Annotated in this window: 49 protein-coding genes and 2 tRNA genes (2 of these 51 running past the window's edge); 15 read left to right on the top strand and 36 right to left on the bottom strand. The window is 41.3% G+C overall.

Annotation, left to right across the window (positions count from 1 at the left end; all coding sequences use genetic code 11):
• On the top strand, positions 1 to 1,150 hold the 3' portion of the coding sequence (locus tag HXT45_RS00750) for a ParB/RepB/Spo0J family partition protein (RefSeq protein ID WP_116689881.1). 215 nt of this gene lie to the left of the window's left edge; the window shows 1,150 of its 1,365 coding nt (coding positions 216–1,365); its start codon lies off the left edge, out of view; it ends in the stop codon at positions 1,148 to 1,150.
• Between the two features lie 65 nt (positions 1,151 to 1,215).
• On the opposite strand, the gene trxB is transcribed toward HXT45_RS00750, so the two are convergent.
• The 5 genes from trxB to HXT45_RS00725 form a co-directional block, all read right to left on the bottom strand.
• A complete protein-coding gene (gene trxB, locus HXT45_RS00745) occupies positions 1,216 to 2,178 on the bottom strand; it encodes a thioredoxin-disulfide reductase (RefSeq protein ID WP_421781867.1) in 963 nt (320 codons plus the stop codon).
• 37 nt (positions 2,179 to 2,215) lie between these two features.
• Positions 2,216 to 4,816, bottom strand: coding sequence for a kinase (locus HXT45_RS00740; RefSeq protein ID WP_421781865.1), 2,601 nt, complete (start codon positions 4,814 to 4,816; stop codon positions 2,216 to 2,218).
• 129 nt (positions 4,817 to 4,945) lie between these two features.
• Complete coding sequence (gene murJ / locus HXT45_RS00735; protein WP_128813853.1) at positions 4,946 to 6,733, bottom strand: murein biosynthesis integral membrane protein MurJ; 1,788 nt, start codon at positions 6,731 to 6,733, stop codon at positions 4,946 to 4,948.
• Positions 6,730 to 9,075, bottom strand: a complete 2,346-nt coding sequence (locus tag HXT45_RS00730; protein ID WP_115761437.1) for a DUF6049 family protein — start codon at positions 9,073 to 9,075, stop codon at positions 6,730 to 6,732. Before HXT45_RS00730 ends, murJ begins: the two co-directional genes overlap by 4 nt.
• The gene (locus HXT45_RS00725) at positions 9,038 to 9,802 is read right to left on the bottom strand and encodes an NUDIX hydrolase (RefSeq protein ID WP_032815375.1); all 765 of its coding nucleotides are present in this window, start codon (positions 9,800 to 9,802) and stop codon (positions 9,038 to 9,040) included. The genes HXT45_RS00730 and HXT45_RS00725 overlap by 38 nt, the downstream gene beginning before the upstream one ends.
• Positions 9,803 to 9,844: 42 nt before the next feature.
• Here HXT45_RS00725 and HXT45_RS00720 point away from each other — a divergent pair, with 42 nt between their 5' ends.
• Positions 9,845 to 11,314 (top strand): CCA tRNA nucleotidyltransferase, encoded by a 1,470-nt coding sequence (locus HXT45_RS00720; protein WP_421781862.1) that lies wholly within the window; start codon positions 9,845 to 9,847, stop codon positions 11,312 to 11,314.
• Between the two features lie 36 nt (positions 11,315 to 11,350).
• On the opposite strand, the gene HXT45_RS00715 is transcribed toward HXT45_RS00720, so the two are convergent.
• The 6 genes from HXT45_RS00715 to HXT45_RS00690 all read right to left on the bottom strand — a co-directional run bounded on the left by HXT45_RS00715 (position 11,351) and on the right by HXT45_RS00690 (position 17,862).
• Complete coding sequence (locus HXT45_RS00715; protein ID WP_060785781.1) at positions 11,351 to 11,974, bottom strand: LytR C-terminal domain-containing protein; 624 nt, start codon at positions 11,972 to 11,974, stop codon at positions 11,351 to 11,353.
• Positions 11,975 to 12,088: 114 nt separating this feature from the next.
• The gene (gene rsmA / locus HXT45_RS00710) at positions 12,089 to 12,979 is read right to left on the bottom strand and encodes a 16S rRNA (adenine(1518)-N(6)/adenine(1519)-N(6))-dimethyltransferase RsmA (protein WP_421781859.1); all 891 of its coding nucleotides are present in this window, start codon (positions 12,977 to 12,979) and stop codon (positions 12,089 to 12,091) included.
• Positions 12,980 to 12,982: 3 nt separating this feature from the next.
• Positions 12,983 to 14,437 carry a G5 domain-containing protein gene (locus HXT45_RS00705; RefSeq protein WP_421781857.1) on the bottom strand — a complete coding sequence of 485 codons (1,455 nt, stop codon included), beginning with the start codon at positions 14,435 to 14,437 and terminating at the stop codon, positions 12,983 to 12,985.
• Between the two features lie 463 nt (positions 14,438 to 14,900).
• A tRNA-Thr gene (locus HXT45_RS00700) sits at positions 14,901 to 14,977 on the bottom strand.
• A gap of 107 nt (positions 14,978 to 15,084) precedes the next feature.
• On the bottom strand, positions 15,085 to 16,023 hold the full coding sequence (locus HXT45_RS00695; RefSeq protein WP_421781855.1) for a DsbA family protein: 939 nt from the start codon (positions 16,021 to 16,023) through the stop codon (positions 15,085 to 15,087).
• 84 nt (positions 16,024 to 16,107) lie between these two features.
• On the bottom strand, positions 16,108 to 17,862 hold the full coding sequence (locus HXT45_RS00690; RefSeq protein WP_421781853.1) for a serine/threonine-protein kinase: 1,755 nt from the start codon (positions 17,860 to 17,862) through the stop codon (positions 16,108 to 16,110).
• Positions 17,863 to 18,210: 348 nt separating this feature from the next.
• On the opposite strand from HXT45_RS00690, the gene HXT45_RS00685 reads away from it, so the two are divergent.
• The 3 genes from HXT45_RS00685 to HXT45_RS00675 all read left to right on the top strand — a co-directional run bounded on the left by HXT45_RS00685 (position 18,211) and on the right by HXT45_RS00675 (position 21,687).
• Positions 18,211 to 19,338 (top strand): ABC transporter ATP-binding protein, encoded by a 1,128-nt coding sequence (locus HXT45_RS00685; RefSeq protein WP_116438099.1) that lies wholly within the window; start codon positions 18,211 to 18,213, stop codon positions 19,336 to 19,338.
• 178 nt (positions 19,339 to 19,516) lie between these two features.
• Complete coding sequence (locus HXT45_RS00680) at positions 19,517 to 20,950, top strand: DUF4032 domain-containing protein (protein ID WP_421781850.1); 1,434 nt, start codon at positions 19,517 to 19,519, stop codon at positions 20,948 to 20,950.
• 290 nt (positions 20,951 to 21,240) lie between these two features.
• Positions 21,241 to 21,687 carry an RbsD/FucU family protein gene (locus tag HXT45_RS00675; protein WP_004131125.1) on the top strand — a complete coding sequence of 149 codons (447 nt, stop codon included), beginning with the start codon at positions 21,241 to 21,243 and terminating at the stop codon, positions 21,685 to 21,687.
• Positions 21,688 to 21,851: 164 nt separating this feature from the next.
• On the opposite strand, the gene HXT45_RS00670 is transcribed toward HXT45_RS00675, so the two are convergent.
• Positions 21,852 to 21,924 (bottom strand) — tRNA-Lys (locus HXT45_RS00670).
• A 59-nt stretch (positions 21,925 to 21,983) separates the two neighbouring features.
• On the bottom strand, positions 21,984 to 22,247 hold the full coding sequence (locus HXT45_RS00665) for a mycoredoxin (RefSeq protein ID WP_016635485.1): 264 nt from the start codon (positions 22,245 to 22,247) through the stop codon (positions 21,984 to 21,986).
• Positions 22,248 to 22,464: 217 nt separating this feature from the next.
• On the opposite strand from HXT45_RS00665, the gene ftsY reads away from it, so the two are divergent.
• The 10 genes from ftsY (at position 22,465) to HXT45_RS00615 (ending at position 32,969) form a co-directional block, all read left to right on the top strand.
• On the top strand, positions 22,465 to 23,586 hold the full coding sequence (gene ftsY / locus HXT45_RS00660; protein ID WP_060785787.1) for a signal recognition particle-docking protein FtsY: 1,122 nt from the start codon (positions 22,465 to 22,467) through the stop codon (positions 23,584 to 23,586).
• A 121-nt stretch (positions 23,587 to 23,707) separates the two neighbouring features.
• Entirely contained in the window at positions 23,708 to 25,225 is a 1,518-nt protein-coding gene (locus HXT45_RS00655) for an ammonium transporter (RefSeq protein WP_421781848.1), read from the top strand.
• 241 nt (positions 25,226 to 25,466) lie between these two features.
• Positions 25,467 to 26,822: an MATE family efflux transporter gene (locus HXT45_RS00650; RefSeq protein ID WP_102704839.1), complete on the top strand. Its 1,356-nt coding sequence runs from the start codon at positions 25,467 to 25,469 to the stop codon at positions 26,820 to 26,822.
• Positions 26,823 to 26,967: 145 nt separating this feature from the next.
• On the top strand, positions 26,968 to 28,431 hold the full coding sequence (gene dnaB / locus HXT45_RS00645; RefSeq protein ID WP_421781846.1) for a replicative DNA helicase: 1,464 nt from the start codon (positions 26,968 to 26,970) through the stop codon (positions 28,429 to 28,431).
• Positions 28,415 to 29,797: a Mur ligase family protein gene (locus HXT45_RS00640; RefSeq protein ID WP_180963203.1), complete on the top strand. Its 1,383-nt coding sequence runs from the start codon at positions 28,415 to 28,417 to the stop codon at positions 29,795 to 29,797. Before dnaB ends, HXT45_RS00640 begins: the two co-directional genes overlap by 17 nt.
• A 14-nt stretch (positions 29,798 to 29,811) precedes the next feature.
• Positions 29,812 to 30,615, top strand: a complete 804-nt coding sequence (locus HXT45_RS00635) for a type 1 glutamine amidotransferase (RefSeq protein WP_102704837.1) — start codon at positions 29,812 to 29,814, stop codon at positions 30,613 to 30,615.
• 80 nt (positions 30,616 to 30,695) lie between these two features.
• The gene (locus HXT45_RS00630) at positions 30,696 to 30,893 is read left to right on the top strand and encodes a type II toxin-antitoxin system HicA family toxin (RefSeq protein WP_018634701.1); all 198 of its coding nucleotides are present in this window, start codon (positions 30,696 to 30,698) and stop codon (positions 30,891 to 30,893) included.
• Positions 30,893 to 31,312, top strand: coding sequence for a type II toxin-antitoxin system HicB family antitoxin (locus HXT45_RS00625; RefSeq protein WP_004116411.1), 420 nt, complete (start codon positions 30,893 to 30,895; stop codon positions 31,310 to 31,312). Before HXT45_RS00630 ends, HXT45_RS00625 begins: the two co-directional genes overlap by 1 nt.
• Positions 31,313 to 31,528: 216 nt before the next feature.
• Positions 31,529 to 32,551: an amidase domain-containing protein gene (locus HXT45_RS00620; RefSeq protein WP_004131108.1), complete on the top strand. Its 1,023-nt coding sequence runs from the start codon at positions 31,529 to 31,531 to the stop codon at positions 32,549 to 32,551.
• Complete coding sequence (locus HXT45_RS00615; protein WP_004116406.1) at positions 32,538 to 32,969, top strand: hypothetical protein; 432 nt, start codon at positions 32,538 to 32,540, stop codon at positions 32,967 to 32,969. Before HXT45_RS00620 ends, HXT45_RS00615 begins: the two co-directional genes overlap by 14 nt.
• 132 nt (positions 32,970 to 33,101) lie before the next feature.
• Here the strand turns inward: HXT45_RS00615 and upp are convergent, their stop codons facing one another.
• From upp to HXT45_RS00500, 23 genes are all read right to left on the bottom strand, one after another.
• Positions 33,102 to 33,740 carry a uracil phosphoribosyltransferase gene (gene upp / locus HXT45_RS00610; protein ID WP_004120306.1) on the bottom strand — a complete coding sequence of 213 codons (639 nt, stop codon included), beginning with the start codon at positions 33,738 to 33,740 and terminating at the stop codon, positions 33,102 to 33,104.
• 263 nt (positions 33,741 to 34,003) lie between these two features.
• On the bottom strand, positions 34,004 to 34,663 hold the full coding sequence (locus HXT45_RS00605; RefSeq protein ID WP_421782345.1) for a thymidine phosphorylase: 660 nt from the start codon (positions 34,661 to 34,663) through the stop codon (positions 34,004 to 34,006).
• 46 nt (positions 34,664 to 34,709) lie between these two features.
• Positions 34,710 to 35,909 (bottom strand): NUDIX hydrolase, encoded by a 1,200-nt coding sequence (locus tag HXT45_RS00600; RefSeq protein ID WP_421781843.1) that lies wholly within the window; start codon positions 35,907 to 35,909, stop codon positions 34,710 to 34,712.
• Between the two features lie 206 nt (positions 35,910 to 36,115).
• Positions 36,116 to 36,838, bottom strand: a complete 723-nt coding sequence (locus HXT45_RS00595; protein WP_004131094.1) for an RloB family protein — start codon at positions 36,836 to 36,838, stop codon at positions 36,116 to 36,118.
• A 55-nt stretch (positions 36,839 to 36,893) separates the two neighbouring features.
• A complete protein-coding gene (locus HXT45_RS00590) occupies positions 36,894 to 38,219 on the bottom strand; it encodes an AAA family ATPase (RefSeq protein WP_004132331.1) in 1,326 nt (441 codons plus the stop codon).
• A 642-nt stretch (positions 38,220 to 38,861) separates the two neighbouring features.
• Entirely contained in the window at positions 38,862 to 40,496 is a 1,635-nt protein-coding gene (locus HXT45_RS00585; RefSeq protein ID WP_115761450.1) for an ATP-binding protein, read from the bottom strand.
• 309 nt (positions 40,497 to 40,805) lie between these two features.
• Entirely contained in the window at positions 40,806 to 41,606 is an 801-nt protein-coding gene (nucS, locus tag HXT45_RS00580) for an endonuclease NucS (RefSeq protein WP_128813844.1), read from the bottom strand.
• A 42-nt stretch (positions 41,607 to 41,648) separates the two neighbouring features.
• Positions 41,649 to 43,121, bottom strand: coding sequence for an amino acid permease (locus tag HXT45_RS00575; protein WP_020759345.1), 1,473 nt, complete (start codon positions 43,119 to 43,121; stop codon positions 41,649 to 41,651).
• Positions 43,122 to 43,232: 111 nt separating this feature from the next.
• Positions 43,233 to 46,046, bottom strand: coding sequence for an FtsX-like permease family protein (locus tag HXT45_RS00570; RefSeq protein WP_421781839.1), 2,814 nt, complete (start codon positions 46,044 to 46,046; stop codon positions 43,233 to 43,235).
• A 32-nt stretch (positions 46,047 to 46,078) separates the two neighbouring features.
• Entirely contained in the window at positions 46,079 to 46,780 is a 702-nt protein-coding gene (locus HXT45_RS00565) for an ABC transporter ATP-binding protein (protein WP_020757715.1), read from the bottom strand.
• A 102-nt stretch (positions 46,781 to 46,882) separates the two neighbouring features.
• On the bottom strand, positions 46,883 to 47,503 hold the full coding sequence (locus HXT45_RS00560; RefSeq protein WP_004131086.1) for a DUF5701 family protein: 621 nt from the start codon (positions 47,501 to 47,503) through the stop codon (positions 46,883 to 46,885).
• Positions 47,504 to 47,554: 51 nt separating this feature from the next.
• Positions 47,555 to 48,622 (bottom strand): aspartate-semialdehyde dehydrogenase, encoded by a 1,068-nt coding sequence (locus tag HXT45_RS00555; RefSeq protein ID WP_421781837.1) that lies wholly within the window; start codon positions 48,620 to 48,622, stop codon positions 47,555 to 47,557.
• A gap of 76 nt (positions 48,623 to 48,698) precedes the next feature.
• On the bottom strand, positions 48,699 to 49,292 hold the full coding sequence (locus HXT45_RS00550) for an ACT domain-containing protein (RefSeq protein ID WP_248901447.1): 594 nt from the start codon (positions 49,290 to 49,292) through the stop codon (positions 48,699 to 48,701).
• A 130-nt stretch (positions 49,293 to 49,422) separates the two neighbouring features.
• Entirely contained in the window at positions 49,423 to 50,187 is a 765-nt protein-coding gene (locus HXT45_RS00545) for an aspartate kinase (RefSeq protein ID WP_060785796.1), read from the bottom strand.
• 202 nt (positions 50,188 to 50,389) lie between these two features.
• Complete coding sequence (gene recR, locus HXT45_RS00540; RefSeq protein ID WP_018632978.1) at positions 50,390 to 50,998, bottom strand: recombination mediator RecR; 609 nt, start codon at positions 50,996 to 50,998, stop codon at positions 50,390 to 50,392.
• Positions 50,999 to 53,365, bottom strand: a complete 2,367-nt coding sequence (dnaX, locus tag HXT45_RS00535; RefSeq protein WP_421781834.1) for a DNA polymerase III subunit gamma/tau — start codon at positions 53,363 to 53,365, stop codon at positions 50,999 to 51,001.
• A 131-nt stretch (positions 53,366 to 53,496) separates the two neighbouring features.
• On the bottom strand, positions 53,497 to 53,901 hold the full coding sequence (locus HXT45_RS00530) for an Rv3654c family TadE-like protein (protein ID WP_421781832.1): 405 nt from the start codon (positions 53,899 to 53,901) through the stop codon (positions 53,497 to 53,499).
• Positions 53,898 to 54,350, bottom strand: coding sequence for a TadE/TadG family type IV pilus assembly protein (locus tag HXT45_RS00525; protein ID WP_060785885.1), 453 nt, complete (start codon positions 54,348 to 54,350; stop codon positions 53,898 to 53,900). Before HXT45_RS00525 ends, HXT45_RS00530 begins: the two co-directional genes overlap by 4 nt.
• Before the next feature lie 205 nt (positions 54,351 to 54,555).
• Positions 54,556 to 54,831, bottom strand: a complete 276-nt coding sequence (locus HXT45_RS00520) for a DUF4244 domain-containing protein (protein ID WP_060785799.1) — start codon at positions 54,829 to 54,831, stop codon at positions 54,556 to 54,558.
• A 117-nt stretch (positions 54,832 to 54,948) separates the two neighbouring features.
• The gene (locus HXT45_RS00515; protein WP_016636076.1) at positions 54,949 to 55,566 is read right to left on the bottom strand and encodes a type II secretion system F family protein; all 618 of its coding nucleotides are present in this window, start codon (positions 55,564 to 55,566) and stop codon (positions 54,949 to 54,951) included.
• An 88-nt stretch (positions 55,567 to 55,654) separates the two neighbouring features.
• Entirely contained in the window at positions 55,655 to 56,293 is a 639-nt protein-coding gene (locus tag HXT45_RS00510) for a type II secretion system F family protein (RefSeq protein ID WP_128813840.1), read from the bottom strand.
• 72 nt (positions 56,294 to 56,365) lie between these two features.
• Positions 56,366 to 57,400, bottom strand: coding sequence for a CpaF family protein (locus HXT45_RS00505; RefSeq protein ID WP_128813839.1), 1,035 nt, complete (start codon positions 57,398 to 57,400; stop codon positions 56,366 to 56,368).
• Positions 57,381 to 57,671 carry the 3' end of a hypothetical protein gene (locus tag HXT45_RS00500; protein WP_421781828.1) on the bottom strand. It continues 834 nt past the right edge of the window, so only the last 291 of its 1,125 coding nucleotides appear in the window; its start codon lies off the right edge, out of view; the stop codon is at positions 57,381 to 57,383. The genes HXT45_RS00505 and HXT45_RS00500 overlap by 20 nt, the downstream gene beginning before the upstream one ends.

The raw sequence follows: 57,671 nt of genomic DNA, 5'->3' as shown, positions 1-57,671 counted from the left end.
AGTGTTTGTCAAAAAGACCGCCAAAGTTCCTAGCGTTGATGACTCAATTTCCCCGCATTTAAGCCAAAAATTTGGGGAAAATACTTCTGTTTCACGTGAAACAGTGCCGTCAATCGCTAGCAAAAACAAGCATTCGGCAAAGCGAACTTCTATGCCGTCAATTGATGACGTTACAAGGCCAATTGACTTTTTCTTTGGTGATTCTGCTTCTAAGTCATTTGTTTCTTCAAAGCAAAAGAACGAAGATAATGATAAAAATAAAGTTGCAGAAAAAATATCGCAAGATAAGCAAACAAGTCAAACGCAAGAGCTAAAGCCTATTGAAGGTGGGTATTTAGAGTATTTAGAGCCGAGAGATATTGTTCCAAATGCTCATCAGCCGCGTACAATTTTTGACGAAGAAGAACTTCAAGAATTATCTGCTTCAATCAAAGAGGTTGGAGTTTTGCAGCCGATTGTTGTGCGAAAAATCAAGGATGTAAGTAAAGATGATTTACACAATGCTCATTATGAGTTAATAATGGGCGAGCGAAGGTGGAGAGCAACACAGTTAGCAGGTCTTAAAAAGATTCCAGCGATCGTTAGAACCACTTCGGATGAAAACATGCTTAGGGATGCGCTTTTGGAGAATTTGCACAGAGTTGCATTAAATCCGCTAGAAGAAGCTGCAGCTTATGCTCAAATGATTGATGATTTTGGACTTACGCAAATTCAGCTTTCTAAGTCCGTTTCTAAGTCTCGTCCGCAAATCGCAAACACCTTGCGACTTTTGAATTTGCCAGCCAGCGTGCAAAAGCATATTGCGTCGGGAGTGCTTTCTGCAGGTCACGCTCGTGCTCTTCTTGCATTAGCTTCTACAGAAGAAATGGAAGCTCTTGCAAAGCGCATTATTGCAGAAGGTTTATCGGTTCGCAGTACGGAAGAAATTGTTTCGATTAAAGTAGACAATGGAGACGATTCTTCTAGAAGAACTAGAGTTAAAAGAAACAACAAGTGGGCATCTTCGCCAATTAGAAAGCAGATTGAAGATAGATTCTCCACAAAAGTTGCCATTAAGGGAAGCGAAAATCACGGAAGAATCGAAATCGTATTTTCTTCTCCAGAAGAACTGCATCGAATAGTCAATATTTTAGTAGATAAAAAAGACTAATAATAAACCCCCAATAAGCTGTTAATACAACTATTGGGGGTTATTGTTTCACGTGGAACAAAAAATTATTGTTCGTTCAAATCAGTCAAATCAGTCAAATCAGTCAAATAGGCTTGTGCATCAAGGGCTGCGCGGCAGCCCATACCAGCAGCAGATATTGCTTGCCTATACACGCTATCTACAACATCGCCAGCAGCAAAAACGCCAGGAACTGAAGTTCTAGTAGATGCTCCTTGCACAGCAATAGTGCCATCTTCGTTAAGCTCTAAAGCACCATCTAAGAAACTTGTAGATGGGGAGTGGCCGATTGCAACAAAGATTCCGCTTGCCTCAATATTTTGAGTCTCGCCAGTTTTAACATTCTTAACAGTTACAGATTGTGCATCTCCATCCACGCCGTTTACAGAGCAAACAACAGAATCTAAAACAAAATTGATTTTGCTGTTTTTGCGCGCGCGGTCAACCATAATCTTAGACGCGCGGAATGAATCACGCCTATGAATAAGCGTTACGCAAGAGCCAAAACGAGTCAAGAAAAGTGCTTCTTCGAAAGCAGAATCACCGCCGCCTACAACAACAATAGGCTTTTCCCTAAAGAAGAATCCGTCACAAGTTGCACAATAAGAAACACCGCGGCCCGAGTATTCTTGCTCTCCAGGAACGCCTAATTTGCGTACTTGTGAGCCTGTAGAGACGATTACAGCCTTAGATGTGTAAGTTACACCATCATTGGTTGTAACCGCTTTTGAATCGCCATTAAAATCTACAGAAACAACATCGTTAAGCAAGATTTGCGCGCCGAATTTTTCTGCCTGTTTTTGCATTGCTTCCATTAAGTCTGGGCCTAAAATGCCGTCTGCAAAACCTGGATAATTTTCCACTTCGGTAGTGTTCATAAGCTGGCCGCCAGGCGTTAGCGCTCCAGCAATAACTAGAGGGCTGTAACCTGCGCGCGCTAAGTACAAAGCCGAAGTGTACCCAGCAGGGCCTGAGCCAATAATAATTACGTTTTTTTGCACAGTTTTCATAAAATATTCCTAATAGTCCTAATAATTTTAATAATTTTTAGTAAATTCTAACGTAGTTTATGTATAGCCCATTCATTGGTATAGACCCTTGTGGAACCCACAAGATAAAGTCTTGCGCTGTTATAGGCTTTTTGAACTTCACATCTGTTACTCCGCTAGCGTCAAAGGTAAAGTCTGCAACTTTTTCTCCAGCGCTAGGATCGTTCTTGGAATTTGCAATCAAATACCCATGCCCGCCCGAAGAACGAATCGAAACAACAAATCTGTATGCTTCTTGAGGCTGAGTTAAGTGCATGTAGTAGCCGTAGCCGCGCTGATTGCCCGTATCTTCCAAGAATTGCTGAATATCTATAGGATAAGGCGTGTTGTTAGTAGGCATTTTAGGCGCTGGTACTTGCTTTACTTTCTTGCGCTTATTTTGCTTTTTATGCTTGTTTTTAAGGCTCTTGTTGCTCTTATTATCCTTATTCTTTTCTCCAGCCTTATTTGCATCAGATTCACTAGTACCAGCCTTATTTGGTTGCTTTTCTTTAGACGAATCGCTTTTATCTTCCGAAAGAACACCTTGGCTTCCAAAAGGCACATTTTCAACACTTTGCGAATCCCAAGAATTAGATTTTGCAAAGTTTGATGGCGCTTCATGAGAGTTAAAAAGACTATGCAAAGATATTGCAAAAACAACAACTACCAGCAATGCAACAACGCCAATAGCTAAGACTTTTGTTGAAAGTCCTCCAAAAATCTTAGCATCCGCAATATCTACATTGTTTTGATTTGAAGATTTCTTTGCTTTTAAGTCGTCTTGATGCTCGTGAGGCTGGAAGCTAGGAGGCATGGATGAGTGAGACAATAATCCAGCATTTTGGCTGCTGTAATCGCCATATTCCTCGTTTTCCAGCTCCTCTTCTCGCAATGCTCTAGCGGATTCTTCGCCAGGAGCAACAAAACGCCCATTGCTGTCTACAACGGGCACTCTTCCTGTTGATTCGGCTTCTAATGGCAAGATTTGCGGCTTAGAAAGCAACTCCGTGTGCCTTGTGTTACTGCTTAGAAGGTCTTCAAAGTCGAATCTTCTAGGCATTAGTGGCGAAGATAAGTCATCTTTTTGTGAATAATCGTTTCTAGAAGTTAGCGAGTCTAAAGCGTTTAACGCGCTTTTATTGCCATTTTCTTTTGCGTACGAGTCGTCTGTAGAATCATTGCCAATGTTTGTATTCTTGCTATTCTCGTTATTTTTATTATTTTTATTTTCGCCAGCATTATTTTCTTCGCTTGCTTGCGATTTATCGGTTGAATAGCTAGGGAAACTTGTGTATGTTGAAGACAAATTGTGGAAAATTGAATCATCAGCATCTAACTCAGTTGGCGCTAAAATATTCGCCATTTCTGCTGCAGCAATATCGTGGAAGTCGTAGTCTGTTCCAGTTGAATCGGATTCTGGTAAAGAATCAAGTTTTTTATCAGAATTATCACCATTTCTTTTTAGCAAAGCACTTAAAGCGCCAATGGTTTTGCTTGCATTTTTAAGACCAGTATTTTTAGCATTTTTGCCAAACTTGTTAGGCTTTTCGTTTTCGTTTTTTATTGATAAATCACTTGAATCCAAAATGCCAATAGATTCTTGACTTGATAATTGGTTTTCAAGCAAATCTTCGTTCTTAGATAATCCTTCTGGAAAATCAATAAGATCCTTGTCTTTGCAAGGTAAAAGTAGTGCTTTTTGAATAGAAGATTCGCTTGCATTATTGTTAAGAATAATATCTTTTTCGCTAAGTTTTTTAACAGGAGTATATGTGCCTAAGAGTGCTAGAAGTTCCCCAATAGATGCCATTGGAATAATGCTTGAATCCTTAGCAGAAGAAAGGCCTCTTTTGCAAATCATAACAAATTCGCCAGGAACACCGTCTGCAAGTCTAGAAACGTTAAAAACTGTGTTATTTTGCGTGTATCCAGTGCGCGTAAGAAGAGCATATAAAAGCGCAGAAAGCTGATGTGTTGCAATGTTTTCTACACTTTGTGGCAAGTTTTTAGACTGTTCTTCGCTTTTGTCTTGATTGTCGCTTTTGTCTTGCGAATCCTGCGAATCCCGCGCGTCTTGACTATTTTTCTTATTCTGTTTATCTTTTTTGTCTTGCGAATCCTGCTTTGTGTATTCAACAGTAACGTCTTTTAGTAGAGGGCTTATTGGCGCGCAAGCTAGCTCTACTCCATTATTTGTGATTCTTACCGTGTTTGTTGAAATAGCATAATGAGTTATTCCAGATGCAAGAAGTTTGCTAAGCGCGTTTGCTGCTTCGGCAACAATAGAGCGTATAGCTTCGTAGCTAAGTGTAGAGCTATGTGATTTTATGTAGTCGTCTACAGTTATTCCAGAATCCAACTCAGTTATAATAATTGCAACATCGTCTATGTTATGAATTTTTAGAACAGGCGTAAATTTGCGGATTCTAGAGAGTGCAAGAGTAGAAGATATAGTGTTTACTTCGGGAAGGAATCTACGGTCGCGCACAATAAAGAGCTGGCAATCTCTAGCAAGTATGCGGTCGCTAGCTTTCCATACTTGAACGCCTGCTTCTTCTCGCAAAGGTGATATTAGAGCATAGCGATTAAGTATAATATCTCCCAACTGAGGTTTCATCTACTCCCCGTCTTCCTACATGAGTAATGAATATGCGTAAATAATAAATTCCATCAATTATTTTAATTGCAGAATTTAGTAAACGCTCCTTATTTTTGCAATTATTGTTGTTTAATTATTTTGATTTAATTATTGCTCACTGTGTTGATTTATTTTCGATCTAATAATCCTAGTATGTGCATTTTTATTATTTTCACTATGATTAGTCTGTTTATTATTTAACTTGCTTTTATTGATGTTTTCAAGATTCAACAAAAATGGCAGTTTTACACCGATTCTTCTAAGAATTGGATTAATAAGACCTGCCAATTCGCTTGTTCTTAAAAGCAAAAGAGTAGATACGTAAACGATTACAAGAATAATAGTTATAATTGCGCAAACAAAAATCGCAAGCAGCCATCGATTAACACCACGAAGCTTTGGTGAATCTAAAGAAATCCACTGGTAAATAAATTCTCTAGCCAAAATTCCAACAACAATAGAAACAATCGAAGCCGCAATTACCTTTATGTGAGTAACAATAAGCTGCTTATCGTCTAAATTATTGTTAAAACGAGACCTAATCATTTTAACAAGAGCAGGGAAAGTAAGAATGTAGCTAAATGATGCAGCTGCTGCTAAAACGCTAACCCAGTAGTTTGGCGGAAGGAATTTTATGCAAGAAAACACAATAACAAGCTCTACGCAAAGTTGCGCTGCACAAAACATAAATGGATGCTTTCCGTCTTCAAAAGCGTAGAATGTACGTTGAATAATCAAATAGGCGCTAGATAATGGCAAACCAATAGAAAGCATCATAAGCGGATCCGCCATTAAGTATGCTTCTTTTATGCTAATTGAAGGCAAAAGAGCCAAAGAGATAGGCATTGGAATAACAATAAAAGCAACGCTAAAGAAGCACATTAAAATGCTAACGCTTCTAATGCAAGAGCTTAAATCTGCGCGAACTGTAGATAAATCGTGTTGTGCAATCGACTTGGAGATCTTTGGAAAAACAGCGGTTGCAACCGATACAGCTATAAGCGAATATGGCAGAATAAACATTGTGTATGCGTTTTGAAAAGTGGCGTTTCCTGCAACATCAAATTGGCTTAATCCCAATGTTTCTTCGGCTATAGAAGGTGCGCTTGTTGTTATGTGAGTTGTAGCCATTGTAGAAAGCTGACTAACAGCCACTATTGCAAAGCTCCAAGCTGCAACAGGTCCCATAGAACGCAAGCCAATGCCACTAATGCCAAAACTTGGCTTATACTTTAATCCGATTTTTTTAAGAGGAATAAACAAAACAAGTGCTTGAGCTGCAACGCCTAAAGTCCAAAAGCCTGCAGTTAAAAGCATTGTAGTGTTGTTCCAAAAATGCGCAGGCTGTCTACTTGCCTTTCCAAAAATCGCAATAAACACGCCAAATCCCGTGCAACTAACAATGTTTGCAGCAACCGAGCTCCAAGCATACATTGCAAATTTGCCTTTAGCAGCCAGAACTTGGCCGAGTACGGTATAAAGGCCGTAGAAGAATATTTGAGGCATACACCATAGCGTAAAAGCGTTTGTAAGTGCAATCATTGCTGGGTTTGATCCAACGTAAAGCCATGTTAAAACAGGTGTGGCAATCGCCATTAAAGCTGTTACGCCTAAAAGCAGAATAATAGCAAATGTTATTAGCTTATTTAGCCTATTTTTTGCATCTTGTTTTTCTAGAGTCTTAACGATTTGTGGAACAAGAACAGCATTGAAAATTCCGCCAGAAACAAGCGTATAAATAAGCTGAGGAATCATAGACCCAGCCTGGTAAGCGTTTGCTGCCAAACCAGTTGTGCCAAGGGCTGCGGCGAGCAAAATTGTTCTAATCTGGCCAGTGATTCTAGAAGCGGCTGTGCCGCTTGCCATTATAATCGAGTTGCGGCCTACTGAATTCATTCGTCTGGGTCCTTTTTACGATTAAACTGCCTGAAAAGCCCAAAAGCTCCAAGTGCAAAAGCAAATATTATAATAATCGTACCGCTTTTATCGCTGATTTGCAGCGTGCTTGTGATTGCCGTCTCTTTAGTGCTACTAAAAACGTTGTGGTTTCTATCTTCTAGAGCAAAAGTGGCTTTAACTTTGCTAGATGTTGTAGATCTAAGTGGCAAAATCACCTGGGATTCGCTATTTGCTGCGATTTTAACTGGTGTTTTTCTTCTAGTTACTATTTCCATAGAATTGGTATACGCAGTTAAATATACGCTAATCGGGTATGGGTTTGTGTTGCTGATTGTAATCGGCATGGTTGCTGTTTCGCTTACAAGAGTAACGTCTTTTGGAGGAATAATATTGATTCCAGAAATGAGCATTTTAGCCAAATCGTGAGTGCCATTTTTGGTTTGTGTCTGCGATTCGCTAGCGCTACTGTTTGATTGGTTAGCGCTATTTAACGTATTATCTAGCTCTCTTTGAGCCATTGCGTCAAAAAGTTTAATAAGATTTTCGCTCCAGATTTTGCTGTTTTGATTAATTTTTAACTTTGCGTTTTGTTTTGCAAGAGACTGAGCATCTGACTCGCATGTTTTATGGTTATTAAGCTCATTTTGATCAAGAATGCTGTTTATAAATTGGTTTACTAGCATTCTATCGGAAGCTAGTTGGCTAATCTTAGCTTTGCTTGCGATTAATGATTTTCCTTCGATTGCACTCGCCTTAGGAACTGGGCTATATCCAAGGTGTTCTTTAGTAATCGCTTTTGAGTGTGTTAAAGAATTTATATCTAGAAGACTAATCCAAGGCGATTTTTCTAGAATGCTTACAACTGATTCGATTAAAGGTATAGAAGAATCTGGGCTAAACGTTAGTAGCAAATGCCTAGGCATATAAGGCTGTTCCATCTGGTAGAAGGCGCTTTGTGCTGCAAGTCTGTTTAGAAGTCCTGCGCTAGTAGTTTCTGCTGCCGATTGAGCGCTTGTAAAATGTCCATTTATTAGCTCGTTAAGTGTTTCTTGGCAAGAAAGCACTTTTACGCTTCCCGAAGATGTTTGAACCTCGTAAACACCATTTTTTACTGCAAAACGGTTTGCTAGAGGGTCGAATCCGCTAGTGGCCACTACTGTTTTGTATCCGTTTGCGGCAGCCTTCTCTAGTGCGCGTAGAGTCCATTTTTCGCCTGTTTGAAAAGCGTAGGAATCAAGATTTAGCGGCTTTGTTGTTGAATTTTCTAATATAGATGATTTTTTGCTCCAAGAATCTGAGTCAATTCCAGCTAGTTTATAAGAAACATGATTTTCAGATTCCGCATACCTGCTTATGTTAAAACCGTTATTTTGCATAAATACGGAAGGTGTAAATGTTGGTTCACTAAATTTAAGAGTGTTTGGGTCTGCTATTGTTTGCAACTTTGGATGCTTTTGAACAAGATTTATCAAAGAAGTAATGCGCTTAATGCTGCTTTTACTAAGTCTGATTTTTCTGTTAGTTGCAGAACTTGTTGTGGAGCCTGTTGTAGGGTTTGCTAAATTTTCTTGCGATTCACTAATGGCGTTAATAGAAGGAGAAATATTGTGCTTGCTAATGTTAAAACGCCAATCGGAAGATTTTGCGATTATTGGCATTAGTAAAGTCACATTAATTGGCGGAGTCTGAACGTTTTTAATGCCAATATTTGCTCGAGTTACAAACGATTTAACAGAATAATAATGCTTAAAATCTAAAGAAGAATACGTTATTGAAACAGGTTTTGGACCCCAATAAATAATGTTTGAAAGATTTTGACTGTTTGCATCAACGTCAATTTGCGCACTATAGGATTTTCCGCTTGCAAGCGCTGGAACACTAACTTCGCCTATTAGTTGAGGCGTTGGAATCCTAGACTCGTCTTGGCTCCATTTTTGCAAGTCGGTTCTAGACATAAAAGTGTACCAAGGGTTAAAAGTGACTTGAATTTTGCCTTCTGGAAAATCTTTAGAACTGTTGTTTTTAAGCAGAAGACTAATGTGGTATCCGCTTTTATCTGTAAGAATCGAAGTTGACTTTACGATTTTTAGCGAAATTCCTTTGGATTTTGTGTTATACAAAGAGTAGGAGCTTAAGGAAGACTGATTAGCATACGCGATTTTTGGTGCGAAGAAGAATGGGAAAGTCGCAAGCAAGAGTGCCATTAGAACTGTGGTTACGCAAAGTCTTAAAAACGCGTTTTTTTGCGACTTACGCAACTGGTTTTTTGAAAAATCAATCACATTAATCACATTAGTAACGTTAATCACGGTTTTGCCGCCTATTCGCCTTTTTAGCATACATCCATGCTATTTTTCGTTCGTTTGGGTAGCTTAAAATGTCGTTAAGGTTCTTAAAATCAACCCAAATCGCGTCTTCTGCTTCGTGATCTGGGTCTCCAAGAACAGATAATTCGCCGCTAACATACTTAAGCGCAAAGTGGTGAACAAGTTTATGCACACGCTGGCTTGTTCCAGTAAACCAGTAGTCGATAGTTGCAATTGAATCAACAACTTCGCCAAGAATACCCGTTTCTTCGCGAATCTCTCTAACTGCTGTTTGTTGCGGTGTTTCGCCTTTTTCAATATGGCCTTTTGGCAAGCACCATTCCATGTGTCCACTTCGCGAATGTCGTGCTATAACCGCGACACGCCCAAGAGAGTCAAAAACTAATCCTCCAGCGGAATATTCTCGAACAATAGGCAAATCCTGTGCGTCTAGAGAAGCAAAAGTTTTAGGGCCGTCATTAACTCTTCTTTGAGGCATTAATGCAGGAGAAGGAGCATTAATAGAAGATATTTGCTGCCTGGATTCCGTTATATTAACATGAATGTTTTCAACAGTGTAGCTGCCTGAAAAGCCCGAAATATCAACAAAAATCGACTCCTCTTCTTCGGCTTGTTGCGGTTGAATTTTGCTTTTCATTCTAGCAACATCAAGAGGAGTGACTCGGATGCTTGGAGTGTTTTGGGTATGATTATCCGAGGCTCTGGCGAGCATGCGTCTTAAGTCTTTCGGAGTAACCATACACTCCACCTTACTCAATCCGCTGTGCATTGGGGTAACGGTATGCTGGAATGTAGTTTGATTTTTGCTGAAAGGGTGTTTTTAAGCGTGTCTGTGAACTTTGAAGTTTGGCCAGAAGCCATAGAGTTGGGTAAATTATTTGCCGATCACAATTACGAGTTGGCGCTTGTTGGCGGTCCTGTGCGAGACATGCTTTTGCATAGAGTTTCGCACGATCTTGACTTTTGCACATCTGCTAAGCCAGAAGAGTTTGAGTCACTTCTTAGGTCTTGGGGTCATGACGGTTTTTGGGACATGGGTCGAAAGTTTGGCACGCTTGGAGCTTTGAAGCGCAGAAAAGACGGAACCGAAGTAAAAGTAGAGATAACAACTTACAGATGCGATGCTTATAATCCAGATTCCAGAAAGCCAGAAGTAAAATATGGCGATACTTTGGAAGGTGATCTTTCTAGACGCGATTTTACTGTAAACGCAATGGCTTTGCGCGTGCCAAGTCTAGAATTTGTGGATCCATTTGGCGGAGCAAGCGACTTATCTAAAGGTATTTTGCGAACTCCGGTAGACCCACGTCAATCTTTTGACGACGATCCTTTAAGAATGATGCGTGCTGTTCGCTTTGTTGCTCAACTTGGTTTCACTATTGAAGCAAGCACGGCTGAGGCCATTTTGAGCATGGTTTCTAGATTAGATATTGTTTCTGCGGAGCGCGTTCGCGACGAAATAACAAAGATGCTTCTTTCGGCAAATCCGCGCGCAGGAATTGAAGCAATGGTTGATTCTGGTATTGCAGATAGGGTTTTGCCAGAAATTCCTGCTTTGCGCTTAGAAATCGACGAGCATCACAGGCATAAGGATGTTTTTGAGCACACAATGATGGTTCTTGAGCGCGCAATAGCGCTTGAAACAGATGACGAAGGTGCGGTTCCTGGGCCAGATTTAACTTTGCGACTTGCTGCTCTTTTGCACGATATTGGTAAGCCGCGCACTAGAAAGTTTGAAGACGGCGGAAAAGTTAGCTTCCATCATCACGATATTGTTGGAGCTAAAATGACTAGAAAGCGCATGAAAGCTTTGCATTTTGACCATCATATTATTGACGATGTAAGCGAGCTTGTGAATTTGCATTTGCGATTCCATGGCTACGTAGACGAGCCTTGGACGGATTCTGCAGTTAGAAGGTATGTTAAGGATTCTGGCCATTTGTACGAGCGTCTAAATCGCCTAACGCGCGCAGATGCTACTACTCAAAACAAGCGCAAGTCGCTTATGTTTGAGCATGCGATGGACGAGATGGAAGATCGCGTACGCGAATTAAAAAAGCAGGAAGATTTTAACGCAATCCGTCCAGACTTGGATGGCAATGAAATCATGAATCTTCTTGGTTTGGAGCCTGGACCGATTATTGGAAAGGCATATAAGCACATGTTGGAATACAGACTAGATAATGGTCCTGTAGAGCACAGTGTTGCTGTTGAAGAGCTTAAAAAATGGTACGAAAGTCAAGCTGAATAAAGCGAATCACGCAAAGCGTCTATACAAGCTAGAATACTACTGAATAGGCTTGTGGTTTGCAGCTTTTGGAAGATTCTTAATTGTGTTATACGCTGCGCAGCCTCTAATCTCGTTAATCGTAGCTCCAGCAGCAGGAACGTCGGTTTTAGGACGAAGATTGCTAAAAGTGGTTCCTAAAACAATGTCAATAAGCTTATCTTGACGGTCGTCCATGCGCAAAATAGCGTCCTTAAAATTGGCAACTAGTGTATAAGCTTCGTTAATCGACTGTTTTCCAAAATAGATTGTTGTGCGCTTAACGCGTGTTTCGCTATTTCCAACTTCGATTAAGTTAAAACCGCGATTTCTAAGGCCTTCCCCGACTGCTCGCGCGAATCCGCGGAATTTTGTTCCATTTAGAACGCGTATAGAAACAGCACGATTATCTATATAAGACGCTTTATTTTCGTCTTTGTTTTTTACAGCACAAGGCGCTTGAACGCCATAGTTTGGGTCGACTTCTGGAGTTCTAGGAGCACCAATTCCAAAAAGATGAGATTGCACAATAAGAGCTAAAACAAAGGCAATTGCAACTCCGATTGCAACAGACGATAGCACAAATCGTTTTCTTTGATACATGAACTCTCTTCGGGCTAGTCGCTCGTCGTAAAACTGCGTCATGCTAACTTCCGATCTGTGCTGTGTGCTTGTATTGTGCGCATTGTGCGTGCATATGCGTATGCATAAGTGTTAGCTATTTTACTTACTATGCATGACGGCGTTTATAAGCGTATTTTAACTGTTAAAAGTTTTAGACAGAGCTAAAAATTCGTCGCAAGTTAAAGTTTCGCCTCGTCTTGTTGAATCAATTTTAGAAAGTTCGTAGGCTTCTTTAGGAACAATGCTCTTTAGTGCTGCGTTTAGCGTTTTTCTTCGCTGTTGGAATGCTGCATCAATAATCTTAAACACTTTTTCTTTTTCTTGCTCGCTGCCTTTTGGATTATCGTTTCTCTTAAAATACACTAGCGCGGAGTCAACATTTGGAGCAGGCCAAAATACGTTTCTGCCAATCAAACCCGCTTTTTGAGCAGTGCCGTACCACGCCAACTTTACGCTTGGAGTGCCATATGTTTTATTGCCAGGCTGCGCGCATAAGCGATCTGCAACTTCTTTTTGAACCATTACAAGAAAGCTTGTAAGATTATCGAATTTTTCTAAAAGAGTAAGAATAATCGGTGTTGCAACGTTGTATGGAAGATTTGCAACAAGCGTAAAGTGCGCCGCTTTTGCTAAATCGGGAACGTCTTGAGCATTTACCTCTAACGCGTCTTTAAGAATCACATTAAACCGTTCTAAAGCATTAGGCATAAATTCTTTAACGGTTATTGGCAAACGCTTAGCAAGATGCGGATCTATTTCTACAGCAGTAAGATTTGCGCCCGCTTGAAGAATCGCAAGTGTAAGAGAGCCAAGACCAGGGCCTACTTCCATAACAAAATCGTTTGAATTAATTTTTGACGCAGCAACGATTTTTTTAACTGTTCCTGGGTCAATAACAAAATTTTGACCAAACTTTTTTGTAGGTGTAATGCCCTCTTGTGCTGCGATTGCGCGAATATCAGCTGCTCCAAGAAGACGGCCTTGTTGATTTTCAATATTATCTTTCGTCAATTTAATACCATCCAAACTTTAATACCATCCAACTTCTTGTGAATGCTTCCATGCTTCGCTAGGATTTCCGTATTTACTTCTAATGTAACTAAGGCCCCACGTTATTTGTATTGACGCGTCTTCGTGCCAGTTTGCTCCCGCGCTCGCCATTTTATCTGCTGGAAGTGATTGCGGAATTCCGTACGCGCCAGAGCTTTTATTTTCTGCGTTCCAACGCCAATTCGATTCTTTTGTCCACAATTTAACAAGATCTTCCCACATTGCTCCAGTCCAACCAAGTTGTGCGCATGCTGCTTGAGCATAAAGTTTTGCTTGTTCGGGCGTTGCATGAACCATGCCGTTTGGGTTATCTGCAGGAGCTGGGGCAGGTGCGGGGGCAGGTGTTTGTTTTATAGCTTGTGAAGTTTCATCGGTTTGCTTAGAATTTTGCTGATTGTTGTTATTATTTTGTTGAGTATTTTGATTTTGCGCGCCCTGTTGTGCGCTCTTGTTTTGTGTATTTTGTTGATTCGTGTTTGTTTTTTGCGATTGAGTTTGATTAGTTTGACTATTTGGTTTCTTGTTTTCTTCTTGTTTATTGATTCGTTTGCTTGGCTTAGATTCGTTTTGTGTTCTAGGAGTATACTTTGCGCCAATTGCAACAATTTGATCAATCGACGGCTTAACAATTGACTGCTTTATTAGCGTTGCACTTTGAGCTTTGCCATCCACATAAGTCACGTTATACAAATCTATGCGCTCGCCATTTGCGCCAGCTTGTTTAATAACTCTAGCTCCGATTGCAAGACTTGAGTCGTTTACGTTTATAGTGCTAAATGGAATAACAACGTTTCTAGATTCTTTTCCATGCGTTACTCTAAGAATGCGAAGCAAAGTTTTTCCATTTTCTTCGCTAACAGTTACTTGGTCTTCTTTTCCTAAGACTATTCCTAAAGAATCAAGAATTGAGCTTGCTGGCAGTGTTCCGTCTGGAACAACTCTTGTTTTGTTATCGCAAATAACTGTGACTGGTCCTTTTTTGTTTATAGAAAGTCCACCAGTAAGCTTGTTATAAATGTTTTGCAAATTAACAGTTATTTTTGCAGCATGATCTGCGTTTGCTTGGAAGAATCCGATTAATTGATCAATGCTTGTTGCAACAGTCCAAAATGGTATTGTTACACCGTCTACTGTAATGGATGTTTGATAAGCGCTTCTAACGGTAACAGTTGCGTGATCTGCTAACATGTCTCCCGAAGTACTAATAACTTGGTCGTGTGTTTTAACTGGTACTTTTTGTTCTTGTAGAAGTCTTTGTGTAGTAGATGCATAAGTTGTTACTACTTTAGTTTTGCCGTTTATGATTAAAGCAATAGATTTACGCGCAGAAAGTGCAAAAATCCCAGTGCTAGAAATAACAAGAGCTAGAACGCATATAAAAACGCGTAGTCTTCTCATTATTACAAACCGCTGAGGCGTCCATCTGCGTGCCATTCAACCTCACTTTCAATGCAAAACTGAATTTTAATTATAGCAATGATTACAATCAGCCAAAAATAAGACTATAAGCATATGATCTAACTCATTAAAAATGGGTTAAGAAGAATCAGTCTTAAATTATAAAACTATAAAACTATAAAAGGTAAAGGGGGGCAGGAGAGAAGGGGATTTGTCCTGCCCCCATGAGGAGGAGCTGGTTGGGGGACGCTCCATCCTCATGCTCGGAAACCCTGAGTTGGGGGAAGGTTCCCGAGAACTTACTCAAGCGAAGTAATCAGCATAAATTGTTCTTGTAAGCTTTACGATTCATCATAAAATAAATCTATTTATAATTTATTATCTTATTATTGTTATTGTAAATTTACTAAAAACTTTTTATATGCTTATGACTCATAATATGCATACAAGTGGATTTTTATAATTTAGACCGTTTTTGTTATGCAAAACGCCTATAAAATGGAGCCTCCTGCCGGGATCGAACCGGCGACCTGCCGCTTACAAGGCGGCCGCTCTGGCCATCTGAGCTAAGGAGGCGAGTTCTTGCACGCTAGTTAAAAATCTTCGCGAGCAAAACATTGATTAGTGTATCAGCACCCGTTGCCAAGTGCAACTTTTGGAACCAACACACTAATCAACAAGAACTAGTCAAGAGGATTTGGCTGATCTTTATCTGTTACTTTTGGCATAACACCTTCAACTCCAACCTTAGACTTGTCTAATCCAATAGACTTAAGAATTGCATCTGGTGTACTAAGCTTCTTCTTGCTAACCTCAACCATATCAAGCAGCTTCCCGTTGATAGTGGTTGTAGGAGTTGTCATAGCTCCCTTATTTGATCCGCTAACATTCCACAAAGCCTTGCGATTTGGTGTATCGGCATTAATAGCGTTTTGCCAATCAAGATAATTTCTGTTGAATGCTTTGTTTGCCACTTCTTCGCTAACGCCAGCGTTTATGGCTTGCTCAATCAGCTTTTTGTTGCTAACAGGCTTGTAGTCGTCGCCTTCTTCTGGCTGGAAGTCTTCTGCAAAAATGTTGTTAATAAATTGAAGTAAGTGCGAAGGATTGTCGTCGTTAGAAGAAATGTATGCGATTGCGCCAGTTACGCGTGTTGAATAGTGGTCGCTAGAAATTCGATCCAAGAACGACATTGGGTGAATCTCAAGGTTGATTTGGCCGGCTTTCATCATTGCAATAAGCATTTGATCGGAATCGCGATTAAAATTACCGCATCCTGGGCACAGAGGATCGGCATAAACCGCTATAGTCGGAGCGTTTGGAGCCGTTGTGTTATAGCCGTTTTTACTAATTAAAATTCCGCCTTGCTCGTTTGCGTACTTAGGCTTTTGGCTAGTCGTAAGCTTTTTAACAGCTCGTCTTGCTTGCTGAGCTTGTTCGGCGTTCTTTTGATTTTGCGCGTTGGTAGCGTTAAGTGCTGTAATTCCAATTGCTGCAATCATGCCAATTAAAATGACAACAACAACAATTCCAACGATTGTTTGTTGGCGTAATTCTTTAGCTTTGCGCGCTTGAAGATTTTGATTTGATTGATTTTGCGCGCTTCTGCTACTGTTAGGCATGCCTATCCTTCCCCTGATTTTTACAAATAACATACATAAGTAAATTAATCTAAAAGAATAGTTTAGATTACGGTATCAACGGGCTTAATCGCCATCGGTTGCTTGCGATTTTCCCGCTCCGCAAATGGCCCCTGCTCCAACGGCGAATATTTTAGTTTTACCTAATATAAAAGAAATAATCCATCCTGCAATAAATCCAATAATGTATCCAATTGAAGTTGGTGAACAAATATCTGGAGCGTATGTTGGTAAAATCACGCTAATTGACCAAACTTGAACTTTGACTAATTGGCTAGATGCGTGGATTAAAATTGGATACACATATGCTCCAATAATGCCTGCTATTGCAAGAGTTAGGACTTTTTTAATCGAGTATGCGATTGCTTTAATAAAATGCCAAGGTATACTAGCAACTCTTATAAATACGTCTTTTCCGCCAACGGATTCGTTAGCGCATTTTCTGCGTACGCTTGAGCAAACATTGTATCCGATTGTTGCTGTAATTAGCATAAAAATAGCATTTGCTGCAAGCGCATCTATTGGAGAAATCGCAGCTAGTAAGCTTGCAAGAGTAAGGAATATAGCCGACGCCACTCGCCCGCGAAATAAGTATTTATTTACATTTGGATGCGGATTTTCGTCTGGATTGGGCAGCACGGCAATTTCGGGCGCTTGTTCTGGATTGTTTGCGACTTGTTCCGTCTCTGCAACTTGTTCTGGGTTGTGCGCGTAGACTTTGGTAATAGATGTGCTAGTGGCGTCTAGCAAAGATGTTGGCGCGGAATCTATTAAATCCGATTCTGTAGAGTGTAATAAAGTTGTGTTGTCAACATTCTTAGAACCCCACATTTTTCTAGGGTTTTCTGGAAGTTTTTTTGTTTGAAAAGTCGTGTTAAAATCGTGAGTTTTGGCATTATTAGGTACAGTTTCTCCACTAAAGCTGTTCTCAAAAGGGTAGCTTGAATCCTGCCAGTCTGTAGGGTTCATGGCATCTTGGAAAATTGCGTTTTCAAGCTGTTCTGGAGTGCATCGCTCGCTTCTTTTAGGATTCAATGCGCTTTTGAACGCTTGCATTGTTCTTATTGGAAGGCCATTAAGATTTGCGTTCCCAGATGCTGCTCTTTCTAAAACTGCCATTATTGGCTTGGTTCCAAAAACAGGCTTTCCTGTTGCTGCAAAAGCTAAAACGGCAGCTACGCTCCACCAATCTGTAAGTTCGCTCGATTCTCCACCTTCAATGATTTCTGGAGCAATAAATCCTGGGGTTCCCATTACAAGGCCAGTTCGCGTAACATGCGACTCGCCCTGCCCCATAGATATTCCAAAATCAACTAAAACTGGGCCAGTAGTGGAAATCATTATGTTTGTAGGCTTAATATCTCGGTGAATTATGCCCGCGCTATGAACTGCTTTTACGGCGTCGATTAGTTTGTGCGCAAGTCGTTCTAAATCGCCACCAACGTATGGGCCGTTAATTGCAACGTCTTCTTTAAGATTGTGGCCGTCAATAAGTTCTGTGACTATAAAAGCGATTGAAGCATCAAGCTCCATGTCTACTATTGAGCACACGCCTTCGTGGTGTATTTTTTGCAAAGCTAGCGCCTCGCGCCTAAGTCTAAGTCTTGCTTGCTCTTGCGGATTGCTAACTTCTGCAGATTCCAAATCATCGTCTTGGTTTTCTAGCATTGATGCGCGCAAAATCTTCATTGCGTAAAAATGGCCGCCGTCGTCTTTTACTCGCCAAACGGAGCCCATCGCGCCGCCGCCTAGTCGCTCAATCAGCGTGTATCCGCCAACATTTTGGCCAGAGCGCAAGTCAAACATGCTCACATCTTCCATAATGCATTATGTTAGTGTGCAGCTATGCCAATTTGTTTTTTAACACTAAACACGCGATTTTATAAACAAATGTTTATATATCTACTGTAAAAGTAATCGTGTTTATAAGCCTTTGTTTATGAGTGATTTTTATACTCGACACGCCGAAGTGTTAGAAAATACTGTAATTTTGCTGTTTTTACTGAATAAACATGATATATTGAATCATGGCTCAACGAAGAGAACCTTCAATGAACCATGTAAGTAAATGTGGACGATTGACGCCGCCGATGTAGGACTTGGGGTCTTTAGTGCACACCCTTCACAACGGATCGTTCGGCACGTACCTGCCGATGAAAGGAAAATATCATGGCAGAAGTTGTATTTGATCATGTAACTCGAATCTACCCAGGCAATGATAAGCCTTCGGTTGATGATTTGAACATGACTATTAAGGATGGCGAGTTCCTTGTACTCGTTGGTCCATCTGGTTGCGGTAAGTCCACAACGCTACGAATGTTGGCTGGCTTGGAAGAGGTTAACAAAGGTCGCATTCTTATTGGTGGTCAAGACGTTACTACAATGCAGCCAAAAGATCGCGATATCGCAATGGTGTTCCAGAACTACGCATTGTATCCACATATGACTGTTGCAGATAACATGGGCTTTGCTCTTAAGATTGCAGGCGTAAACAAGGAAGAAATCCGCAAGCGCGTTGAAAAAGCTGCTGAAGTTTTGGATTTGACTGAGTACTTGGATCGTAAGCCAAAGGCTTTGTCTGGTGGTCAGCGTCAGCGTGTTGCAATGGGTCGCGCAATTGTTCGTGAACCAAAAGTCTTCCTTATGGATGAGCCTCTTTCCAACCTTGATGCAAAGCTTCGCGTACAGACTCGTACGCAGATTGCAGCATTGCAGCGTCAGCTCGGCGTTACTACTCTTTACGTAACGCACGATCAGACCGAGGCTTTGACAATGGGCGACCGCATTGCCGTTATTAAGCTTGGCATTTTGCAGCAGGTTGGTGCTCCAACCGAGCTTTATGACCGCCCAGCAAACGTGTTTGTTGCAGGCTTCATTGGTTCCCCATCTATGAACATTAACCAGCATCCAGTGGTTGATGGCAAGGCTCAAATTGGCGAGGATTCCATCACTCTTCCAGCAGAAGCTGTTGATAAGCTTGCCGAGGAAGATAAGGGTCAGATTATTGTTGGCTTCCGTCCAGAAGATGCAAGCTTGGCAACTTCCGACGATCCAAATGCCTTCTCCTTGAAGGTTGTAAACGTGGAAGATCTTGGCTCCGACGGTTACATCTACGGAAACATCATCACCGATGGATCTCCAGAAGAAGCATCTACAATGATGAGCGACCAGAACAAGCTCACAACGATTCGCGTGAATCCACGTGCGCTTCCAAAGGTTGGTGACGTTGTAAAGATTAAGATTGATCCATCCAAGATGCACCTGTTTGCACCTTCTACAGAGTTGCGTTTGAACTAGCGTTTTCTTGGGCACTTGATTCTTGTTTTGAGTGCCCGAGATTTCTGTATAAGGGTATGGCGGGGTTCGCTAGGCGAGCCCCGTTTTCGCATGATTTAGCTTATTTTAGTTTGTAGCTATATTTGCATTTATTCACATTTGGTTATTAGCGTTCATCTTTACGGGTAGACTAGATTTTATGGAATGGAACGATACTCCTTCAATGGATCCGCGTGCTGCGCAAGCAACATCGGTTTCTGCGCTTAGTGAGACCGTATCTTCTGCGGAACCGCCAGCGTTGAAGATTACTGCTGCAAGCTCTAATCCTCAAATGTTTATGCTTCCTTGGGAGCTGCCGCTTTCTCAATGGCCTACAAATCTTTTTGTTAACCTTCCTCGAGGCATATCTAGGCACGTTGTGCGTTTTGTGCACGTAGGCGACGAAGTGTACGCAATGAAGGAGATTACTCGTCAAGTCGCGGAGCGCGAATATGAGCTTTTAAGACGTTTGCGCAAGCTGGAACTTCCAACAGTTAAGCCTATAGCAGTTGTTGCTGGTAGAAAAGATAAGAATGGTGAGCCGCTTGAAGCAATGCTTGTTACTCGTCATCTTAAATTCTCACTGCCTTATCGAGCACTATTTGCTAGAACTTTGCGCCCAGATACTGCGGAGCGTTTAATTGATGCGCTTGCTGTGCTTATGGTTCGCTTGCATCTTTCGGGATTCTATTGGGGAGATGTTTCGCTTTCTAACGTTCTGTTCTTGCGAGATGCAGACGCATTTACTGCGTTTTTGGTGGACGCGGAAACTGGCGATTTGCACGGAAGCCTTACCGAAGGCCAGCGCGAGTACGATATTGATTTAGCTCGCACAAATATAATCGGCGAATTAATGGATTTGAGTTCTGGCCAGCTTTTGCCTGGAGAAGTTGACGAAATTAGCATTGGAAACAGGCTTGTAGACAGATATCATTCGCTTTGGAGCACGCTTACAGACGTAGATAAGTTTAGCCCAGACGAAATGTGGCGTATTGAGCGCCGCGTGAATCGCCTTAACGAGCTTGGATTTGATGTAGACGAGCTTGAGATGAAGACTTCCGAAGATGGGCGAAGAGTTTTGGTTAGACCGCGAGTTGTGGACGCTGGATACGCTTCTAGAAAGCTTTTGCGTTTGACTGGCTTAGACGTGCAAGAAAATCAAGCGCGTAGGCTTCTTAACGATTTAGACGCGTATCGCACTTCTACATGGCGTCAAGGCGAAGAGCTGGAGATTGTTGCTACAGACTGGATGCGCGAAGTGTTTGAGCCTACTGTTCGCATGATTCCGCCTGAGTTTAGGTCGCAAATCCAGCCAGCGCAGTTCTTCCATGAAGTTTTGGATCATCGTTGGTTTATGGCAGAGCGCGTTGGGCACGACGTTTCTATGCAAGATGCAGTAACAAGTTACATTAAGAACGTTTTGCCACAATACAAGATGGATAAGCGCGTTTTGGCTGCGATTAATGCGGATGCGGATTCTGGCGTTGTAGACGACGAGTACACATATTCTACGCCTGCGCCTGCAGCTGCTCCTGCTGCTGCAGTGAGCGACGACGATGAGTACGATCAAGACGCAAGTGTTTGGGCAAGCTGAGCTTTTTGTGAGCTTTTGCGTGCTTTTGTGAGCATTTTTGTTTTGCTAGCGTTTTAAGAGATTCCTTACTTTGCATCTGTTTTACAACTGTTTTGCATCTGCTTTACTTTTGTTTAGTGAAGTGTTGTTTAGTGAAGTGTGGAATTATTCTCTTTGAAATGTGGAATAATTCGTATTTATTTTAGGAATTTTGTTAATTTCTTTTGTGAATGGTGATAGAATTTTCTTGTTAGTTGTCAATGATTGCCAACTAATCATAGTTATTTATCAATTAATCAAGGGAGATTATTATGTTAAAAGGTGTAGATTCTATAATTCCTCCAGCATTGCTGAAGGTTCTTTGCGAAATGGGCCATGGAGATGTTTTAGTATTGGCCGATGGAAATTTTCCAACTGAGTCTGTAGGAAAAGACGCTATAGTTGTACGCTGCGATGGTCATGGAACTTCGGAATTGCTAACTGCAATCTTAAAGTTGATGCCACTCGATCAATACACCGATAAGCCAGCTACACTTATGGAAGTTGTTCCAGGAGACCCTTGCGAAACTCCAATCTGGAAAGAATATGAAGATATTATTGCTAAATACGATAAACGTGGAGCAAGCACTTTAGGAACTCTTGAAAGATTTGCGTTCTACGATGAAGCAAAGAAAGCATATTGTGTTGTTGCCACGGGTGAGCGTGCTCAATACGCTAACATTATGCTGCGTAAGGGCGTGGTGTTTGCTGGAGAGTAGCGTAAATAGGTAAATAAGTTTATATTTATATGCTATTTATCTGTTATTTGCTTGTTATCTGTTTGTAGAGATATAGAAATCTAAGTGTTATAGCATAAAAGCACTGCATGCAACAAGATGATTTGGAATTTAAGAACCATCTGCTACGTGCAGTGCTTATTTTGTGCCCCCTGTGGGACTCGAACCCACAACCCAAGACTTAAAAGGACTCTGCTCTGCCAATTGAGCTAAAGGGGCAACAAATGCTTAGTGTACTACATTTTGTAGACTAATCCAACTTCTTTGATGTTGGCGTGTTAGTTTGCAAGTTGTCCTAATTGCATAAGCTTATCTTTGATTTGGCTTGCGGATGGCTCAACCATAAAGCTGCCGTCGCTAAAAGTCACAACAGGAATATGCTTCTGACCGCTAATCTCAACAGCTTTTTGAGCAGCTCCGTCTTCGGACTCAATATTGTGCCAAGTAAAAGCAACATTAAACTGGTTAAGCGCGGACTTTGCGCGAATGCAATCGCCACACCAATCGGCTCCGTAAACATTGACTAATGGCAAATTTTCCATAAACTATCACCCCAATTCAGTTTGATTGTAAAGTGGCCATTAAAGTGGTCATTAAAGTGGTTTGCAAATGTAGCATAAATTTTCACTCATAATGGTCTGTAAAATCATTGTATTAGAACACTAATATTTGTGTAATTTTTGCGAATAATCAACAATTTTAACTAAAATTTGAGCAAATTCCCTTTAATGTGTCCCTTTAATTTCATAGGCTTATTATATGAACATGGTTATGGACTTAAATTTGGTTATATGGTTTACTGTTGGCGCAGTTATTTTAGCTGTTGCTTTAGTGGCGGTAGCTGTTGTTTTGCGAATTATTGGAAAATCGAATGGCCCAGTAATACCTACTAGCAAAGAAGACCCATTGTCTAGTAGCGCTGAAAATAATGGCGATTTTAGCGCGCAATTGCCAGAAAATGCAACGTCTAGAATGGCTAGGCTTAGAGGCAAGCTTGCGAATAGTCAAAATCCTTTTGGACGCGCGCTTTTTAACATTTTAAGCAAAGATAATATTAGTGAAGATGATTGGCAAGATGTAGAAGATACGCTTTTAATGGCGGATGTTGGTGCTCAAGCAAGCGAAGAGTTGGTTGAGTCGCTTAAAAAAGACGCCAGGATTTCTGATGCTGCAAGCGCGCAAGAGGTTCGCGAAACATTGCGCGCAAAACTGCTGGATGTTGTTGGAGTCAAAGCAGATAGAAGTCTAAAAGCAGATTTGCAAGATGCAAATAAGCCAAGCGTAATCATGATGGTTGGCGTAAATGGCACTGGAAAAACCACTACTGCTGGCAAGCTTGCGCGACTAATGGTTTCTAAAAATCGTTCTGTAATTCTTGCTGCTGCCGATACTTTCCGCGCGGCTGCTGCCGATCAGCTTGAAACTTGGGCAAATGCTGCAGGCGTTAAAGTTGTGCGTAGTCAAAAAGATGGCGCAGATCCTGCTTCCGTGGCTTTTGATGGCGCTGCGGCTGCCAAAGAAGCAAACGCAGACGTTTTGATTGTAGACACGGCTGGAAGGTTGCAAAATAAGGCAAATCTTATGGAAGAGCTTGGCAAAATCCGCCGCGTAATCGAGAAAACTGTCCCTGTAGACGAAGTGCTTTTAGTTCTTGATGCTACAACTGGCCAAAATGGAATGGCTCAAGCAAAAGTCTTTGCTCAAGCTATTGGAATTACGGGCGTTGTGCTAACAAAGTTAGACGGTTCCGCAAAGGGTGGAATTGTGATTTCTGTTCAACGCGAGCTTGGAGTTCCTGTAAAGCTTGTTGGGCTAGGGGAAGGCCCAGATGACCTTGCTCCGTTTGACCCAGAAAGTTTTGTAGACGGCATTTTGGCTTGAGTTGCTTTTGGTTTTAGTCGCATTTTAGATTAAGTAATTTTGCTTTAGTAACTTTTAGCTTGAGTTGATTAGAATATAAATTAAATTGCAACCACCGATGGCTGCGTTTGTGAGGTGAAAAATGACCGCAATAGATCCGCAATGGGCGTTACTAGCTGCCGCATTAGTGTTTATAATTACTCCAGGAATCGCACTGTTTTATGGTGGCCGTGAGCGCGCAACATCAATGGTTAACATGATGATGCTTTCTGCTGGTGCAATTGCGGTAACAACCATAGTTTGGACGCTTTGGGGCTGGTCAATGGCCTTTGCTGGCAAAGACATGATTGGCGGCGTTGTTGGCGACCCTGTAAGCGGATTGCTGCTACGTGATTCAATGGTGGCAGATCACGGCATTTTTACTTCGATGGATGCAAACACTGGCCTTGCTGGCGGAATTCCAGCGGCATTTAGACTTGCGTGCGCGGTTGTTGCTGTGGCTCTTATAACTGGCGCGCTTGCTGGTCGTGTGCGCTACGCGATTTGGCTAATATTCGTAGCTGTTTGGGTAACTCTTGTGTTTGCGCCTCTTGCGCACATGGTTTGTGGAGGCGGTCTGCTTTCGCCAAATGGCGCTATATCTCAGGCTCTTGGAATCCAGGTTCACGATTTTGCAGGCGGATCTTTGCTGCACGTAGCTGCGGCTGTTTCGGCTTTAGCAATTGTTCTTATTATTGGCGGTCATGCTCATTTTCCTCTTAAGAATTTTGTTTTGCATACCAAGTCTTTTGCGACTTTGGGTGGCGCAAATTCGGAGCACAAGGGCAATTTAGTTCGCGCACTTTTGATGGAAGTCGCAAAGTCTAATAAGACTAATGATTCTGCTGCTTCTAGCGATGATTCTAAAGCTAAGGGCGATTCTTCTTTAGAAAACTCTAGCGAGCTTGCGGTTAATGGCCATTTTTCCAATGTTTCTGCACGAGCTCCGCACAATGTTCCATTTGTTGTTCTTGGAATTTTCATCATTTGGTTTGGATGGCTTGGCTTAATGATTGGATCTTCTGTAGGTCTTCCAGGAGTTGCTGGATATGCATGGGTTAGCTCAACTATTACAGCGTCTGCGTCTATGCTTGCTTGGGGCGTTACGGAACGCTTGCGCTCGGGATGTTTTAGCGCCGTTGGAGCAGCTAGTGGAATCATGGCTGGTTTGGCTGCTAGTGCCGCCGCTGCGGACGTTATAGCGCCTTTGTGGGCGGTTGTACTGGGTGCGATTGTTGGTGTTGTTACATGCCTTGCTACGCATTCTAAGACTTTTACTCGCTACGATGGTGCGCTACACGTTGTAAGCGTAAATGGCATTGCTGCGCTTATTGGCATTATAGCTGTTGGATTGTTTGCGGATGCAAGCGGATTGCTTTCTACTGGCGATTGGCATCAGCTAATTGCGCAAATATGCCTTCTGGCAATCACCATTCTTTATTCTGGAGCTGTTACAGCGTTGCTTGCGTTTGGATTAGAGAAGCTTTTTGGTTGGAGAATATCGGAAGCTAAAGAGCGTAAGGGTGTTGATTTAGCGGATCAAGGTGAGCGCGCTTATGATTTTTCTGGCATTGCTCAAGAAAAATCTGCGATCGACGATGAAGATAAGACGCAAATGTGACACACTCGGATTGCGCAATGTGGATAAAACTTTCAGTTATCCACATTTTAGGCGTGTTGCTGTGTATATCTATAAAAGTTATACACAAATGGGGGATAACTTTGTGGATATCCTGCGGATAACTTTTTTGAAATCATATTCAGTTTGCAATTCAAAAAGTTTTATGATAGCGATTGCATAATTCAAGATAAATGATTCAATTACCAAAAAGGCATGAAAAGGCGTTAAATAGGCCATTATTATGAGCGATCAGAGTGAAAACGTTAACAAAAAAGACCTATTGAAACATATATTTTCTCTAGCTATTCCTACATTTGGCCAGCTTATTGCAGAGCCAGCGTTTGTTTTAGTAGATACTGCAATAGTTGGGCATTTAGGCAAAATGCAACTTGCAGGGCTTTCAATAGGCTCAACCGTGCTTTTAACAACAACGGGGCTATGCCTGTTTTTGGCGTACAACACCACAAGCCAAGTTGCAAGGCTATTGGGTGCTGGCAAAAATCGCCAAGGGCTAAGCGTTGGAATGGATGGATTGTGGCTTGCTCTCGTGCTTGGGGTTGTTCTAACGCTTGTTTTAATGGTGTTTGCGCGTCCGCTTTGCCAAAGTTTTGGCGCAAATGGCGAAACGCTTAAAAACGCGATTATTTACACTCAAACTGTTATGCCAGGTTTGCCTGCAATGTTGCTAATTTACGCTGCAAATGGCATTTTTAGAGGACTTAGCAAAGTAAAAATCACGCTTTTTGCTGCAATAAGTGGAGCTGTACTAAACGCTATTTTAGATATTCTATTTGTGTTTGGAATGAACCTTGGCATTGCCGGGTCTGGAATAGCAACGATGATAGCGCAATGGTATATGGGCATTGTTTTAATGCTACCAGCGATTTTTTGGGCAGCTCGAGAAAAAGCACGTTTGCGTCCACAAGCGCGTAACATACTTAAAAGCGCTGGAAGTGGCGTTCCGCTGTTTATACGCACATTGGCATTACGCGCGTGCATGGTGGCAACTGTTGCAGCTGCTGCGCGACTTGGAACGAACACTTTAGCGGCATATCAAGTTGCAAATTCTTGCTGGAATTTTGTTATGAACATATTAGATGCTATAGGAATTGCAGCTCAAACAATAGTCGCCTCCGCTCTTGGAGCTGGCTTATTAAAACGCGCTAATGTAATCACAAAAGTTTGCGCACAAGTAGGAGCATTAAGTAGCGTAATAGTTGGAATTGTAATGATATTTGCAGGATGGTTATGCTCGCCGCTGTTTAGTCCAAATGCAGAAGTGCAACTTTTGGTTTCAATAGGAATGACGATTCTTGGAATTTTCTTGCCGCTATCTGGATTTATGTGGGCTTTAGACGGAGTGTTAATCGGGGCTGGAGATCACAAGTATTTAGCCAAATCGTGCTCAATTACAGCAGTTGTGTATCTTATTGTAATTAGCGCGGTTTGTGTGGCAAATGTGGCTCTTTTTGCGGGAGATATTACTAAAACAATATCGCTGTGGGTTGCTCTTAACGCTGTGTATATTGGCGGACGCGCGCTTGGAAATTCGCTTAGAGTTAAAACGGATGATTGGATGAAGTGCGCAAATCTGTGATTTGTTAGGTTGATTTTTAAGTTGATTTGTGATTTGTGACTTTTAAGTTGATTTGTAAAATCGTGAAGTATTTAACTTACGATTTGTGTTGGTTTATATAAACTTTTTGTTTGCGTGCTCCGTGCAGACGTTTATACTCGATTTTATGGCAGATAATGATATGTGGCAGTCAAATCGAAAAGACTCAAACCGATTAAACAACGCCAACGCTAATGTTAGCTTGTTTGACAAGGTTCCGCCTCACGACGAAGATGCGGAAATGGCCGTTTTGGGCGGAATGCTAATGAGCAAAGATGCTATTGGCGAAGTTTCGCAAATCCTAGAAACAGCAGACTTTTATATTCCAAAACATCAAACAATTTACGACGCGATTATAAGCCTGTTTTCTGGGTCGCAACCAGTAGACGTTGTTTTAGTTGCAAACGAGCTTCTAAAAGACGAAAACCTGGAGAAAATTGGCGGAGCAGACTACTTGCATAGCCTTGTAGCATGCGTTCCTACAGCAGCGAACGCGCTATATTATGCGGATATTGTGCACAAAAATGCGATTTTGCGAAACGTGATTGCTGCTGGAACAAAGATTGCGCAAATGGGGTATTCGGCTACGGGAGATCAAGCAGAAGATGTTGTGAACCTTGCGCAATCCGAAGTTTACGAGATGAGCTCTGGCAAAGTTCATCAAGATTATTCCGCTATTGGCCCAGTTGTGCAAGACGCTCTCGAGCAGTTAGACAAGTTGCAAAGTAACGAGATTGAAAAAGGTGTTCCAACAGGATTTAGAGATATTGACGACATGACGCAAGGCTTGCAACCAGGGCAAATGGTAGTCGTAGCTGGTAGGCCTGCAATGGGAAAGTCAACTCTTGGAATCGACTTCGCTCGTTCTGCAGCGTTGCATCACAATATGACAACAATCGTGTTCTCTCTAGAAATGAACAAATTGGAGCTTGCTCAAAGAATAATCGCAGCCGAAACGGATATTCCAATGACGGCAATGCATCGCGGAACTCCAGAAGACATTACAACAGATAGGTGGACTAAGCTAAATGCGTTTTGGTCAAAAATGAAAGACGCTCCGCTTTTTATAGACGATAGTCCAAATATGAGTCTTATGGAAATTCGCGCAAAATGCAGGCGACTAAAGCAAACGAACGACCTAAAGCTAGTTGTAATCGACTATTTGCAACTTATGGCTTCGGGTAAAAGGGTTGAATCTAGGCAGCAAGAGGTTTCCGAGTTTTCGCGTGCGTTAAAGCTGCTTGCAAAAGAGCTAGAAGTGCCAGTTGTTGCACTAAGCCAGCTAAACCGAGGGCCAGAAATGCGAAACGATAAAAAGCCTCAGCTTTCGGATTTGCGCGAATCGGGATCTATTGAGCAAGACGCAGACGTTGTGTTTCTTGTGCATAGGCCTGATTTTTACAACAAAGAAGATCGCCCTGGCGAAGCAGACATTATTATGGCAAAGCATCGTAATGGCCCTACAGAAACGTTTAATCTAGCTTTTCTTGGAGCAACGTCTAAGTTTAAAGATATGCCGCAAGGATACCAGCCGCAATCATATGCGCAAGGAAACGATGCTGTTGGAGGCTATGATGGCCATGCTGCTTGATGCTTTTATGCCTGCTGTAGGAAAGCTGGTTCGCGCGGTTTCTAGAGCGTTGCACCACGGCGGAAGCGCTTTACCAGGCAAAGTTGTAGAAACACTAGACCGTGGGTTTTTAGCTAGAACGCTAGGGAGTTTGCCTTACGGAGTTGTGCTAATTTCGGGAACTAATGGCAAAACTACTACGACTCGCATGGTTGCGTCTATGCTCAGAGATGCTGGATTGCGCGTGTTTACAAATCCTACGGGATCGAATTTTACGCGCGGAGTTGTGGCGTCGCTTGTGCAAGAAATGCCTGTTTTTGGCACAAAGTTAGATGCGGATATAGCTGTTTTAGAGCTTGATGAAGCTTATGCTGTGCATTTTGTAAATCAAATAAAGCCGCGCTATTCGCTTCTTCTAAACGTTATGCGAGATCAGTTAGATAGATTTGGCGAGATTGACACTACAGCTAAATTGCTGAGTAATGTTGCGCACGCGACTAAGCGAGTAGTTGTGTTAAATCGCGAAGATCCGCGAATTTCCGCGCTTTCTAAAGACGTTTTGCCGCCTTGCAAAGTAAAGTATTTTGGTTTGGATGATTCGTTAAGAAGCATGTTCCCAACCGACGACGATTTGCATAGTGATTTGTGTGGCGATTTGTGTGGCGATTCGCGTAGTGATTCGCATGATGATTCGCGCAATCTTCCGCATGCAGATGTTGTTTTGGCAAAAGTTGCAGATGCAGATAATAAAGCCGATTTTTTGATTGATGGGCATAGAAAAACTACTAGCGTTAAGTTGCGAGGCGTGTATAACATTTTTAACGCGGCTGCTGCGTCTACGATTGTGCGCGCTATTTTGGCGGATGCTGCTAAAAAAGATGCAACACTCGCAAAATTCGACGACGATGCGCTTATGGAAGCTATTTCTCGCGTAACGCCAGCATTTGGTCGAGGCGAAGTAATCGAAGTTAACGGCGCTCCTGTGGAGCTTGTTCTAGTGAAAAATCCTATTGGATTTAGACTTGCGCTCGCTTCTTGTAAGCCTGCAAATCATGACACAATGATTGCAATTTGCGACGAATACGCGGACGGTCGAGACATGAGCTGGCTGTGGGATGTTGATTTTACGTGCTTTAGCAGCACTGGAGTCGCTTGCGTTTCTGGCACACGCGCATGGGATATGGCTTTGCGTTTGCAATACGACAAAGTTGCTTCTAGAAATGTGAACACTGATTTAGAAGAAGACGTTAAAGCTTTTGTGAATGGTGATTTTAGTAGCAATGCTAAAAACGCAAAACGCATATATTGCACATACACTGCAATGCTTCGCGTGCGAGCTACATTAGGGCAAATCGCAAGCGTTAAAGACGTTGGAGTTGGAAAGTAAAGAAAGTAGTCGTAATGAATAATATGAGTGATGTTGGTCAAGCGAATACTGTAGTTGCAAGCAAAGCCGAAAATCGTGTATTAGATATTGTGTCGCTCTACCCGAAAGACATGAATATTTACGGTGATTATGGCAATGTGCTTACGATTATGCGCCGAGCGGAATTGTATGGCTACAAGCCCGTGCTTCACGAGTACAATGTTGGTGATGATTGGCCAAAGCGCGTGGATATGATTCTTGGTGGCGGTGGCCAAGATCATGGTCAAAGTAGAGTGACAGATGATTTATTTGCGCGCGCAGACGCGATTCGCGAGCTTGCAAAAAATGGCGTTCCAATGCTTATGATTTGCGGGCTTTACCAGCTTTTTGGAGAATACTTTGAGACTATTGAAGGCCAGAAGCTTAAAGGCATAGGCATACTCGGCGAGCATACGGTTGGCCAAGACGTGCGCATGATTGGAAATCTTGTGGAGCATAGCGCCGATTTTGGAGATATTGTGGGATACGAGAACCATTCTGGGCGCACAAGTTTGCAAGATGGTACGCAGCCACTTGGATTGGTTGATGGCGAAAATTGTGGAAACAACGGCGAAGACCACACGGAAGGTGCGCGCAAATACAACGTTATCGGCACTTATATGCACGGTTCGGTTTTGCCAAAAAATCCGCGTTTGGCTGACTTTTTAATTCGTACAGCTGCGCAAAATCGTTACGGTGAATTTGCGCCAAAGCAAAGTGACGCTCAGCGCGCGGAGCTTGCCAAATTGGACGAATTAGCCGAGCGCGCTCGCAAAGTGGCCGTAACTCGTCCGCGGTAAATTAACATAGGCATATGCGCGATTTAGTAAAAATTTGATTGATTATTTTATTTTATGCGCATAGTGTGTATAATCTTTTTATGAGATACAAAGAGATTGAAAAACGTCTTAAGAAGGACGGCTGGATACTTTTTGCACAGCGTGGAAGTCATTGTCAATTCGTACATAAAACTAAAACAGGTAAAGTCACAGTGCCTAAACATCCAGGTGATATTAACCCATCTGTTGTTAAGTCAATTTGGCGTCAGGCGGGAATTAGTGAAGCAAAGGTGAAATGATGAAATTAGCGTATCCTGTTATTCTTACTCCATACGAAGATAATAGTGGGGGTTTTGTTGCAGAAGTCCCTGATTTGCCAGGGTGTGTAACTGGCGGTAGTAATCTTGCAGAGGCTCTGATTATGGCAGAAGATGCAGCAAGTGGATGGGTTCTTACAGAACTCGAAAGTGGTAAGACTGCGCCAAAAGCTAGTGATATTAGTGATATTGTTGTAGAAAATCCTAATTCAAAGTTGTCTATGGTTGCGCTTGATATGGATTCCTATGCTGCAAAATACGGTTCTCAGGCAGTTCGTAAAAATGTTACTGTTCCAGCTTGGCTTGACACTTGGGCACAAAAAGCTGGCATCAGCTACAGTGGGGCTTTGCGCGATGCTTTAGAGGCTTTATATGCTAAAGGAGCTGTGAATAAAGCTTAGTTGTATTATTAGCTATATTATCTGATTTGTTATGCAATATTGCACAATCAATTAATACAAAAGCCTGCTGAAGCTTGCAAAGTGTTGCAAATCAGTAGGCTATTTAAATGTAGAACTGATGAGTATATGATTACATAGCCGCTGTGTATATTTGACAACTGGTATTTATTGTGATAAAATAATGAAAAGGGATTTTATATAATAATGGAGTTATATATGAAAAACAAAGTTGTCTTGCATTATACATTTATAGCTGCGCTATTTTCTATTATTTTAATATTGTCATTTGCTAATGTTGCTCAAGCTGAATCATCTGACTATAAATCAGAGACTTATGTAGATTTTCCCAAAAAGCAGCATAAGACAAAATTTCAGAGTATGTATTTTTCTTTACTAGATACTTATGAAAATCCAGAGTTAGTAAAAAAGTTCTATATTTCAAAATATTTTACAGAATTACAAAGAATACAGAGCGAAGCTATGCTTCCTTCTCTTAGTGAAGAAACAGCTACTATTTACAAAAATTCTCTTTTTAATTCCTCGCATAAAGATAACAATAATGTAACAAAAATATTGCAATTTCTAGATATATATGAGAATAAATATGAAAATAATCAGATTCTATCAGAATTGCATAAATTAGAGTTAAAAGTATTAAAAAATGAACTAACACAAAAGGAAGCTATTAATATTGCAAAATTGTGGCTTCCATCAAAGCAGGAGGTTACACCTCGCAAACCTTTACTTACTGAGAGAAATTCAGGCATAAATCTTGAAGCGGCCAGAGCATATGCGCGAGAATGGGCGTGGAAAATAAATCCAAAATATGGTGAAGAAAAAAGTAAGTTAATATTTCCGGCAGATTGCACAAATTTCGCTTCGCAAATTCTATATGCTGGTGGTATTGGTATGGATAAGCATAATGATGTATTTAAAGGGTGGTGGTGGAAAGCTAGAGGAGATCGTTCGGTTTCTTGGATTAATGCCAATGTTTTTAAAAATTATATGGGGTATGGATTTAGTACAAGTTATTGGGGAATGTTAGTAGATAATGTTAGGGATGGAGATTTTATTGGTGTTGATGAAAGTAATGATGGTACTGTCGATCACATAGGGTTTGTATTCCTAAAAAGCAACGGTAGATTGCGTATAGCTCAACACACTGAAAATTATTTAGATTGGGATAAGAATTGGTATTCATTCAATGGTGAAGGAGCTTATTATCGTGTTCGTCGTTAAATATTGGAAAGAATGGTTTTTACCATTATCTTTTGTATTTTTAGCAGTTTTATTGCTTATTAAAATGCCAGGAAAGTATCCAGCAGATTTTGATTTAAGTCTTTTGGGTGTTGTGTTAGTTTCAATTATTTCACCAATAATTCAAATGATTGTTGGGTTGTGTAATAGAGGATTAATTCGTAAGAAAATATTAATTATTATTGATAGCATATTAATACTTGCTGGCTTTATTGAAATATTCTTTGGCCAATTTATTGTTGTACATGTTTTGAATCGTGGAATGGTCAAGTACACAATGGATCGTGGACCGCAAGTTAATGTTGCTACTGTTGCAGCTGCATCTATCGTAGTTGTCTCAATGGTATTATGGAGTATTCACGAACTGGAATTTAATAGTAATAAAATTAAACGAATATGAGACCGACAAATAATTAAAGATGTAAATACAAAAGCCTGCTGAAGCTTGCAAAGTGTTGCAAATCAGCAGGCTATTTTGTAGTTTTATTTCTAGCTTTTGATTCTAGTTTTCGTTTGATTTAGCTGGTGATTATTAGTCAATCAAGCCGTACAAACGATCGCCAGCGTCGCCAAGACCTGGAACAATATAAGCTTTGTCGTTCAAATGCTCATCTACAGCGCAAACAACAACCTTAAAGTCAATAGAAGGATCAATCTCCTTCTCAATGCGCTCCAAGCCTTCTGGCGCTGCCAAAATGTTAATAGCAGTAACATCTTTAGCGCCGCGCTCTGCCAAATAATGCGTAGCAGCAATAAGAGTGCCACCAGTAGCAAGCATTGGGTCAAGAAGGAAGCATTGACGACCAGTCAAATCTTCTGGTAAACGATTAGCATAAGTGACGATGTCGAGAGTTTGCTCGTCTCGCTTCATGCCAAGGAATCCAACCTCAGCGGTTGGAAGAAGGCGAGTCATGCCGTCGAGCATACCAAGACCAGCGCGCAAAACAGGCACAACCATTGGGCGTGGTCGGTTCAAATGCTTGCCAGTCATCTTGCAAATAGGAGTTTCAATCTCGCGATCGCTAACTTCCAAGTTGCGTGTTGCTTCGTATGCTTCGAGAGTTACCAATTCGGAAACTAACTCGCGGAAAATATTAGATGGTGTATTCTTATCTCGCAAAACGGTGAGCTTGTGGTCCACCAGCGGATGATGTAAAACATGAAGATCCATACCTTCTAGATTAGTGCAAGCATTGCACGTTAAGCTAGCGGCGTGCCGTGATTATTTAGAAAAAATATAAACAATTGTTAATGAAGGTTGAATTTTGTGAATTGTTGGAGAATTTAAAACATCTTAAAAACGCTGACTTGTGAAAGCGCCTGTCGGCGCAAACGCCGCTCGCAGCGGCAAAAAATGGAGCCCGGGGCTTAAGCACAAGCCAGCGTCACTTCCTGAGTATACATGCTTTTAGATTTCAGCGCGCCGCGAATAATCTAATCAAGCTTGCCTGCTTGCCATAATTTTGCGCCGCTAGCAAAGTCTAAAGAAAGCGCGTGCATGTTTGCGCAAGTGTGTAAAACGTTGGCAATTTTTTGCGCGCTGCTGCTTTCAGAATTTTGCGTCTGGCCTAGTCTTTTTGCGTACGTGCGCATTCCGCGCGAAATAATCGCGCTAAACGCAGAAGCGCGATATAGCGCAACAGCAAAATCGCCAGTAAACGCGCCAGAAAGAATCGAGTCTGCAAGTCGCGCAATATCTTCTTTTGTAGGAGACTCGTCAACTCCAGTAATCGCCGAAGCGCTAGTGGCCTCTGGCTCGCCAATGCGCCAATATGCAGCATAAGAGTCGCCATTCTTGCGTAGTGATGTTCTAAGCAAATACAGTCTCCAAAGCATTCCAGGAAGAGACTGAGCTTCGGCTTTGCTCCATAAATCCGCAATAATCTCAATGCCTTCGTTTTCTACCAAGTTAAGCACGCGCTCAACAATTTCGGGAGTTTGCGTTTTATGAACGCGGTTTAGCAAGACGGCTGCGGAAGTGTGACTAATCTCGCTTACGATTTGTGGGTCTGTGCCGCCTTCGATTTGCGCTAGCATTGCTGGATCCATTTGTGCTGGCCTGCTAGGGCGATTCGAGCCGATTGGGCTTGGCATAAACGCGGATGCGCTTGAGTGAATTGAACCCGATTGCGAATTAATATTAGTAGACAATTGGCAAAACCTTTTCTATGTTTATGATTTTAGGACCTTTTTTGGAGCTTACAATGTGCAAAATTACGGCACTTCCAGTAGGCATATATGGCGATTTTTGACTAAGTATGCGTTTATTTGCTTTTGGCTTAGAAATATCCCTTAAATGCGCAAAAAATGTTCCAATAATTGGGCGATGCAGGCACATAATCGTTGTTGTTTCTGATTTTGTTGTTGATATGTTGCCATCGTTAGTTGCATCTATAAGATTTTTGATTTCACTTACTAGCACGTTTAGAGTTGACTTTGGATTTTTCTCGTGAAAATCTTCTGTAAGCTCCGCCACTTTTTCTATATTGATTGAAGAGTTTTTTGCAAAAGCGTCTACAGTTTCCAAGCATCGCTTCCAAGGAGACGAAACAATTTTGTTTGGAGCATAACAAGCAAGCTCGCGACCAAGCGCGTAGGAGGCGGCGGACCCAATAGGTGTGATTGGGCGAGTTGCTTCGCTTCCTTGCCAAGCTTTTCTCGATTCCGCTTTTCCGTGACGCACAAGAATAAGCGTTTTATAATTTGCTTGCCCAGATTTGATTCGCTCAAGGAATGCGTCTAAAACAAGTTGATCACTATCGTGCGTAAGTTTTTTGCGTGCGTCTTTGGGCGCAAGCCAAATAACATTGCCGATTTCCGTAGGCTTTGCTGGTTTTATTGGGCCAAATGCTGGAAGTCGTTTTATTGCATCGCTTTCGCTTATTTCGCGCATCATCCAGTAGTGGATTCGCTTGATTACTTCTGGCTGACTGTTATTTTGCGAGCCGCTTTTTGTGCTGCTTTTTGCAGACGATTTTTTGCCTTCGTTTTCGAGTGGATACTCGATTTGCGCAATGTGCGGCCCCAGTGTAACCGCGTATCCTGTTTCTTCGCCAACTTCGCGCACAGCAGTGTGACGATGCGATTCATGGGCTTCGTTCTTACCTTTTGGCCAGCTCCAATCGTTGTATTTTGGGCGGTAAACAAGGCAAAGCTCTATGTTGTTTTCGTTTAACACTTGATTGCAAGCGTTGGAATCGCTGCCAACATTACCGAAATCTTCGTTTGGATTTGTGCTGTTCGGCTTGCTTGGCTCGCTCTTTTTGCTAGTAGTTTTGCGCAAGCGGTAGATGATTCCGCCAGCTGCTTCAACATATCTCTTCGCTGCTGTTGCACTCATATTCACTATTTTAGCGTTTTTCTTTCGCAACTTTTAGTTGTGCTTTAATGTTTTATATTTTTAATGTTCTATATTTTGTACACAGTCATTTTGACTTCCGTGACTGTTATACCCCCATTTATAACTGTGATATCTCACCAATATCGCGTTATCATATCTCCTACAATCTCTTTATAATTTCATGCGCATGCAGTTACATTATTAATTCACAATTTTTCTGACAAATCTATTCCTGAAGCATGTTTGCATTCATTTAATATTGTTTCTACTATTTCTGGTACATCTGTCCAAGGAGCGTAGTTTGACTTTTGAGTTACTGAAGGGTGATTTTTTCGCTTTTCTTTTTGCTCTGTTTGCATATGTTGTTTTGCGTTTTTAAAAGCATTCTCATAGTTTCCGGTTAATTTTTCTAATTGAATATGCTTATTTTTATTCCCAGTAGTGTTGTGCAGTAGTCCAAGTTCTTTTGCTTCTTTTTGGCAATCTCGCGTTTCTGTGCAAGAAAGAGGACAGCTTTTTATATGGTCAATAAGCCATACTTCGAAGCAAGGGTTGGAAATTACTAATTTTACTTTCCCGAAAGTTGAATCCGACTTAGATTGAGCTTGCTGAATTTTTTCTCCAAACTCATCAACGTCTGTTACAACCCATACCAGCGTAAAAGGATCGTAGTTTTCTTTTTTTGCTTCTTTGCAGTCTAATCTCTCAAGTTTAATCGCATAATTCGTTAAAGTGAGTGGATCTACGCCCTCTTTTTCTATGTTAATTGATTTATGAATATTCCATGATGTAGCACAATATTTACTTACTTCTGATTTTATATAGCTAAAATACTCAAACTCTGTAACTACACCGCCACAAACAATGAGGAATCTTTTATTTCGTTTCGACTGTTTCTTCGAACGGCCGTGTGATGGAACATGAACCATAGCCCGCTCCTCATGAATACTAGTGTTTTATATTGTTTTGAATACTGGTAGTGTTTTAGCTTCTGTTAGTATTTGTAAGTATTTCCGCAAAAACATCATATAGAGATGGTTGTGGTGCTGAAGCGTATATGTTGTGTTGATAGTTTTTACCAAAGTTTACATTGCGGTTTTCCCATTCCGTAAGTGGATGTAGTGAAGATTCGCCTAATGTATTTTTCTCTATAAACCAAATTTGATCTCTGTCGAGAATAGTTTTGTCGGTTCCAGAATTACTAATAAGACTTAAATCGTGAGTAGTAAAAATTAATTGCGATTGGTTAGGATTCGTTTCTGGATTACTGTAAAGCTTGAGTATTTCAGACACGAATTGCATGCTTAGACTTGTGTCGATTTCATCGATTAGAAGTATGGAATGTTTTGATAATGCATCTATAACGAAAGCAAATAGCAATAATGCTGTTTTAGTTCCTAAAGATTCAAAATCTTCAGGAAGTTGGCAATCTTTTTGACCAGAATGTGTAAACATTAAACGTGAAACACTGAATTTTTGCAATTTTTCAGTGTTTTCAGAAGTGTTATCTGTAAGTTTATTGTTGTCTCCGTCAAGTTCATTAAGAAGATTTGCGAGTCTCGCTAGTTTTTCTGATTGTTTAGCATCTAGCTGTTCGGATTGGACTGTTACACCTTTTAATCCTAAATCTGCATATTTTAGCAATTTGCTAATGTTGGATGCAAAATCTGGATTTTCTTGTAAAACTGTTATCAAATTATTGGAATACTTATCAAAGTCAACTGTTCTGCATTGCTGTGTAGAAGTTATTTCTTCGTATGCAGCTTGCAATGCTTGTACGCCTGATGCTGCAGCTGCAGATAGAAATAATGCGTTGTTTCTTGTAATTTTTTCTACAGTTTTTCCTATGGTTTTTAGATTTGAGCCAAATCGCATTGGTTTGCCATGCTCTCGTTCAAACAGCACAGTTTTTCTGTTTGTTGTAGAGCGGAAAAGCCATAGTACCTCTTCAATAATGTAGTTATTATTGAAGGTGAACCAATATTTATACCTGTTTTTATCTCTTGCAATAAATTCTATAAAGAATGTCGAAGGTTTATTTTCAGACTCTTTATTCAAAAGAAAAGGAAGTGCATTTATTTTTGAATTTGAGTTGCCGCTTTTGAAGCTTCCTTCCACAAAATTTTTTAAGAATGCTATGCATTTTAGCAGATTTGTTTTCCCTGAGGCATTTCCTCCGTAAATGGCTGCAAGAGTTGATACATCTGGATGGGGCCACGAACTGTTTTTTGCATGTACGGTTCTTTGCATGCTGAATTGTTGCGATTGACGAAAACTTAGCGCGTTTTCTACGCTAAAATTAAGCAACATAGTTGCCTCCAGTGCTCAGTTTGCTGTTTTTACGATTATTATCTACTATCTACAGCGATATTCCTTAATATAATAATATCCTAAAATGTCATATTTACAATCTACAAACAGTTTTTTGCATAAAATCTACATAAAAGCAGTTGAAAATTCAAAAAATAAGATTGTTGTTCTTGTGTATTAGAAGGTGACTTATGCTGATCCATAAATAACATTAAACTTCCAAAACTGGCAAATTATGTTAGGTAGGCTGTACGTTGCCAAAATAGTTGCTGAGCATATTGGTCAGATATCGCAGGAGATGGTGCCCGAGATAATCAGGTGATTACAGCCTCAGCTTCCAATCCTTAAGAAGATAGGAATAGAACTGCCATATAGTATGTAAACAATATTATAAACGCTCAATTTTCACATAAAATCTACCAAAACTGGCAAATTATTGCGTAAAAAACTTCCCAAAACTGGCAAATAATTACTCGAAAAACCTCCAAAAACTGGCAAATAATTGCTCAAAAAACTTCCCAAAACTGGCAAATGGTTTAAATATGAAAGTTTGTGAGATTTAGTGTAAGTGAGTGGCGCTTGCGGGAGCGCGGGCGTGCGTGCGAATCGCTCGTGCGGAGTTTAGTATTGGCTTATAGCAAATCAGTTGCCAGTTTTCATATATTTACGCTGTCTACTTGTTACTTTCCCTAGTGCTTTTACTTTATCTTCTGCAATTAGCTTGCGCAAATGTCGTCTGACTGTTTCTGGAGACTTTTGAGTCAGTTCAGCTAATTCTGGAGTCGTTATTGTAGAGTCAACAGGTATAAGCGCTAGTAAAATATCGTCATTTAGCGGCTTGTTTTTGCTTTCCGCTTGTGTGCCTTCCTCTTGAGTGTAATTTTCCAACGTTTGTTTAGTTTGTTTAGTATTAGCGAGTTCCTCAACATAGTTTTTGTTAGAATCCATTATCTCAGAGCGGTTTGTGTGATCTATGTAATTTACATAATTCATGTTGCGAGGAAGTTTTGCTTTTGCGCGCTGCAAAATCACGCTAAAAGAGCCAAGCTTAGATATAAATTGTGGTTTTGGCAGCGACCATGCTTGCATTTCGTTAATCATAAACGCAATTCCGCTGCCTTGGCCTTCAACTGGGCCTGCTCCAATTCTATTTGCTTCGATTGGAGTATATTGTGCCAATTGCATAAGCGCGGCGTTTCTGCACTTCGATTCGCCGTCGTCAATATTATCAAGCGTTTTTCCTCCCCATAATCCTCCAGGATTTGTTACAACAACTCTGTCTGGGAAAATGTCAACGCTTACAGGCTGACCTTGAAAATATTCGTGATATTCTCTGTGAATTACTGCATTAGCTATGGCTTCACGTAGAACTTCGCGTGGTATTTCCGATTCTTCTATGCGTTCGACGCCGTTAATAAACGTGCTAACTCGAAGATTTTTAATAACCGCATTTACGGCATCTTCAATCATTTCTGATATTGCTCCGCTGCATTCTTCGCGATCTATAAAACGCTGTACTCCAGTCGAAGATTTTTCTGTTCCAGCGTGAGCTGTTACGTCAATAAACAATCGCGGGAAAAATTGCTGTGGATAGTTTCCAAGAGCTAAAAGTCCTGCCATTCGCACGCGCCCTTGTTTATCTGTAATATTAAGACGCGTGAGCTTTTCTTCTTCTGTTGTAGTACCGCGCAAAGCCTTGGAATTTGCTCGTCTTGCTATAAGATTTTCGATTAAATCCTTGTTTAGATCAGATTTTGTAGCTTCTTTAACAATAGATAAATCCATATCGCTTGGGCGTAGCGCGTTTTCTATTTCGTAAACTTCGTCATTCGACATGCGAATGTCTTTATCGTCAACGCGTTTGTAGCTTCCGCCTTTACTTCCTTTAGCTGTAATGTAGCATGGCTTTTTGTCGGCAGTGTTTTCGTAGATTTTTATTACTAGGATTTGAGAATTATTGTCTACGATTACTCTTTCTAAGTCATATTTTGGGGGATATGTTAGTCGTGCTCCGTTTACGCCGCCGTCGCCTATTCCTTCAATAAACTGGTCGCGAACTTTGTTAATATCGAAGTTTTTTGTTGGAGAAAAATCGTTGCTTTCATCTAGCCCGAGTAGTAGCGTGCCGCCATTTGTATTAGCAAAGGCGCTTACTGTTTCCCACACACTTACGCTAAGCTTTGCATCACAGCTTTTTGCTTCATAGTTGGAGTCGTCGGTTTTTTGCATGCGCAGTCGTTCTATGGCGTCTTTTATCTGTTCATTTAGGATTGCCATTTTTGACTCCTCGGTTAACTGTGATTTGCCAATGCTTAAATGCTGTTACTGTTACTGTTACTGTTACTGTTACTGTCACTGTCATAATATCACAGTCATGACTGTGATAAAAGTGTTGTGACTGTCATTTTTCTCGTTCGTGACAGTGATTTTCGTATATGTGACTGTCATCTACTATATTTTGACTGTGAGCTTACGCATTTTGACCGAGATGTGTCGACTTATGACAGTCATTCTAACTTCCGTGACTGTGTGGATGCGGACTGTGTGGATGCGTGGATGCGTGCGAAACGCGATTCGTGAGTATGCCTAAAAAAGTCGCAGCTCGTTTGAATCAGCACCGCGCATATCGTCATAATCCAAAATAAGGCAAGTAAATCCTCTGTCTTGCGCAAGAACGCGCGCTTGTGGACTAATCGTTTGAGCTGCAAAAATGCCGCGAACGGGTTTAAGAAGTGGATCGCGATTTAGCAATTCGCAATATCGCGTAAGCTGCTCAACGCCGTCAATGCCGCCATTTCTCTTAATCTCAATAGCAACGTGAACGCCGTTAGAATCCTTAGCCATAATATCCACTGGTCCAATCGCAGTAGGGTATTCGCGTCGAACAAGCTTTGCGCCTTTGCCAATGCGTTCAATTTGCTCTGCTAAGTAATGCTGTAAATGCTCTTCCACACCGTCCTTAACAAGACCTGGGTCTTCGCCTAAATCGTAGGAAGAATCGCTATAAACGTGTTGCAAAACAATGCGAAGTATGTCGTTGCCCTTTTTGGCTGCTATTTTTAGAACAGTTCCGTTTGCAAAAACAGATTTGGCATTAGATTCGATATTAGATTCTTCACGAGATTCATTAGATGCATTAGATTCGCTATCTAATTCTGATTCTTCTGATTCTTCTGATTCGTCCGATTCTTCAGATTCGCCAGAATCCTTCTCAACGTGCATCGTGCACGGAGCAACCATCCAATTTAGAGGCTTGTATGAGCCAATCTCCGAAAAAATAAGCACGCTTCCGTCTTCTTTAATAAGCAAAACGCGCTTAGCTGTTGGAAGACTTGCATTAAGCCTACCAGTGTATTCTGCACTACAATCCGCAACAATAATTCGCACACAAAAAGCGTAGCATAAATCGCGTAACTACCTGCACAAAAACTATCTGCCCAAAGCCTCCGCTAAATCGCGATTCTGCCAGCGCTGATGCAACGCGCAATAGCCTCCAAAAAGTACAAGCCAAATAAGGCCGCCAATCGCAGATCCGCGAGTGTCTTCGCTAATAAACAGTGTTATGTAAACAAACACAAAGAAAGCAATCGTTAGTGAATTAAGCAACTTATAGTGCGGCATAACAAAGCCGTCTGGCATAAAATCAGCCGAAGTGCGGTACTTTCTGTGCGTAACCATAATCAAGATGTAAATCATGATTATTACTGCAGAAGAGGCAGAAGCAAACACAATAAACGCGCCATGCACTCCAGGAATTGAGTTAATAATCGGCGAGAAAAGGATTAATGCAGCAGAAAAAATGATTGCTCGTGCAGGAACTTTAGTGCGCGAAACTTTGCGCAAATGCGAAAGAACAGGAGAATTAGATTCTAACGCAATTTGATACATGTGCCTTCCTGCAGAATAAAGCAGCGAATTAAGCGCAGAAGATGCTGCCGTAATGACAACAAAGAACACAAGCGCCGAAGCCCAATGAAGCCCTGCATAGTGGAAAACCATTATAAACGGAGACATATAAACGCCTTTAGAATCGGTGGCTTTAAATTGTTGCCAAGGAACAATTAGCATGATTGAAGCAAGCGCTCCAACGTAGAAAATCAAGATTCGCATGATGATTTCGTTAATCGCCTTTGGCAAAACTTGGCGAGGATTCTTAGTTTCCGAAACTGTAACGCCTACAAACTCAATAAGCTGGTATGCGTAGAACACCATTTGGAAGCTCATCAAAAATGCCAGCCATCCATTTGGCATAAGCGAGAAGTTGTTGAAAATATTGTCAAATCCTGCATGGCCTGCAGGATTTGCAACGCCACTAATCTGTGTTGCAGGGTAATGGTAGCCAATAATAACCATCACGGCAGCAGTTACAATAAGAGCCACAATCAGCGTGATTTTAATCATTGAGAACCAAAACTCTGTTTCTCCAAATAGCTTTACAGCAACCAGATTTATGCACACTAAAGCAGCCAAAAACGCTACTTCTATAAGCCATTTCCAGCTGCTAACGTCTATGCCAAAAGTTTGGAAGAACGTAACGCAATACGTGCTAACTGCCGTAATCTCGCTCATGCCAATAAGCACAAGCACTATCCAATACGACCATCCTGCAAAATCGCCCCAGCCTTTGCCTAAATATCGCGTAATAAAGCTAATAAAAGTATGCTGGTTTGGGTCTTTATACATGAGTTCGCCAATGCCGCGCATAAGCAAAAACATGATTAGGCCAACAATTATGTACACAAACATAATGCTTGGGCCTGTAAGACTAATGGATTTGCCCGAGCCTAAGAATAGGCCAGTGCCGATTGTTCCGCCTATAGCAATGAATTGAACGTGTCTTTTTGTAAGGCTGCGCTCCATCTTGTTAGTGTGACCATTGTTAGTTTGGTCAATATCACTCATTGCTATAACTCCATTCTTTTAGTCGTGAGCTTTCAATTTTATAGGAACCCTTAAATATTGGATTATTTATATTATTTGGATTATTGTTAAACATTTTTAACGCATATAGGATTATTCCACACTTTTAAGCGAACTTACAGGGTCAATGCGATCCAATGCGGGATTAGTTGACCATTGAACAATCAAAGCAAAAATCAGCGTTGCAAAGCCAGCAATCGCATAGCTTAATGGAGACACCTCAACCTCAAAATACAGTGCAGGCATTTTTAATGCGTTTGTTAGTAGACTTGCAACCAATCTTCCAAGAGGTAAGCCAACAATCACGCCGATTAGAGTAAGAGTAAACATCTCTTTATGAACGTAAGCGTGAACTTCTCTACGATAGAATCCAAGAACTTTTAGCGTTGCCATCTCTCGCGAGCGCTCTGAAATATTTGTGCTTGCTAACGTGAATAGTACGGCTAATGCTAAGCCAGCAGCCAAAGTTACTATAAGCGCAACAACTGCATTCATTAAATCGAAGCTAAAAGCGTGTTTCATGCGCGTAATGCTCATAACAGCTAGAATGCCGCTTCTGTTTGCAAATTGATCTGCGTAACGCATTTTTGCGTCATCGTTTCCGCGAAGGCGCATCATTAGCGCATTATTCTTAACATTTTTCCCATTTTTAAAACCGAATATTCTTTCATAGCAACGAGAAGTCATATAAATGTTTGAACCAATAAGATTACGCACGATTGCGCGCAACTTCACTTTTGCACGCTTAAAACTTGAGTTTGTTATTGTAATGTAGTCTCCACTCGAAATGCCCAGCGAAGATGATGCGCTTTGTGAAAGAAGCGGACCCGAGTCATCAAGCGAAATATTTTGCAAATTATTGTTAACATCTTGAAGGCGAATCATTTTAGACAACGTTGCCGAATCTTTAACAACTACGATTTGCACGCTTTCGGAATCTTCAACGCTGCTATTATGTGATTTGCTATTAGATTTGCTGTTAGATTTGCTGTTAGATTTGCTGTTAGATTTGCTGTTAGATTTGCTGTTAGAATTACCATTATTCGCATTGCTTTTTGCGATTTCTCCAGAGCTAATGTAGGCAGGCAAAATGGCATCAACAAGATTGTTGGATTTATCTTTTTGCACACTTTTCTTCATATTTTGGAATGCATCTGGAGTGGAAATAGAAATCATATCGTAGTGGTAAATGCCGTCATATTGGCGAATGCCAAGTGTTGCAACGGTATCGTTTAGTGCCAGCGCGCACACAATTAACGCCGTGCAGCCAGCTACGCCGCCAATCGTCATAAATAATCTGCTTTTAAAACGAGCTAGATTTCTTATAGATACTTTGTTTAGGAAGCTTAGACGATTCCAAATAAAAGGTAGATGCTCAAGCAGCACGCGGGCTCCAGCTTTTGGAGATTTTGGACGCAATAATGCCGCTGGAACTTGCCTTGTCTCCCTCCAGCTTACGATTATTGTGCATATTGCAACTGGTATTACAAACGCGAGCACACAAAGCGAGCCGTACAGCCAGTCGTATCGCAAAACGACTCCAGGAACTGTGTACAATCCGCGCAAAATCTTAAGTAGTAAAGATGGGATTGCTAAGAATCCTAGAATATCGCCTATTCCACCGCCTATAAAGCATGCAAAAATCGCAAAGAAAGCGTGCCTTGTTATTGCTGCGCAACGACCATACCCTAAGCTTAAGTACGTTCCAATTAGCCCTCGCTCTTCTTCTACCATTCTTGCCATGGATGTAAGGCTCATCATCATTGCTACTACAAGAAAAAGCACTGGGAAGGCATATCCAAGTGACTGAATTGAAGCTATGTCGGACCTTAAGCTAGCATAGCTTCCATTCTCAACGCGAGTAGTAATATACCATTTTGCTTTAGGAACATTCTTTTGCACTTCTGGCTTAATTTTTGCGTAAATTTGCGCGCGAGCCTTAGCTAAAACCGAGTTGGGAGCGTTTTTAAGCATTGGCATGTTGGCTATAGTTTGATCTACTTTTTGATTAGTTTGGTCTTCTATAACGTGATTTGTGCGTGCTTCTTCGCAATCATTTTGCACGCCATTTTTAATTTGGTTTGAAGCATTTGCCACAATTGCGCGATACTTTTGTGAAAAATCGTTAACTTGTTGAGTCTCATCTAGGCGCACAGAAATAGACGTGTATGGAAGATTATTTGTGTTTTCAGTAATCGCAGAGGTAAAAATTGGGTAGCGCGATACTACAGAATTGCGGAAAGCTTTTGATTGATACCCTTTTGGATTGTCTAAATCGTTTATGTCTAGCACGCTTCCTGTGATTAGAAGCTTATATTTTTGCTTTTGACTAGTAGCATTAGGCAAACCAGAGTTTTGTTGCATACTCAAAAACAGTGTGCTACCAACGCGCAACCCACTATCGTGCAAAAATCGCTCAGTTACTACAGCTTGACGATTATTCGTTGGCATATTGCCACTAAGCAAATGTACTCGATTTAGCTTTTTAGAATTGTGATTATACTGCACAACGTTCATTGCATAAGATGAGTCGGCATTATTTGAAGGATGAGCAGTAGCTTTAAAAGACTTTTCTGCCTCTGCTTCACTAACAAATGGCAATTTTTTGATTGATTTAACATCGTTTTTAGTCAATCCAAGAGTGGAAACGATTTGTAAATCGTAAGCTTTGAGCTTAGAGTAAGTGTCATCTGCTCCAAGAAGCATATCGTTGCATCCTGCATAAATGCCAGTCATAACAGCAACACCAAGCATTGCTATAACTGCTAGTATGCAAAAACGGCGCCATTCGTGAATCCACATTCGTACAGCGCTAATAAAAACTATTGGCAAAATAGAGTGTGCGCGCTTAGTGCGAATCGCAGTTTTACGCTTGATTATCTTGGATTTTACGGTTTTGTTATTCACTATAAATCACCACTCTGCATCACCCTTCTGCATTACCACTCAATATCTGCAATTGCCGTAGGATTTTCTTGCACTGTTTCGCTTATAACTTTTCCAGAATGGAATCTCACAACCTTATGAGCCATAGGAGCAATAGCAGCATTGTGTGTAATAATAAGAACCGTCATTCCTTCTTTTTGGCAAATATCTTGCAATAATTGCAAAACAGCTTTTCCAGTTTCGTAATCTAACGCACCCGTAGGCTCATCGCATAAAAGCAACTTAGGTTTTTTAGCAAGTGCGCGCGCAATAGAAACTCGCTGCTGTTCGCCTCCAGAAAGTTGTGCTGGGAAATTATTAAGTCTTTTTTCCAAACCTACGTCAATAAGTGTTTGAGCTGGATCAAAATGATCTGAGCAAATTTGTGAAGCAAGCTCCACATTTTCTAATGCAGTCAAGTTTGGAACAAGATTATAGAATTGAAAAACAAATCCAATATCTTCTCTTCGATACTTTACTAATCCACGGCCATTTAGCTTTGTAATATTTAAATCACCAACAGTTACACTACCGCTTGTTGCCGTATCCATGCCACCTAAAATATTCAAGGCTGTAGTTTTACCTGCACCCGAAGCGCCTAATATTACGGTGAGTTTACCGCGTTCGGCAGTAAAACTAGCATCATTTAGCGCGCGCACAACACTTGAGCCAGATGGATACTCTTTTACAACATGATCAAAAGTTATGTACGCCACAATACTCCTTGCTTACTGACTACTTAATTGTGCTTTCGCTATTAATGTTTAATTTTAATTTATTATTTAATTTTAATTTATTCGGTTAATATTTAATTCTATTTATTGGAATAGTGATACGCCACGCCTTGCTGTGCAATATGCGTTTCCAAGCCAAGTGTGCCTCGAATTTGGCCAAACAGCGCCAAGACGTGCGGCTCCTTGACTTATCCAAATACTTGGAACCCTTCCATCGGAGCTTTTTGAGCCTAAAAGATTAAAGCCATTTTTGCTTTCAAGCCAATCAGGATGCTGCGTTGCAATCGCTAATCCTTCTTCTAAAGTTAAAGGAAGGCGCTCGTCGGAGTCTATAAGCTTTCTGGCAACATCTGGCTCACGATTCAAATACGATGTGCCCGTATGCGGGTCAATCGCAAGGTAAAATGGTCCTTCTGGAGGCTCAAAACCATCTTGAGGCAAGAAACTAGCTATATCTCGAGGTGGCATTGTTGTAAAACCGGCCATTCTCTCAATGCTAGTTCTAGAAATCAAGGATTCTGGCGAAACCAGCTCGCGAGTAGGCACAAGAAGAATGTTTGTTCCCAAATCGCTTTGCTCAAGCGCGCGAATAAGTGGCAATGCTAAAGCGCGGAACGCCGCTGCACTCATATCTGCAACATCTGGGTAGCCAAGGGCAACAATGCGGTCAAGCTGTTTTTGTATTTCTTGCGAAGCAATAGACATAGTTACATTTTACGTAAAATTTTCTACAATCGCGAGTGCGACTTAGCTTGATTAATACGCAAATCCGCGTTTTTTAGCTACGATTTCCGCCAATTGTACAGCGTTAAGCGCAGCGCCCTTGCGAAGATTGTCGTTTGTAATAAACATTGCTAATCCGCGCTTTCCATCAACCGCTTGATCTTGGCGAATGCGGCCAACGTAGCTCGCAGACTTTCCTGCAGCAAGCTGAGGCGTAGGAATATCGTCTAGTGCAACGCCAGCGGCCGATTTTAGCACTTCGCGAGCCATCTCTGGAGTTACATCGTGCTCAAATTCGGCATTAATGCTCATTCCGTGACCCGTAAAAACGCCAACGCGCACGCATGTGCAACTCGCTGCAAGCTTTGGCAAGTGCAAAATCTTACGACTTTCGTTGCGAAGCTTTTGCTCCTCGTCGGTTTCTTGCGATCCGTCATCAACAATCGCGCCAATAAATGGCACAACGTTGAATGCGATTGTGCGCACAACTTTGGTTGGTTGCGGAAAATCAATCGCATCTCCATCAAACACAAGCTTATCTGCGCCCTGATTTAAAGCCGCTTGCGCTTCGTTCATAAGCTGCAACGCACCAGCTCTGCCAGCTCCAGAAACGGCCTGGTAGGAAGATACAATAAGTCGCTTTAAGCCAAAAGCGTCAGAAAGTGGCTTTAGAACAGGCATGCACGCCATTGTTGTGCAATTAGGATTTGCAACAATCCCACGCGGAATATCGTTCAAATCTTGCGGATTTACTTCTGCAACTACAAGAGGCACATCGTTATGCATACGCCATTGAGAAGAGTTATCGATTACTATTGCGCCTGCATTCGCAAATCGCGGCGCCCACACTTTGGACGTTCCGCCGCCTGCGGAGAAAATCGCAATGTCTATTCCGCTTAAATCTGCTTTTTCCACGTCTTCTACAACAACATCTTTGCCGCGATAGTTCAAAACGGTTCCTGCAGAGTGTGCGGAAGCCAAAAATCGCAAGTTTTTAATTGGAAAATCGCGCTCGTCTAATACGCGGCGCATAACCATTCCAACTTGGCCAGTGGCGCCTAAAACCGCAAGGTTTACGCCTGTGTTGCTTATAATTGCCATTTTGTCTCCCTTATTTTGCGATTTTGCGTGATTTTCTTTGATTTTTACGATTATTTAAGCGGATTTTTGCGCGCGATTAGCGCCCGCTTCCTCCATAAACAACAGCTTCGACTTTGCTTGCGTCCAATCCGTAGGCTGTGTGAAGTGCGCGAACCGCCTCGTCGAGCTGCTTTACTGGAACAATCGCAGCAATGCGAATCTCGGATGTGGAAATCATAAGAATATTAATTCCGTGATCGCTTAGAGCTGTAAAGAAGGTTGCTGCAAGACCAGAATAGGTTTTCATTCCAACGCCAACAACTGCGACTTTTCCAACAGAAGGGTCCACGTCCATAGACGTAAATTGCAATTCTCCGCGCGTGCCCTGCAAAACCTTGCAAACGGCGTCCAAAGCCGAGCTTGGAGCTGTAAGAGATATGTCTGCCGTCTCGGTAGATGCGCTTGCCTGAGCAATCATGTCTATGTTAACGTCTGCAGCAGCAAGAGTTGTAAATACTTTTGCAGCGTTTCCAGGCTTATCGGGAACGCCTCGAAGAGTAATCATAGATTCGCTTCTATCGTGCGCAACGCCAGAAATCACAGGTGTCTCTGGGCCTAAGTCTGGGAATAAATCGCCCATTGTTGAACGAATATCTACATTTGCTATTTTATTTGTTATTGTATTTGCCATTTTTGCCGCCTTCTGTCTATTGCCTATGTCTATTGTCTTTGCTTATTTACTGTGTATTATGCCGTGTCTTATTTACCGTCTTATGTCGTATTTTATGCTGTGTTTTATGCCTATATTTTTTAATAAATAATTAGCTTAGATTTGGCAGTCTTTTTGGATCTACGCCATTAGGAACAACCAAAGTGCCATTTCTGTGCGAAAACGAGCTGCGAACATGCAATGGCATGCTAAATCGTTGCGCATATTCAACGCATCGCAAAGCTAAAACGCGCGATCCGCAAGACGACATCTCTAGCATCGAATCGTAGTCAATAACTGGGATTCGCTTTGCTGTTGGAACAATTCTAGGGTCTGCTGTAAAAACGCCATCAACGTCTGTGTAAATCTCGCAAATATCCGCGCCCAAAGCTACAGCCAGTGCCACTGCCGAAGTGTCTGAGCCGCCTCGGCCAAGCGTTGTGTCGTCGCCAATCTCGCTGATTCCTTGGAATCCTGCAACAATAGCAACACTGCCTTTTTTAAGCGCGTGCTGAACGCGATCTGGCTTAACAGCGCGAATATGCGCCGCTCCAAATTGCGCGTCCGTCATAAAACCAGCTTGCGACCCTGTAAAAGAGTATGCGTGCGAGCCTTGCGCGTGAATCGCCATTGCTAAAAGGCTCATGGAAATGCGCTCTCCTGCAGTCATAAGCATATCCATCTCTCTGGCAGGCGGATGCGCGTTTACGCTCATTGCTTGGTCAATAAGATTGTCTGTTGTATCTCCCATAGCCGAAACAACAACCGCAACGTCGTTTCCAGCAGCTTTTGTGTCGAGAATCCTTTTTGCTACGCGCTGAATTGCGTCCGTGTCCTCTACAGACGAACCGCCGTATTTCTGCACTATAAGAGCCACTTTAACCCCTTATGTTCAGCTGTTATGCTTCTAAAGCACGCGCGTTAGAAGAACTAATCTAAAATCAGATTACCAAATCAGACTACCAAGCGTGCTCTATTTATTTCTATTTATTTTTTGTTTATTTTTATTTTTATTTTGCAATATATTAGTGGCGTGAATTTTGGCGAGCGGCTGCTTGCGATTTTTCCGCGTGCAATCTCTAAACATCTTGCCTTCCTGCAAAAGCGCGCCCAAGAGTCACTTCGTCTGCATACTCAAGGTCTCCACCAACTGGCAATCCGCTTGCAAGCCTAGTCACCTTTATATCAAGCGGCTCAAGCAGTCGTGCTAAATACGTAACTGTTGCTTCGCCTTCTATATTTGGATCTAGCGCTAAAATAACCTCTTTTATTTGCGCGTCTTTTAAGCGCTCAAGTAGTTGCGTTATTTTTAAGTCTGCAGGTCCCACGTTTGCCATTGGATTAATCGCTCCGCCTAAAACGTGGTAAACGCCTGCGTACTCGTGCGTGCGCTCAATGCTCATAATGTCTTTTGGCTCTTCTACAACGCATATTTTTGTGTGATCTCTTCTAGGGTCTAAGCAAACAACGCAAGGGCTTTGTTCGCACACGTTACCGCAAATTTCGCAAAATCGCACGTTTTCTTTTAAGTCGTTAATCGAGTTGATTAGTTCTTGCGCTTGCGCGTTAGAAGACGAAAGTATGTAAAATGCAATTCGTTGTGCGCCTTTTGGGCCGATTCCAGGAAGGCTAGAAAATGCGTCTATAACTCTGCCGATTGCGCCTTCGTACGATGACACATTATGCATTTATTCCTCTTGCTTTCTTTTACGAGCATGCGCGTTTTTAGGATTATTTGGGTCGCTTGCGCCGAATTCTTTTACAGATTTGACTTCAAACATTTTTTCCAAGTCGTCTATGCTCAAATTTGTAGCGGATTCTAAAGACTCGTCTTGCATTGAGCATTCGTCTTCTTGAGCGCCATTTATGCCAGCTGCAGAATGAGTTTGTGCTTGTGACGACTCTTGTGACGACTCTTGCGACGGAGCTTGTTCTTGCAATGATTCTTGCGATTGATAAGATTCTTGCGTTTCTTGCACGTTTTGCGCACTGTTAACTGGCTTTATTGCTTGCTTTTCTTGCTGATTAGTAAGAGATTGCGATTGCTGAGTTTTATCTTGCGACTGCGTTTTATTTTGCGCTCGCGCAGGTGCAATTGCGTCTCCCATTGGAGCAGAAGCCATACTAGCCCAAGCGTCATCTTGCGATGCGTCTAAATGATCATCTAAAGGGTTATCTAAAGGGTTATCTAAAGGGTTATCTAAATAATTATCACCGCCTAAAGGGCTATCAGCATTTAACTCGCTTTTCTTGCTTGTGTTTTTGCCAAATCCTTTTACAATTCCAGCTTTGCGCATAAGTAATTCGCGCTTAACTTGCGCAAGCTTTTGTGGATCCATTTTTGCTACGGATTCAACTTTTTGTCCATTTTCCGCAACAGAATCAGGCGCGATTGAAACATCTTTACCAAAAACGTCTTTTACTTTGCTCATAACAACAACTGGCACTTTTTTGCCATCGTAAGGAGCAGTCGTGCAAAGAGCAAGAGCAAAAGCATGCTGACTTATAGGCTCATCAAATGTTAAAACAAGCTTTCTTTTTAGCGGATTGCTTTCGTCTAATCTAACTTTTGGAACGTGATTTCTTTCTACGTATTCGCGAACATCATCTGGAAGGCTTTTAACAAGATTGTTCCAAGCTTCGTCAACGTCTAAAATTTGAGGCGCGCTTGTAGTTGCGCTTGCATTTGCATTTATGCTAGCGTTTGCGTTTTCTGGCTGTTCTGGCCACTTTGCAACTGTTTCTGCAGTTTCAATCGTATTTGTAATAACAGATTTTTGAGTGTTTTGCGCATTGTTTTGCATTATGTTTGCAGAACTGGTTGCGTTTGTAAACTCAGCTGCATTTGCATTTTTAGTTGCGTCGGCCGACCCAATAAAATGCTTTACGTTCGCTTTTTGCGCTTCAACATCTTTTGCATAAACTTGCGTTTGAACGTTTTCACTCGAATCCGTTCTAGTGCAAAGCAGGCGCGCAACAAGAATTTCAAGATTCATTCTAGGCGAAACAGCATTTGCCATTCCCGAAAAAGCATTATTTACGATTTCTGCCATTTTAGACAAGCTTCGCAAAGTGAGCTGACTTGATTGACGTTGCAAAACTTGCATGTCTTCTGGCGATAAATCCCCAAGCAAGTTTTTAGCACTATCTACTCCAGCAGAAGCTAATAGTAACAAATCGCGCAAGCGACCAAGTAAATCTTCTACAAACTTGCGACTATCGAAGCCTCCAACAATAACCTTTTGCACAGTTTCGTAAAGTTTTGCTCCGTCTTTTTCAATAAGAGCGTCAACAACATCTCCGATTAAGTTAGAAGGCGTAAATCCAAGAAGAGCAACCGCAGAATCTAGCGATATAACGCCATCTACGGAGCCAATCATCAATTGATCTAGCACAGAAAGCGTGTCTCGCATGGAGCCGCCACCTGCACGCATGGCAAGTCGAAGAACGCCTTTTTGTGCTTTAATGCCTTCTTTTTGGCAAATACTCTCTAAATACGGCCCCATTACTTCTGGCGGAACAAGCCTAAACGGGTAGTGGTGAGTTCTGGAGCGAATTGTTCCAATCACCTTATCTGGCTCAGTTGTAGCAAAAATAAACATAACGTGCTCAGGCGGCTCTTCCACAATCTTAAGCAAAGCGTTAAAGCCTTGAGGAGTTACCATATGAGCTTCGTCTAAAATAAAAATCTTATATCTATCTCTTGCTGGTGCGAATCCTGCGCGCTCGCGTAATTCTCTAGCGTCGTCAACGCCGTTGTGGCTTGCTGCGTCTATTTCTACAACATCTATAGAACCTGGGCCGCCTGTTGCAAGATCTTTACAGCTTTGGCATTTTCCGCACGGCTTAGAAGTTGGCCCTTGTTCACAATTAATGCATCGCGCTAAAATTCGTGCCGAACTTGTTTTTCCACATCCGCGCGGTCCAGAAAACAGATACGCGTGCGTAATTTTGCCTTGATCAAGTGCTCTAATAAGCGGAATCGTAACCTGATTTTGACCAATAACACCTTCAAAAGTGTCTGGTCTATATCTTCGATACAACGCAAGTGCCATAACTATAACCTACCGCCAACTAGATATTAACTTGAATCCGCTTACTGTTTAAGCAAATCATCTGTTCCATTTTAATCATCTAAGTACTAACATGCTAACGATGCGCACTTTACTACATGCTACATTATGGTTCACTCGCTACAATCCACTAAACCCGCTTTAGCGCTTACGGTTATTCTATAGGCCATTGGAACGTGTAAAGGAACGCTTAATTTTAGCGATATGTCGTTATCTTTTTCCACACAAGACTCGATTTTTGCATTGTTTGCTGTAGCTGTGTTTTGCGCGATTTTGCAAGCGTCTCCGTTCATGTTTTGTATAGCAACCGCTCCCGATATTGCTGCTGCATTTGCTAACGCGTAGGCGCGATGTTTTGAAACAAGAATCGTTCCAATAACCGCACAAAGAACCAGAATAGAGCAGATTGCGGTTACTAATCCTATGCCAAGCATAGTTCCAGATCCGCAATCCGCTCCGTGTAAATGTTTAGCTTTTAAGCATTGCGTTATTAATCGCTTAGCTCTTTTTTGATTCATATTAAAACCTGACTAATGCGCGCTTCTACTTGCATTGGCAAAATCTTCAGCGGGTCTGGCACGACTGGGCAACTAACAACAATATTTGCCATATTTCCAACATATTCGACTTTTACAGAACTATTTTTTCCAGATACTTTATGCACTATATTTTGAGCTTCTTTAGAATCGTGTGTTGATGCAATGTAATAGGCAACTTGGCCTGCTGCATCGTTGCAATTCATTGTATTTACTACTGATTTGCCTACAAAAATTAACACTATAGCAAGAATTGCAACTGTAGGTAGAATAATCGCAAATTCTGCGGTTACTGCACCTGAATCTTTAGCATTTTTAATATTTTTAGCATCTTTAGTGAATTTAGTGCTTTTAGTTTGCTTGTAACTATTTATGCTTGTATTTTTTGCATTACTTTTGTTGAAAATATTCAAAAACGTATAATTCTTCATTTTTCTCATTTCTTTCGCATTAGTGAATCTCCATTATTAGTGTTTATGCTTAGTTCTTTAGAATTCGTTTAATCTTGTTTAATCTGAATCTTGTTTAATCTCAATCTCGTTAAATATAATCGAATCTTGTTAAATTCCAACAAGAGCTTTGTAATGTTTCACGCAATGTTTCACGCAGTGCTTAACACTTATATTCTTCTGTACATTAGCTAACGTGCAAAGCTCTTTTAACAAGTTCGCCAATAGCTGTGTGCACAGCATCTGACTTAGCAATAGCAATAAGAACTGTTGCAAAAGCTGTAGCAGCTATAAGAACAACCGCATATTCTGCAGTAACCGCTCCTTCGTCTAGTTTCTTTAGACTGTTATCCAAGCGGTTTTGCATACTATTGCACGCCTGTTCTGCTTTAATCAATCCTTTGTTTGCGTTTGTTGTAAACTCGCAACAAAGTTTTGAAAATGCTTTAGCAATTGTTTTCATGTTACTTACCTTCCTTTCTTTTATTTATTGTTTATTTTTTATTTATGTACCCAGTTTGGATACAAATTTTTTAAGTGCCATTTTGCGCGCGACTATCAATCTGCAAAAACCTTTTATTTAGTGCATAAATGATGCAACTGTTGGCAAAATGCCAACAAAAATAAACGCTGGCAAAAAGCACAATCCAACTGGCAAAAGAAGCCTCACAGAAAGTTTAGAACTTTCTTTTTTTGCAACATTCTTCATTGATTGCTCGTAGTTTTGCAAAACGGCATTAAGTACTGGTACGGGGGAGCTTCCGTAAATCCAAGATTCACGCAAAGAATTTTTTAGCCATGTGCTTAAAATCAAAGACGTGTAAGCGTTTTTATCTTTTTTACTAAAGCAAACATGTGGCTCGCTCCAAGCTTCTCTCCAAGTGCTGCCAGAGATAAGCGCTTTAGAAACGCGACTTAGCCAAATTCCTTTTGATGCAGGCAAAGAACAACCGACTACGTCTAGTGCTCTAGTTATTGCAACACCACTTTTTAGTGCAACTATTATCATTTGCAAACCAAGAATCGGGTCTATATCGCTTATTATGTTTTGTCTAAAGTCGTAAGTGTTTTGCATAAAAACGCTCGGCTTAACAGCGCGCTCATAGAGTGAGCTAGATGCCATTTGCTTAGAAAAAAGTTTGCACAAAATAATTATGTATGCAACTAAAATAAGCCAAATAATAATTGCTCTTAACATTTATCCTCCTTTACTGCATTAAGTTTTGACTAAAAATACTTCTTTGATTAATTTTTTGATTACTTCTTAGATTATTTTTGATTGCGTTTTAATTGCCATTAAAAGAAGCGGATTGCATTGCGTTTCTAGAATTTTTAAGAATGCGCGCAACCCAAATAACTCCAACCGCGTAAAATGCCATTCCAACGCTTAAAAGCGTATATCCTTTGTAGCTAGTAAAAATCATTAGTATTGGGTTTGCTCCTAAAAGCTGACCAGTTAAAAGAGACAAAAACGGCAGTGCAATAAGCAACTTAATAGTGGCTTTTGGCATTGCAAAAACTTCTGCGCTTAAGTCATCAACCCTTTTGTTTGCATAATAAGAATCCGCAACAGCTTGAACGCAATCTGCCATTGGGCAGCCAATCGAATTACTCAACTTGTATACACTCATAAGGGATTGCGCTATTTTACGAATGTCTTTTTGTTTTTTGGCATTTTTATAATTTTTTGTATTTTTTGTGTTCTTCGCGTTTTTGAAAGAGCTATCTAAGCTAGACGTTATTGTGCTTTCGCTTAGTCTAGAGTCAATCCACTTTAATATTGATTCTGCATTTATTTGCTTGTTGTATGCTTTGCGCGCATCGCCATTAGAATTGCAATCGGAGCATACGCTAATAATCGACTCAAACGAAGCTCCCGATTTCAAAGATGCAACAAGAGATGCTAGCGACTCTTCAATACTCATGTTAAATCCTTTGTTAGCTCATTTTTGCTTGTTAGTTTGCTTGTTTTGCCTTATTTTTGCTTGTTTTGCCTGTTAAGCTCTTAAAACGATTTGCGAATTTAGTGGCAAATGCCATTTAGACGAAAATTCTTTCCACGCTAAAGTGGCCTCTATTTGCGCGCCTTTAACTCTTAAAACAGGAACACCTTCCAGCGCGCCAGAATCATTAGATCTTAAAACTCCAAGTTCCTTTACAACGCGCATCCCATTTACGCGCTCAACGTGAATAACAACGTCGAATGCGTCTGCAGCAAGAGCGCAAAGTGCCATTGGCTCCAGTCCTGCGAGCAGACCAAGTGCCATTAATCGTGCTGGAACTTTTTGCACTTTATCTGCGTGCAAAGTCGTCATTCCGCCTTTGTGTCCGCATGTAAAAACGCGCAATAAATCAGCGATTTCTTTTCCTCTGCATTCTCCCAAAATGATTCTGTCGGGTCGCATTCGCAAAGTGGCTTTTACAAGCTCTTGTAAATCAATACATCCTGCGCCTTCAACGTTTGCTTCTCTTGTTGCTAAAGAAACGTAATCGTTAGAAACGCATCCCAATTCTCTAGTTTCTTCAACAGTAACTATTCTGTCTTTTGGATTACAAGAAGCTAATAGAGCCTTCATAAGTGTTGTTTTTCCCGAACCCGTGCTACCTGTAATCAAAATATTTGCGCGACTTTCAACAAGTAAATAAAGAATTCTAGATAGTTCAATTGGAAACATGCCTTTGCTACTAAGTTCCGTTAAACAGTAGTGTTTTAACGCGGGGAAACGAATCGAAATAGCAGCTCCGCTCAAAACTATTGGCGCAATAAGAGCATGAATGCGCACGCCAAGTGGGCTAGAAGCGTCTGCAATCGGGCATGCGTCGTCTAATCGTTTACCCAATTGAGCACAAAGCCAGACTGCATATTCGCGCAAAATGCTGGGATTATCAAACGGGATTCTTGGATTGTATTCATTAAGGCCCAGACCAAAGTCTGCCCAAACTCTGCCCTCGTCTGTAACAACAATATCCGTTACATTTGGATTATCTGCAATATCTTGCAAAATTCCAAAATCAATATCTTGTAAAGCCATGCCTACCACCCACTATTTTTGAAAATCTGCCAAACGCATAAGAAGAATCACCTTGTGTACTAGATGCCATTAAACCCGATTTACGCGAGTCGCCAAGTAGCCATATGGTGATTTTTTCTACCGCACTTTGCGCGCATTTTGGTATGCTTCTAATCCCATATCCGCCAATTATGTCTTCATACATCTTAGAATCGTGACCAATTGGGCCTTCTACATTGCAAAGCAAATAATCACAAGCTTCTGTAATCTCTACTGGGCAAAATCTGTTAGA

This window comes from Gardnerella sp. DNF01199S (assembly GCF_049244155.1).
Taxonomy (GTDB): domain Bacteria; phylum Actinomycetota; class Actinomycetes; order Actinomycetales; family Bifidobacteriaceae; genus Bifidobacterium; species Bifidobacterium piotii.
Note: the sequence above shows the minus strand (reverse complement) of the source record. Positions and strands in the feature narration are given on the sequence as shown.

Coding starts and splice junctions, on each gene's coding strand:
- HXT45_RS00550 (WP_248901447.1), bottom strand. CDS start 49,292: ATGGCAAATACAATAACAAATAAAATAGCAAATGTAGATATTCGTTCA.
- HXT45_RS00665 (WP_016635485.1), bottom strand. CDS start 22,247: ATGGAAAATTTGCCATTAGTCAATGTTTACGGAGCCGATTGGTGTGGC.
- trxB (WP_421781867.1), bottom strand. CDS start 2,178: ATGAAAACTGTGCAAAAAAACGTAATTATTATTGGCTCAGGCCCTGCT.
- HXT45_RS00690 (WP_421781853.1), bottom strand. CDS start 17,862: ATGGAAGATGTGAGCATGTTTGACTTGCGCTCTGGCCAAAATGTTGGC.
- HXT45_RS00725 (WP_032815375.1), bottom strand. CDS start 9,802: ATGGTTACTCCGAAAGACTTAAGACGCATGCTCGCCAGAGCCTCGGAT.
- HXT45_RS00520 (WP_060785799.1), bottom strand. CDS start 54,831: ATGAAAACAATTGCTAAAGCATTTTCAAAACTTTGTTGCGAGTTTACA.
- HXT45_RS00575 (WP_020759345.1), bottom strand. CDS start 43,121: ATGAGTGATATTGACCAAACTAACAATGGTCACACTAACAAGATGGAG.
- HXT45_RS00695 (WP_421781855.1), bottom strand. CDS start 16,023: ATGCCTAACAGTAGCAGAAGCGCGCAAAATCAATCAAATCAAAATCTT.
- dnaX (WP_421781834.1), bottom strand. CDS start 53,365: ATGGCACTTGCGTTGTATCGAAGATATAGACCAGACACTTTTGAAGGT.
- murJ (WP_128813853.1), bottom strand. CDS start 6,733: ATGAATTCAGTAGGCCGCAACTCGATTATAATGGCAAGCGGCACAGCC.
- HXT45_RS00705 (WP_421781857.1), bottom strand. CDS start 14,437: ATGGCACGCAGATGGACGCCTCAGCGGTTTGTAATAATGAGAAGACTA.
- HXT45_RS00640 (WP_180963203.1), top strand. CDS start 28,415: ATGGCCATGCTGCTTGATGCTTTTATGCCTGCTGTAGGAAAGCTGGTT.
- HXT45_RS00625 (WP_004116411.1), top strand. CDS start 30,893: ATGAAATTAGCGTATCCTGTTATTCTTACTCCATACGAAGATAATAGT.
- HXT45_RS00650 (WP_102704839.1), top strand. CDS start 25,467: ATGAGCGATCAGAGTGAAAACGTTAACAAAAAAGACCTATTGAAACAT.
- dnaB (WP_421781846.1), top strand. CDS start 26,968: ATGGCAGATAATGATATGTGGCAGTCAAATCGAAAAGACTCAAACCGA.
- ftsY (WP_060785787.1), top strand. CDS start 22,465: ATGAACATGGTTATGGACTTAAATTTGGTTATATGGTTTACTGTTGGC.
- HXT45_RS00715 (WP_060785781.1), bottom strand. CDS start 11,974: ATGACGCAGTTTTACGACGAGCGACTAGCCCGAAGAGAGTTCATGTAT.
- HXT45_RS00600 (WP_421781843.1), bottom strand. CDS start 35,909: ATGAGTGCAACAGCAGCGAAGAGATATGTTGAAGCAGCTGGCGGAATC.
- HXT45_RS00510 (WP_128813840.1), bottom strand. CDS start 56,293: ATGAGTATTGAAGAGTCGCTAGCATCTCTTGTTGCATCTTTGAAATCG.
- HXT45_RS00630 (WP_018634701.1), top strand. CDS start 30,696: ATGAGATACAAAGAGATTGAAAAACGTCTTAAGAAGGACGGCTGGATA.
- HXT45_RS00590 (WP_004132331.1), bottom strand. CDS start 38,219: ATGTTGCTTAATTTTAGCGTAGAAAACGCGCTAAGTTTTCGTCAATCG.
- HXT45_RS00515 (WP_016636076.1), bottom strand. CDS start 55,566: ATGTTAAGAGCAATTATTATTTGGCTTATTTTAGTTGCATACATAATT.
- HXT45_RS00675 (WP_004131125.1), top strand. CDS start 21,241: ATGTTAAAAGGTGTAGATTCTATAATTCCTCCAGCATTGCTGAAGGTT.
- HXT45_RS00655 (WP_421781848.1), top strand. CDS start 23,708: ATGACCGCAATAGATCCGCAATGGGCGTTACTAGCTGCCGCATTAGTG.
- HXT45_RS00685 (WP_116438099.1), top strand. CDS start 18,211: ATGGCAGAAGTTGTATTTGATCATGTAACTCGAATCTACCCAGGCAAT.
- HXT45_RS00740 (WP_421781865.1), bottom strand. CDS start 4,816: ATGAAACCTCAGTTGGGAGATATTATACTTAATCGCTATGCTCTAATA.
- HXT45_RS00720 (WP_421781862.1), top strand. CDS start 9,845: ATGCTGGAATGTAGTTTGATTTTTGCTGAAAGGGTGTTTTTAAGCGTG.
- HXT45_RS00620 (WP_004131108.1), top strand. CDS start 31,529: ATGAAAAACAAAGTTGTCTTGCATTATACATTTATAGCTGCGCTATTT.
- HXT45_RS00525 (WP_060785885.1), bottom strand. CDS start 54,350: ATGAAGAATTATACGTTTTTGAATATTTTCAACAAAAGTAATGCAAAA.
- HXT45_RS00585 (WP_115761450.1), bottom strand. CDS start 40,496: ATGGCAATCCTAAATGAACAGATAAAAGACGCCATAGAACGACTGCGC.
- HXT45_RS00505 (WP_128813839.1), bottom strand. CDS start 57,400: ATGGCTTTACAAGATATTGATTTTGGAATTTTGCAAGATATTGCAGAT.
- HXT45_RS00530 (WP_421781832.1), bottom strand. CDS start 53,901: ATGAATCAAAAAAGAGCTAAGCGATTAATAACGCAATGCTTAAAAGCT.
- HXT45_RS00635 (WP_102704837.1), top strand. CDS start 29,812: ATGAATAATATGAGTGATGTTGGTCAAGCGAATACTGTAGTTGCAAGC.
- HXT45_RS00680 (WP_421781850.1), top strand. CDS start 19,517: ATGGAATGGAACGATACTCCTTCAATGGATCCGCGTGCTGCGCAAGCA.
- HXT45_RS00560 (WP_004131086.1), bottom strand. CDS start 47,503: ATGTCTATTGCTTCGCAAGAAATACAAAAACAGCTTGACCGCATTGTT.
- HXT45_RS00555 (WP_421781837.1), bottom strand. CDS start 48,622: ATGGCAATTATAAGCAACACAGGCGTAAACCTTGCGGTTTTAGGCGCC.
- HXT45_RS00730 (WP_115761437.1), bottom strand. CDS start 9,075: ATGCTAAAAAGGCGAATAGGCGGCAAAACCGTGATTAACGTTACTAAT.
- HXT45_RS00595 (WP_004131094.1), bottom strand. CDS start 36,838: ATGGTTCATGTTCCATCACACGGCCGTTCGAAGAAACAGTCGAAACGA.
- HXT45_RS00605 (WP_421782345.1), bottom strand. CDS start 34,663: ATGCCAAGCCCAATCGGCTCGAATCGCCCTAGCAGGCCAGCACAAATG.
- upp (WP_004120306.1), bottom strand. CDS start 33,740: ATGGATCTTCATGTTTTACATCATCCGCTGGTGGACCACAAGCTCACC.
- recR (WP_018632978.1), bottom strand. CDS start 50,998: ATGCATAATGTGTCATCGTACGAAGGCGCAATCGGCAGAGTTATAGAC.